General features: G+C 67.8%; 56 protein-coding genes, 1 tRNA gene and 2 pseudogenes (1 of these 59 running past the window's edge). 28 read left to right on the plus strand and 31 right to left on the minus strand.

All coding sequences use genetic code 11. The annotated features are described in order from the left end of the window. The first annotated feature begins 82 nt into the window (after window positions 1–82). The 11 genes and pseudogenes from ACM608_RS16140 to ACM608_RS16190 all read left to right on the plus strand — a co-directional run bounded on the left by ACM608_RS16140 (window position 83) and on the right by ACM608_RS16190 (window position 7,046). Window positions 83–922, plus strand: coding sequence for a pyruvate, water dikinase regulatory protein (locus ACM608_RS16140; protein ID WP_419684584.1), 840 nt, complete (start codon window positions 83–85; stop codon window positions 920–922). Continuing rightward, on the plus strand, window positions 919–1,515 hold the full coding sequence (locus ACM608_RS16145; RefSeq protein ID WP_419684585.1) for a Maf family protein: 597 nt from the start codon (window positions 919–921) through the stop codon (window positions 1,513–1,515). Before ACM608_RS16140 ends, ACM608_RS16145 begins: the two co-directional genes overlap by 4 nt. Window positions 1,516–1,535: 20 nt before the next feature. After that, the gene (aroE, locus tag ACM608_RS16150) at window positions 1,536–2,387 is read left to right on the plus strand and encodes a shikimate dehydrogenase (RefSeq protein ID WP_419684586.1); all 852 of its coding nucleotides are present in this window, start codon (window positions 1,536–1,538) and stop codon (window positions 2,385–2,387) included. 10 nt (window positions 2,388–2,397) lie between these two features. Continuing rightward, a pseudogene (coaE, locus tag ACM608_RS16155) lies at window positions 2,398–3,043 on the plus strand (dephospho-CoA kinase). Next, the gene (gene dnaQ, locus ACM608_RS16160; RefSeq protein ID WP_419684588.1) at window positions 3,004–3,699 is read left to right on the plus strand and encodes a DNA polymerase III subunit epsilon; all 696 of its coding nucleotides are present in this window, start codon (window positions 3,004–3,006) and stop codon (window positions 3,697–3,699) included. Before coaE ends, dnaQ begins: the two are co-directional and overlap by 40 nt. A gap of 54 nt (window positions 3,700–3,753) precedes the next feature. Then, on the plus strand, window positions 3,754–4,326 hold the full coding sequence (gene hpf / locus ACM608_RS16165; RefSeq protein WP_419684590.1) for a ribosome hibernation-promoting factor, HPF/YfiA family: 573 nt from the start codon (window positions 3,754–3,756) through the stop codon (window positions 4,324–4,326). Between the two features lie 22 nt (window positions 4,327–4,348). After that, complete coding sequence (locus ACM608_RS16170; RefSeq protein WP_419684591.1) at window positions 4,349–4,816, plus strand: PTS sugar transporter subunit IIA; 468 nt, start codon at window positions 4,349–4,351, stop codon at window positions 4,814–4,816. Then, window positions 4,776–5,282: a PaaI family thioesterase gene (locus ACM608_RS16175; protein ID WP_419684593.1), complete on the plus strand. Its 507-nt coding sequence runs from the start codon at window positions 4,776–4,778 to the stop codon at window positions 5,280–5,282. Before ACM608_RS16170 ends, ACM608_RS16175 begins: the two co-directional genes overlap by 41 nt. Further along, window positions 5,279–5,605 (plus strand): DUF1491 family protein, encoded by a 327-nt coding sequence (locus ACM608_RS16180; RefSeq protein WP_419684595.1) that lies wholly within the window; start codon window positions 5,279–5,281, stop codon window positions 5,603–5,605. Before ACM608_RS16175 ends, ACM608_RS16180 begins: the two co-directional genes overlap by 4 nt. Window positions 5,606–5,763: 158 nt before the next feature. After that, window positions 5,764–6,399, plus strand: coding sequence for a cell wall hydrolase (locus tag ACM608_RS16185; protein ID WP_419684597.1), 636 nt, complete (start codon window positions 5,764–5,766; stop codon window positions 6,397–6,399). A gap of 158 nt (window positions 6,400–6,557) precedes the next feature. Then, window positions 6,558–7,046: an MmcB family DNA repair protein gene (locus ACM608_RS16190; protein WP_419684599.1), complete on the plus strand. Its 489-nt coding sequence runs from the start codon at window positions 6,558–6,560 to the stop codon at window positions 7,044–7,046. A gap of 10 nt (window positions 7,047–7,056) precedes the next feature. Here ACM608_RS16190 and ACM608_RS16195 read toward each other — a convergent pair whose 3' ends face one another. Then, on the minus strand, window positions 7,057–7,677 hold the full coding sequence (locus ACM608_RS16195) for an ankyrin repeat domain-containing protein (RefSeq protein ID WP_419684601.1): 621 nt from the start codon (window positions 7,675–7,677) through the stop codon (window positions 7,057–7,059). A gap of 27 nt (window positions 7,678–7,704) precedes the next feature. Here ACM608_RS16195 and ACM608_RS16200 point away from each other — a divergent pair, with 27 nt between their 5' ends. From ACM608_RS16200 to ACM608_RS16210, 3 genes are read left to right on the plus strand one after another with little or no spacing between them, the layout of a single operon-like run. Next, window positions 7,705–8,319: an SCO family protein gene (locus ACM608_RS16200; RefSeq protein WP_419684603.1), complete on the plus strand. Its 615-nt coding sequence runs from the start codon at window positions 7,705–7,707 to the stop codon at window positions 8,317–8,319. Next, complete coding sequence (locus ACM608_RS16205; RefSeq protein WP_419684605.1) at window positions 8,307–8,750, plus strand: YcgN family cysteine cluster protein; 444 nt, start codon at window positions 8,307–8,309, stop codon at window positions 8,748–8,750. Before ACM608_RS16200 ends, ACM608_RS16205 begins: the two co-directional genes overlap by 13 nt. Beyond that, window positions 8,728–9,438, plus strand: coding sequence for a M48 family metallopeptidase (locus ACM608_RS16210; protein WP_419684606.1), 711 nt, complete (start codon window positions 8,728–8,730; stop codon window positions 9,436–9,438). The genes ACM608_RS16205 and ACM608_RS16210 overlap by 23 nt, the downstream gene beginning before the upstream one ends. A 111-nt stretch (window positions 9,439–9,549) precedes the next feature. On the opposite strand, the pseudogene ACM608_RS16215 reads toward ACM608_RS16210, so the two are convergent. From ACM608_RS16215 to ACM608_RS16240, 6 genes and pseudogenes are all read right to left on the minus strand, one after another. Further along, window positions 9,550–11,489: pseudogene (locus tag ACM608_RS16215) on the minus strand (transglycosylase domain-containing protein). Window positions 11,490–11,777: 288 nt separating this feature from the next. Next, the gene (msrB, locus tag ACM608_RS16220) at window positions 11,778–12,185 is read right to left on the minus strand and encodes a peptide-methionine (R)-S-oxide reductase MsrB (protein WP_419684607.1); all 408 of its coding nucleotides are present in this window, start codon (window positions 12,183–12,185) and stop codon (window positions 11,778–11,780) included. A 31-nt stretch (window positions 12,186–12,216) separates the two neighbouring features. Then, window positions 12,217–13,272, minus strand: coding sequence for an NAD(P)/FAD-dependent oxidoreductase (locus tag ACM608_RS16225; RefSeq protein ID WP_419684608.1), 1,056 nt, complete (start codon window positions 13,270–13,272; stop codon window positions 12,217–12,219). Continuing rightward, window positions 13,251–13,937 (minus strand): methyltransferase domain-containing protein, encoded by a 687-nt coding sequence (locus ACM608_RS16230; RefSeq protein ID WP_419685253.1) that lies wholly within the window; start codon window positions 13,935–13,937, stop codon window positions 13,251–13,253. Before ACM608_RS16230 ends, ACM608_RS16225 begins: the two co-directional genes overlap by 22 nt. Then, a complete protein-coding gene (locus ACM608_RS16235; RefSeq protein WP_419684611.1) occupies window positions 13,937–14,968 on the minus strand; it encodes a type III polyketide synthase in 1,032 nt (343 codons plus the stop codon). The genes ACM608_RS16230 and ACM608_RS16235 overlap by 1 nt, the downstream gene beginning before the upstream one ends. Then, a complete protein-coding gene (locus tag ACM608_RS16240) occupies window positions 14,965–15,429 on the minus strand; it encodes a DUF6766 family protein (RefSeq protein WP_419684612.1) in 465 nt (154 codons plus the stop codon). The genes ACM608_RS16235 and ACM608_RS16240 overlap by 4 nt, the downstream gene beginning before the upstream one ends. 144 nt (window positions 15,430–15,573) lie before the next feature. Here ACM608_RS16240 and ACM608_RS16245 point away from each other — a divergent pair, with 144 nt between their 5' ends. The 4 genes from ACM608_RS16245 to ACM608_RS16260 all read left to right on the plus strand — a co-directional run bounded on the left by ACM608_RS16245 (window position 15,574) and on the right by ACM608_RS16260 (window position 19,377). Then, complete coding sequence (locus ACM608_RS16245; RefSeq protein WP_419684613.1) at window positions 15,574–17,223, plus strand: electron transfer flavoprotein-ubiquinone oxidoreductase; 1,650 nt, start codon at window positions 15,574–15,576, stop codon at window positions 17,221–17,223. Window positions 17,224–17,369: 146 nt separating this feature from the next. Then, window positions 17,370–18,137 (plus strand): exodeoxyribonuclease III, encoded by a 768-nt coding sequence (locus ACM608_RS16250; RefSeq protein WP_419684614.1) that lies wholly within the window; start codon window positions 17,370–17,372, stop codon window positions 18,135–18,137. After that, window positions 18,134–18,319, plus strand: coding sequence for a DUF5818 domain-containing protein (locus tag ACM608_RS16255; RefSeq protein ID WP_419684615.1), 186 nt, complete (start codon window positions 18,134–18,136; stop codon window positions 18,317–18,319). Before ACM608_RS16250 ends, ACM608_RS16255 begins: the two co-directional genes overlap by 4 nt. Window positions 18,320–18,342: 23 nt before the next feature. Continuing rightward, window positions 18,343–19,377 (plus strand): glycerophosphodiester phosphodiesterase, encoded by a 1,035-nt coding sequence (locus ACM608_RS16260; RefSeq protein ID WP_419684616.1) that lies wholly within the window; start codon window positions 18,343–18,345, stop codon window positions 19,375–19,377. Window positions 19,378–19,751: 374 nt separating this feature from the next. On the opposite strand, the gene ACM608_RS16265 is transcribed toward ACM608_RS16260, so the two are convergent. After that, window positions 19,752–19,826, minus strand: a tRNA-Gly gene (locus ACM608_RS16265). Between the two features lie 115 nt (window positions 19,827–19,941). Between ACM608_RS16265 and ACM608_RS16270 the strand changes: the two genes are divergently transcribed. The 3 genes from ACM608_RS16270 (at window position 19,942) to ACM608_RS16280 (ending at window position 21,904) form a co-directional block, all read left to right on the plus strand. Next, the gene (locus ACM608_RS16270; RefSeq protein ID WP_419685255.1) at window positions 19,942–20,295 is read left to right on the plus strand and encodes a YbaN family protein; all 354 of its coding nucleotides are present in this window, start codon (window positions 19,942–19,944) and stop codon (window positions 20,293–20,295) included. Between the two features lie 65 nt (window positions 20,296–20,360). Next, on the plus strand, window positions 20,361–21,272 hold the full coding sequence (locus ACM608_RS16275) for a tetratricopeptide repeat protein (RefSeq protein WP_419684617.1): 912 nt from the start codon (window positions 20,361–20,363) through the stop codon (window positions 21,270–21,272). A gap of 8 nt (window positions 21,273–21,280) precedes the next feature. Next, window positions 21,281–21,904, plus strand: a complete 624-nt coding sequence (locus tag ACM608_RS16280) for an LON peptidase substrate-binding domain-containing protein (RefSeq protein WP_419684618.1) — start codon at window positions 21,281–21,283, stop codon at window positions 21,902–21,904. 126 nt (window positions 21,905–22,030) lie between these two features. On the opposite strand, the gene ACM608_RS16285 is transcribed toward ACM608_RS16280, so the two are convergent. The 3 genes from ACM608_RS16285 to ACM608_RS16295 all read right to left on the minus strand — a co-directional run bounded on the left by ACM608_RS16285 (window position 22,031) and on the right by ACM608_RS16295 (window position 28,264). Then, window positions 22,031–24,742 (minus strand): [protein-PII] uridylyltransferase, encoded by a 2,712-nt coding sequence (locus ACM608_RS16285; RefSeq protein WP_419684619.1) that lies wholly within the window; start codon window positions 24,740–24,742, stop codon window positions 22,031–22,033. A 210-nt stretch (window positions 24,743–24,952) separates the two neighbouring features. Then, window positions 24,953–27,526: a DNA mismatch repair protein MutS gene (gene mutS, locus ACM608_RS16290; protein WP_419685256.1), complete on the minus strand. Its 2,574-nt coding sequence runs from the start codon at window positions 27,524–27,526 to the stop codon at window positions 24,953–24,955. 252 nt (window positions 27,527–27,778) lie between these two features. Next, window positions 27,779–28,264 (minus strand): outer membrane protein assembly factor BamE, encoded by a 486-nt coding sequence (locus ACM608_RS16295; RefSeq protein WP_419684620.1) that lies wholly within the window; start codon window positions 28,262–28,264, stop codon window positions 27,779–27,781. 138 nt (window positions 28,265–28,402) lie between these two features. On the opposite strand from ACM608_RS16295, the gene ACM608_RS16300 reads away from it, so the two are divergent. Next, window positions 28,403–28,921, plus strand: a complete 519-nt coding sequence (locus ACM608_RS16300) for a ubiquinol-cytochrome C chaperone family protein (RefSeq protein WP_419684621.1) — start codon at window positions 28,403–28,405, stop codon at window positions 28,919–28,921. Next, the gene (locus ACM608_RS16305) at window positions 28,918–29,439 is read left to right on the plus strand and encodes a YceD family protein (RefSeq protein WP_419684622.1); all 522 of its coding nucleotides are present in this window, start codon (window positions 28,918–28,920) and stop codon (window positions 29,437–29,439) included. The genes ACM608_RS16300 and ACM608_RS16305 overlap by 4 nt, the downstream gene beginning before the upstream one ends. A gap of 89 nt (window positions 29,440–29,528) precedes the next feature. On the opposite strand, the gene ssb is transcribed toward ACM608_RS16305, so the two are convergent. From ssb to hisC, 5 genes are all read right to left on the minus strand, one after another. Continuing rightward, window positions 29,529–30,068, minus strand: a complete 540-nt coding sequence (gene ssb, locus ACM608_RS16310; RefSeq protein ID WP_419684623.1) for a single-stranded DNA-binding protein — start codon at window positions 30,066–30,068, stop codon at window positions 29,529–29,531. A 14-nt stretch (window positions 30,069–30,082) separates the two neighbouring features. After that, entirely contained in the window at window positions 30,083–31,936 is a 1,854-nt protein-coding gene (feoB, locus tag ACM608_RS16315) for a ferrous iron transporter B (protein ID WP_419684624.1), read from the minus strand. Next, window positions 31,936–32,178 carry a FeoA family protein gene (locus tag ACM608_RS16320; RefSeq protein ID WP_419684625.1) on the minus strand — a complete coding sequence of 81 codons (243 nt, stop codon included), beginning with the start codon at window positions 32,176–32,178 and terminating at the stop codon, window positions 31,936–31,938. The genes feoB and ACM608_RS16320 overlap by 1 nt, the downstream gene beginning before the upstream one ends. A 102-nt stretch (window positions 32,179–32,280) precedes the next feature. Beyond that, the gene (locus ACM608_RS16325; protein WP_419684626.1) at window positions 32,281–33,189 is read right to left on the minus strand and encodes a prephenate/arogenate dehydrogenase family protein; all 909 of its coding nucleotides are present in this window, start codon (window positions 33,187–33,189) and stop codon (window positions 32,281–32,283) included. Further along, on the minus strand, window positions 33,189–34,292 hold the full coding sequence (hisC, locus tag ACM608_RS16330) for a histidinol-phosphate transaminase (protein ID WP_419684627.1): 1,104 nt from the start codon (window positions 34,290–34,292) through the stop codon (window positions 33,189–33,191). The genes ACM608_RS16325 and hisC overlap by 1 nt, the downstream gene beginning before the upstream one ends. A 212-nt stretch (window positions 34,293–34,504) precedes the next feature. On the opposite strand from hisC, the gene metX reads away from it, so the two are divergent. The 3 genes from metX to metW are packed head-to-tail and all read left to right on the plus strand — an operon-like array spanning window position 34,505 to window position 36,641. Next, window positions 34,505–35,623 carry a homoserine O-acetyltransferase MetX gene (gene metX / locus ACM608_RS16335; RefSeq protein ID WP_419685257.1) on the plus strand — a complete coding sequence of 373 codons (1,119 nt, stop codon included), beginning with the start codon at window positions 34,505–34,507 and terminating at the stop codon, window positions 35,621–35,623. Next, on the plus strand, window positions 35,623–36,054 hold the full coding sequence (locus ACM608_RS16340) for a GNAT family N-acetyltransferase (protein WP_419684628.1): 432 nt from the start codon (window positions 35,623–35,625) through the stop codon (window positions 36,052–36,054). The genes metX and ACM608_RS16340 overlap by 1 nt, the downstream gene beginning before the upstream one ends. Next, complete coding sequence (metW, locus tag ACM608_RS16345; RefSeq protein ID WP_419684629.1) at window positions 36,051–36,641, plus strand: methionine biosynthesis protein MetW; 591 nt, start codon at window positions 36,051–36,053, stop codon at window positions 36,639–36,641. The genes ACM608_RS16340 and metW overlap by 4 nt, the downstream gene beginning before the upstream one ends. On the opposite strand, the gene pheT is transcribed toward metW, so the two are convergent. The 5 genes from pheT to rpmI all read right to left on the minus strand — a co-directional run bounded on the left by pheT (window position 36,638) and on the right by rpmI (window position 41,837). Further along, window positions 36,638–39,022, minus strand: a complete 2,385-nt coding sequence (gene pheT, locus ACM608_RS16350) for a phenylalanine--tRNA ligase subunit beta (protein WP_419684630.1) — start codon at window positions 39,020–39,022, stop codon at window positions 36,638–36,640. The genes metW and pheT overlap by 4 nt on opposite strands. After that, window positions 39,019–40,104, minus strand: coding sequence for a phenylalanine--tRNA ligase subunit alpha (gene pheS, locus ACM608_RS16355; protein ID WP_419684631.1), 1,086 nt, complete (start codon window positions 40,102–40,104; stop codon window positions 39,019–39,021). Before pheS ends, pheT begins: the two co-directional genes overlap by 4 nt. Window positions 40,105–40,144: 40 nt before the next feature. After that, the gene (locus tag ACM608_RS16360; protein ID WP_419684633.1) at window positions 40,145–41,140 is read right to left on the minus strand and encodes an aldo/keto reductase; all 996 of its coding nucleotides are present in this window, start codon (window positions 41,138–41,140) and stop codon (window positions 40,145–40,147) included. Window positions 41,141–41,242: 102 nt separating this feature from the next. Further along, window positions 41,243–41,620, minus strand: coding sequence for a 50S ribosomal protein L20 (gene rplT, locus ACM608_RS16365; protein ID WP_419684634.1), 378 nt, complete (start codon window positions 41,618–41,620; stop codon window positions 41,243–41,245). 13 nt (window positions 41,621–41,633) lie between these two features. Further along, window positions 41,634–41,837: a 50S ribosomal protein L35 gene (gene rpmI, locus ACM608_RS16370; protein ID WP_419684635.1), complete on the minus strand. Its 204-nt coding sequence runs from the start codon at window positions 41,835–41,837 to the stop codon at window positions 41,634–41,636. Between the two features lie 183 nt (window positions 41,838–42,020). Between rpmI and ACM608_RS16375 the strand changes: the two genes are divergently transcribed. Further along, window positions 42,021–44,093, plus strand: coding sequence for an AsmA family protein (locus tag ACM608_RS16375; protein ID WP_419684636.1), 2,073 nt, complete (start codon window positions 42,021–42,023; stop codon window positions 44,091–44,093). On the opposite strand, the gene ACM608_RS16380 is transcribed toward ACM608_RS16375, so the two are convergent. After that, complete coding sequence (locus tag ACM608_RS16380) at window positions 44,090–45,007, minus strand: DMT family transporter (protein WP_419684637.1); 918 nt, start codon at window positions 45,005–45,007, stop codon at window positions 44,090–44,092. The two genes, ACM608_RS16375 and ACM608_RS16380, sit on opposite strands and share 4 nt — an antisense overlap. A gap of 59 nt (window positions 45,008–45,066) precedes the next feature. Here ACM608_RS16380 and ACM608_RS16385 point away from each other — a divergent pair, with 59 nt between their 5' ends. Continuing rightward, window positions 45,067–46,158 carry an alkene reductase gene (locus ACM608_RS16385; protein WP_419684638.1) on the plus strand — a complete coding sequence of 364 codons (1,092 nt, stop codon included), beginning with the start codon at window positions 45,067–45,069 and terminating at the stop codon, window positions 46,156–46,158. Window positions 46,159–46,294: 136 nt separating this feature from the next. Here ACM608_RS16385 and ribH read toward each other — a convergent pair whose 3' ends face one another. The 9 genes in view from ribH to ileS are tightly spaced (at most 38 nt apart) and all read right to left on the minus strand, a layout consistent with a single transcriptional unit that may run on beyond the window. Beyond that, the gene (gene ribH / locus ACM608_RS16390; protein ID WP_419684639.1) at window positions 46,295–46,717 is read right to left on the minus strand and encodes a 6,7-dimethyl-8-ribityllumazine synthase; all 423 of its coding nucleotides are present in this window, start codon (window positions 46,715–46,717) and stop codon (window positions 46,295–46,297) included. After that, window positions 46,717–47,862: a 3,4-dihydroxy-2-butanone-4-phosphate synthase gene (gene ribB / locus ACM608_RS16395; protein WP_419684640.1), complete on the minus strand. Its 1,146-nt coding sequence runs from the start codon at window positions 47,860–47,862 to the stop codon at window positions 46,717–46,719. The genes ribH and ribB overlap by 1 nt, the downstream gene beginning before the upstream one ends. Next, on the minus strand, window positions 47,852–48,463 hold the full coding sequence (locus ACM608_RS16400) for a riboflavin synthase (RefSeq protein ID WP_419684641.1): 612 nt from the start codon (window positions 48,461–48,463) through the stop codon (window positions 47,852–47,854). The genes ribB and ACM608_RS16400 overlap by 11 nt, the downstream gene beginning before the upstream one ends. Before the next feature lie 9 nt (window positions 48,464–48,472). Continuing rightward, window positions 48,473–49,507, minus strand: coding sequence for a bifunctional diaminohydroxyphosphoribosylaminopyrimidine deaminase/5-amino-6-(5-phosphoribosylamino)uracil reductase RibD (gene ribD / locus ACM608_RS16405; RefSeq protein ID WP_419685259.1), 1,035 nt, complete (start codon window positions 49,505–49,507; stop codon window positions 48,473–48,475). A gap of 17 nt (window positions 49,508–49,524) precedes the next feature. Next, window positions 49,525–49,848 (minus strand): hypothetical protein, encoded by a 324-nt coding sequence (locus tag ACM608_RS16410; RefSeq protein ID WP_419684642.1) that lies wholly within the window; start codon window positions 49,846–49,848, stop codon window positions 49,525–49,527. Window positions 49,849–49,886: 38 nt separating this feature from the next. Further along, the gene (locus tag ACM608_RS16415) at window positions 49,887–51,218 is read right to left on the minus strand and encodes a glutamate--tRNA ligase (RefSeq protein WP_419684643.1); all 1,332 of its coding nucleotides are present in this window, start codon (window positions 51,216–51,218) and stop codon (window positions 49,887–49,889) included. Between the two features lie 21 nt (window positions 51,219–51,239). After that, window positions 51,240–51,665 carry a DUF3035 domain-containing protein gene (locus ACM608_RS16420; protein ID WP_419684646.1) on the minus strand — a complete coding sequence of 142 codons (426 nt, stop codon included), beginning with the start codon at window positions 51,663–51,665 and terminating at the stop codon, window positions 51,240–51,242. Further along, window positions 51,658–52,170 (minus strand): signal peptidase II, encoded by a 513-nt coding sequence (gene lspA / locus ACM608_RS16425; RefSeq protein WP_419684647.1) that lies wholly within the window; start codon window positions 52,168–52,170, stop codon window positions 51,658–51,660. Before lspA ends, ACM608_RS16420 begins: the two co-directional genes overlap by 8 nt. Continuing rightward, on the minus strand, window positions 52,163–54,820 hold the 3' portion of the coding sequence (gene ileS, locus ACM608_RS16430) for an isoleucine--tRNA ligase (RefSeq protein ID WP_419684648.1). Its footprint extends 294 nt past the window's final position; only the last 2,658 of its 2,952 coding nucleotides appear in the window; its start codon lies off the right edge, out of view; it ends in the stop codon at window positions 52,163–52,165. The genes lspA and ileS overlap by 8 nt, the downstream gene beginning before the upstream one ends.

Consider the following 54,820-nt stretch of genomic DNA (forward strand, 5'->3'; position numbering starts at 1 on the left):
GCGGGGATCGAAACGCCTGCTTGGCCGATCCACCTCGCTCGGCTAGCGATCGACCCATGCTTTTCCACAGGGTTGTCCGCCGGTGACCGAAACCACAGACCGCCTGCACCTCCACCTCCTCTCCGATTCCACCGGGGAAACGCTGGAGAACATCGCCAAGGCGGTGCTTTCGCAGTTCGAGGGCGTGGAGATCATCAAACATTTCTGGCCGCTGGTTCGTTCCGACGGCCATCTGAACCGCGTCGCCACCGAGATCGCGACCCGGCCTGGCCTCGTCCTCTACACCGTCGCCGATCCGGAAATGCGGGCGAAGCTGGAGGCGAAGAGCCACTCGCTCGGCTTGCGCGTCATTTCCGTGCTCGATCCGGTGGTGGACGCGGTCTCCGCCGTGCTCGGCCGTCAGGCAAAGGCGAGCGTCGGACGGCAGCATATGCTGGACGAGGCCTATTTCGACCGCGTCGAGGCCATCCACTTCACCATCGCCCATGACGACGGCGCCAATGTCGAAGGCTGGGAGGATGCCGACATCGTCCTCGCCGGCGTTTCGCGCACGTCGAAGACCCCGACGTCGATCTACCTCGCCAATCGCGGCTTCCGCACCGCCAACATCCCGCTGGTGCCCGAATTGCCGCCGCCGGAACTGCTCTACCAACTCAAGCGCCCGCTTGTCGTTGGCCTCACCACCAGCCCCGACCGGCTGATCCAGATCCGCCGCAACCGGTTGCTTTCTCTCAATCAGCGCCCCGACACCGCCTATGTCGATGACGATCGCGTCGCCGCCGAGCTCGCCTTCGCCCGGCGGATTTTCGCCGATCAGGGCTGGCCGGTAATCGATGTCACCCGCCGCTCGATCGAAGAGACCGCCGCCTCGATCATCAAGCTGTGCGATGAGCGACGCAATGCGGAGAACGGCGAGCGATGACCACGCTCGTCCTCGCCTCGCAATCGTCCGCCCGGCGGGCGATGCTCGCCGCCGCCGGCGTGCCGCATGAGGCGATGTCGCCCGGCGTCGATGAGGATACGGCGAAGGCGGCGTTGCGGGCGGATGGCGTGGACGCGCGCGGCACCGCAGATGCGCTCGCCGAACTCAAGGCCACCCGCCTCTCGCTCCGCCTACCCGGCGCGCTCGTCCTTGGCTGCGATCAGGTGCTGGCGGCGGACGATGGCGTCTTCGACAAGCCGGTTTCGCGTGAGGATGCGGCGGGGCAGCTCAGCCGGCTGCGTGGGCGGACGCATCGCCTGATCAGCGCCGCCGTGATTTGCGAGAGCGGCCGCCCGATCTGGCGCCAGGTCGAGACCGCCAGCCTCACCATGCGCGACTTCACCGACACCTTCCTCGAAAGTTATGTCGATATCGAATGGCCTGCGATCGGCGGCTGCGTCGGCGCGTACCGCTACGAAGGGCTCGGCGCGCAACTGTTCGCGCGCGTGACCGGCAGTCATTTCGCCATCCTCGGTCTGCCGCTCCTGCCGCTCCTCGACTATCTGCGGCAGCGCTCTGTGCTTCCCGCCTGAGCTTCTGATAGAAGCGCCACATGTCCGAGATGCATGCCGAGGTGATCGGCGATCCGATCGCCCATTCGCAATCGCCGCTGATCCACCGCTTCTGGCTCGAAAAGCTTGGGATCGCCGGTGATTACACGCGGACGCGGGTGCGGGAGGAGGGGCTGCACAGCTTCTTCGCGCGCCGTACGCCTGACAATGAATGGCGCGGCTGCAACGTCACCGTCCCGCATAAGCAGGCGGTGATTCCCTATGTCGACCGCCTCGATCCGCTCGCCCGCACCATCGGCGCGGTGAACACGGTCGTCCGCGACGGGGACAGCCTTGTCGGTCACAACACCGATTGCGACGGCTTCCTGGAGCCTTTGCGGGGTGAACTGGCCAAGACGCACCTCTTCCGCATCGCGCGGCTGTTCGGCACGGGCGGCGCGGCGCGGGCGATCGCACATGGGCTTGTAGCGCAAGGCTTCACCCTGGTGGTGATCGGCCGCGAAAAGGCACAGGCCGAGAAGTTCCTGCAGGGTTTCGCCGGGGAGCATCATGCGGCGGCGCTCGCCGACTTCGCCGCGCCGATCGACTTTGCGTTCGACGATCGGATCGGCATCCTCGATCTCGTGATCAACGCCACGACCTTGGGCATGAGCGGGCATGATCCACTCCGCGTCGACTTCTCCCATTTCGCTCCCGGATCGATCGTCTACGACATCGTCTATTCGCCGCTCGAAACGCCCCTGCTTGCCGAAGCACGCCGGCGCGGGCTCAAGACCGTGGACGGCCTCTCCATGCTGATCGGTCAGGCGGCCGCCGCCTTCCAGCTGTTCTTCGGTCACCGCGCCCCGCGCGAGCATGACGAGGAGCTGCGCGCCCTGCTGACCGCCGCATGACGCCCATTCTATGACCATCGTCCTTGGGCTGACCGGCTCGATCGGCATGGGCAAGTCGACGGTCTCCGCCATGTTCCGCCGGCTCGGCGTGCCCGTCTTCGATGCGGACGCCGCCGTCCACATGCTTCAGGGGCCGGGCGGACGGCTCGTTTCTGCCATCGAAGCGGCGTTCCCCGGCACCACAGGAGAAAGCGGCGTCGATCGCCAGAAGCTCGGACAGGCCGTCTTCGGCGACAAGGCCCGGCTGCACGTTCTCGAACGGCTGATCCACCCCGCCGTCGGCGAGATGCGGGAGAGCTTCCTCAGGCGGCACAATGCCCGCGCGATCGTCGTCCTCGACATACCCCTGCTGTTCGAGACGCGCCGGCGCACCGCCATCGAACGCCACGCTCGTGGTCTCCGCCCCCGCCTGGATGCAGCGTCGCCGCGTGCTCGCCCGGCCGGGTATGACCGCCGCCAAGCTCGCCCACATCCTCCGCCGCCAGGTTCCCGATCGGGAGAAGCGCCGCCGCGCCGACTTCGTCATCGAAACCGGCGTCTCGCGTCACCGCACCGCGCTGGCCGTCCGGCGGCTGGTCGCTTGCCTCTCGGCGCATGGCGTCCGATACTGCCGCCGATGCGCGAGATCGTCTTCGACACCGAAACCACCGGCCTGAACCCCGCGACGGGCGACCGCATGGTCGAGATCGGCTGTGTCGAGCTGGTCAACAAGGTCGAGACCGGGCGCACCTTCCACGCCTATTTCAATCCCGAACGCGCGATGCCGGCGGAGGCGGAGGCGATACACGGCCTCTCCGCCATCTTCCTCTCCGACAAAAACTGCTTCCGCGAGCACGCTCTGGAGCTTCTGGAGTTCATCGGCGACTGCCCGCTCGTCGCCCATAACGCCAGCTTCGACTTCGGCTTCCTCAATTTCGAGCTGGAGGTCTGCGGCCATCCCCCGGTGTCGATGTTCCGCATGGTGGATACCGTCGCCATCGCGCGCAGCCGCCATCCCGGTGCCAAGCACAGCCTCGATGCGCTCTGCAGCCGTTATGGCATCGACCGCTCGCACCGCGTGAAGCACGGCGCGCTGCTCGACGCGCAGCTGCTCGCCCAGGTCTATGTCGAACTCACCGGCGGGCGGCAGATCGGCCTCTCGCTTGCCGCGAGCGCCAGTGCGGACCCGCTCACCACCATCAGCTTGGCCCCGCGCGCCCGGCCCTACCGGGCGCCGCGCCCTCATCATGCGTCCGCGGCGGAACTCGCCGCGCATGCTGCGTTTGTATCCTTGTTGACCGATCCGCTCTGGCCCGTGCCGGCGGCCGGTTGACGCGTTACGGTCGAGCGGCTTAGGGCCGCCCGCCTTCTGGCAAGGAGAACAAAAATGGAAATCCGTGTCTCTGGTCATCAGGTCGACACCGGCGATGCGCTCCGCGCGCATGTTGAAGATCGCCTGAACGCCATCGCCGACAAGTACTTCTCGCGCGCGATCGCCGCGACGGTCACCTTCGGCAGCGGCCCTCACCAGAACGGATTCAACTGCGACATCGTGGCCCATGTCATGCAGGGCGTCATCCTGAAGGCGCATGGCCAGGATCAGGTCGCGCATCCCGCCTTCGACCGCGCGGCCGACCGCATCGAGACTCAGCTGCGCCGCTACATGCGCCGGCTGAAGGACAAGGCCGCGACCCCAGCGGGCGCGATCGATGAGAATGCGGGCTACACCGTCTTCGGCGCTCCTGCTGAGGAGGCGGAGGTCGAGACTGCCGACAATCCCCTGATCATCGCCGAAACGCGCGTCGATATCCCCGATGCGAGCGTGTCGGACGCGGTGATGATGCTCGACCTGCGCCATACCAATGCGCTGATGTTCCGGAATAGCGGGACAGGAGCGTTCAATATGGTATATCGCCGCAACGACGGGACGATCGGGTGGGTCGAACCGGCGCGCGCGTAGGTTTCTCCCCAGACCGGTCTTGATGGAAGATTTCAGCGACATTCTCGCGCCGGGCGCTGTGCTCGCCGAACTGGCCGTGCCGAACAAGAAGACCTTGTTCCAGCACCTCGCCAATTCGGCGGAACAGATCATCGGCGTCGACCAGAAACTCGTGATTGACCGGCTGGTCGATCGTGAGCGTCTGGGCTCGACCGGTTTCGGCGCGGGCGTCGCGATCCCGCACGGCAAGATCGAGGGGCTGCCCAAGGTCCGCGCGCTGTTCGCCCGGCTGGCGCAGCCGATCGATTTCCAGGCGATCGACTCGATGCCGGTGGATCTCGTCTTCCTCCTGCTCTCCCCGCCCGAAAACGGGGTGGAGCATCTGAAGGCGCTGGCCCGGGTCAGCCGCCGGCTGCGTGACCGCGCCTTCGTCGCAAAGCTTCGCGGGGCGGTCAGCCAGGATGCGCTCTATGCGCTGCTCGCCGGCGGCGAAGCCCGCAACGTGGCCTGACGCCTTGAGCGGCTCGCCGGAGACCGGCGCCGACGCGCATTTCCGCGCCCTCGAACGCCTCTACCGCGCGGCGCCGGTCAACAATCTGTTCGAATCGACGCTGGACATCCCTGAGGAAGGACACGCGCGTATCCGTTTCACCATCGACGAACGGCACTACCATGCGGCCGGCGCGGCGCATGGCACCAGCTACTTCAAGATGCTCGATGATGCGGCCTTCTACGCGGCAAACAGCCTCGTCACCGACCGCTTCCTCCTGACCACCGCGTTCAACCTCCTGCTCACCAGCCCGCTCACCGCCGGTCCCGTCGTCGCGGAGGGCAAGTGGATCAGCGGCCGCCGCCGCGTCTTTGTCGCGGAGGCGCGGCTGGTCGATGCGCATGGGGAAGAGGTGGCGCGCGGCACCGGCACCTTCATGCGCTCCAAGATCCCGCTCGCCGGTCTGAAGGGCTACGCCCAGGCGTGACGGCACGGCTAACCGCGCGCGTCCTCGTCTCCGCGATCATCCGCAAGGCGCAGGTCGAAGGCGGTGGCGCGACGGTGCTCGCCAAGGGCGACGAACAGGCCGGTGCCGTGCTGATTGCCTGGGTGGACCGTGGCGTTCACCGCGCCTTGCTCGAACGGCTGCTGGGGAACGACGGAACCTACGCCTGGCAACGAGTCGGCTCCGCCGACTCTCCCGACGCGTACCTCGTGCGCCGCCGCCGGGCGGACCCCGATCTCTGGGTGGTTGAACTGGATATCCCGGACGGCGAACGGTTCGCCGCTGAAATAACCGGCATCGGTTGACGCACCGCAGCACGGCGGCAGATGGCAAATCTGATACCAAGGCGCAGGGCCGATCGTGTTTCATGGCACGGGACGGTCACCGCAGTCGGGGGGAAGATCGGGGGCGGGGTATGGCGTCCCTTTGGTTTGATCGACCCACCGCATAGATAAGTATGTGAATGTCGCTAGACCTTCGCGCCGCGCTTTTCGCGGTCGCCAGCTTCTGCGTGCTCGGGCTGGGCACTGTTTCAGCACCTTCGGTTGCGGGCAATTTCGTCCCCGCGGTTCTGACCAGCCCTTCGGTTTCGACCGACTTCTCCGCCAATAACGACCAGGTTCCCTTGGAAGTTCCCGCAGTTGCCGGGGACCCCGCGATTGGCGAAATGCCGACGGTTAAGGCCGCGACCCTCGCCGGCCTGGTCGAGCAGCGCGCCGATCATGAGGCGGACGACCGAGACGAGGCGTGCCTCGCCTCTACCATCTACTACGAGGCGAAGAGCGAGTCGCTCGAAGGCCAGCTCGCCGTGGCCGAGGTGGTCATCAATCGCAGCAAGTCGGGCAAGTTCCCCGCCGGGATCTGCTCCGTCATCACCCAGCCTAGCCAGTTCGGCTTTGTTCGCGCCGGCCGCTACAATACGCCGCCGCAGTCCAGCGCCGCCTGGAAGAAGGCCGTCGCCATCGCCCGCATCGCCATGGATGGCGAATGGCAGTCGGAGGCGTCCGACTCGCTCTACTTCCACGCCGCCCGCGTCCGCCCCAGCTGGCCCGGCGCCAAGCGCGTGGCTCAGATCGGCGCGCATATCTTCTACCGCTGAGGTCCGAGCGACCACTTCCCACCCCCGTTCGCCCTGAGCTTGTCGAAGGGCCAGCGCCACCGTCGCGCTAGCGCTTCGACAAGCTCAGCGCGAACGGATGAGCGGTCTCTTTCTAAGCATACCCTTGGCCTTGTTCCCCGCTTGTTCTAAGCTGCCTCATGGCCTCCGCCTCCATCCAGCCCTGCTTTGACGACGCCCCCGCCGGCGCGCTGGCGGTCGCTCGCGGGGTCACCCGCCTGTTCTTCCGTCACGATTGGATGGCGATCTGTGAGGTGCCGCTTGGCAATAACCGCCGCGCGGACATCATGGCGATCGGCCCGGACGGCTGCATCACCATCGTCGAGATCAAGGTGGCGCGCGGCGATCTGCTCGGCGACCGCAAATGGCGGGACTATCTCGATTATTGCGACCGCTTCTACTGGGCGGTTCCGACCGGCTTCGACGCCAGCCCGCTCCATGGCACAGACTTCGCGCCCGACATCGCTGGCCTGATCGTCGCCGATCGCTATGACGCGGAAATCGTGCGAGAGGCCGCAAAGACCCCGCTTGCCGCGCCGCGCCGCAAGGCTGAAACGCTCCGCTTCGCCCGCCGCGCCGCCCGCCGGGTGCTCGGCGCGCTCGATCCCAGCCTTGAGGGGCTGGACTGATCGCAGCCGGTTACTTCAGCACCGGCCCTATACTGGTTGCCTTCTTCGGCTTGGCGGCATCCAGTTCCTTGATGATCGCCTGCGACCGGCCGTCACGCTCGGCATAGGCGCGCGCCGACATGCCCGCGCCGGTATCGGCCTGGTTGGGATCGGCACCGCCTGCCACCAGCACGCGCACGCTCGCCAGATCGCGGTTCTGCACCGCGCGGATCAGCGGCGTCTCGCCCGATCCGTTGCCGAGATTCGGCTGTCCGCCAACCGACAGCAGGGTCTGGATGCCCTCCGCCCAGCCGACCGTCGCGGCGAGCAGCATCGGCGTGTTGCCCGTCTTGTCCTTGGCATTCGGATTGGCACCCTTGCCGAGCAGGAAGCCGAGCCAGGTATTGTCCCGGCGCTTGGTGACCAGGTGCAGCGCGCTCTCGCCGGTGTTCAGGTCGCGGGTGTTGATGACCGATCCGCCGCTTCCCAGCAACTCCATGGCCTTCGCGCCGTCCGCGTCCTTCACCGCCTTCAGGAAGTTGTAGGAGGGGGAGAACTGTGCCGTCGCTGGGATCGCCAGACCGAGGCCCGCCACCACCGCCGCGACCGATGCCGCCTTCCCCCAACGCTTCGATGCCACATCGCCCTCCATTCCTTGCGCCGGCCGGATTAGCAGAGCATGGCTGGCTCCGCCATGAATGCAGCTCTCCTTTTCAAGACCTTGGCGTTCGCCGCGACGCTCGCGCTGGCATCCTGCGGTCAGCAGGCCAATACGGCCGCCGAGGCTCCGCTCGCTGGGGCCAGACTGGGCGGTCCCTTCACGCTTACCGATCAGGACGGGCGCACCGTCACGCAGAAGGCGTTCGCCGGCCGCTACGTCCTCATCTACTTCGGTTACACCTTCTGCCCGGACGTCTGCCCGCTCGGCCTCCAGACGCTGAGCCAGGGCCTCGCCGCCTTCGAGAAGAGCGCGCCCGATCGCGCCGCCGAGGTTCAGCCGGTGTTCGTCACCGTCGATCCGGAGCGCGATACGCCCGCCGTGATGAAGCAGTACGTTGCCGCATTCCACCCGCGCCTGATCGGCCTCACTGGCACGCCGCAGCAGATCGCCGCCGTCGCCAAGGAATACGCCGTCTTCTACAAGAAGGTGACTCAGGAGGGCGCCACCGGATACCTGATGGATCACAGCAGCGCCGCGATGCTCTTCGGCCCGGACGGAAAGCCGATCGCGCTGGTGCCGCAGGATCTGAAGCCCGCCGATGTCGCCAAGGTGCTGGACCAATGGGTGCGCTAACCGGCCGCTTCTGGGAGGAAAAGCGCCTCGACCAGCTCTCCCGCGAGGAATGGGAGTCGCTCTGCGACGGCTGCGGCAAATGCTGCCTGCACAAGCTGGAGGATGAGGAGACGGGCGAGGTCTTCCCCACCAACATCGCCTGCCGCCTGCTCGATCGCCGCACCGCCCAGTGCAGCAGCTATCGCAACCGCCACGCCTTCGTGCCCGAATGCGTGCGCCTCACGCCCTCGAAGCTGCGCAACATCGACTGGCTGCCGTCCAGCTGCGCCTATCGCCTGGTCGAAGCGGGCAAGCCGCTCCCCGACTGGCACCACCTCATCTCCGGCGATCGCGAGGCGATCCACCGCGCCAAGGCCTCGGTAAAGGGCTGGACGGTGTCGGAGGACGATGTTGGCGATTTTGAAGACCATGTCATCGAAGGCGAGCTCTGACCTCCTCTTCACCGGCGGCGCGCTCACCCGGCCGCTGACGGTGCGCCGTCATGCCCGCGCGCGGACGATGCGGCTGGTGGTCGATCCGCGCGACGGCACGGTGCGCCTTACCCTTCCACCCCGCGCCGCCCTCCGCCCCGCACTCGCCTGGGCGGAGGAGAAGCGCGGCTGGATAGAGGCGGCTTTGGCGAAGGTCCGGGTCGCCGCACCGCTGGGCGACGGCGCGACCCTCCCGTTCGAAGGCCGTGACCTCACCATCCGCTGGTCGCCCGACCACGGTCGCCGCGTGCGGGTGGAGGGCGACGTGCTCTTCGTCGGCGGTCCACCCGAGTCGCTCGCCCCCCGCATCATCCGCTGGCTCCGTGCCGAGTCGCTCGCCCGTTTCGATGCGCTCACCCGTAAGATGGCGGTGCAGGCTGGTGTGTCGATCGGCCGCGTCTCGATCGGCGATCCGAAGTCACGCTGGGGCAGCTGCGCCGGCTCTGGAGACATCCGCTACAGCTGGCGCCTTATCATGGCCCCACCAGCGGTGCTGGAGTCGGTCGTCGCACACGAGGTCGCCCACCGCCTCCACATGGACCACAGCCCGTCGTTTCATGCGGCGGCGCTTAGGCTGCTGGGGCGGGAGCCCAAGGCGGAGCGCGCCTGGCTACGCGCGAACGGCGCGGCGCTGCACCGGGTGGGGTGATAACTTCTCCAAGCTAAGACCGTCACCCCAGCGAAGGCTGGGGTCGCTCCGATCGGAAGCGCCAAGCTCCGAACCGATGCCAGCCTACGCTGGCATGACCCTCGCGGAAAATCAGTTCCCGCCCGGCTTCCCGTTCCCACCCAGCACCGAATCCAGCCATTGCTGGTCCAGCTGCGGCGGTGCCGCCTGCGGATCGCCCTCATCCGCCGGCGGCGCGTCGGGTGCGGCGACCGGATTGCCGTACTCGTCCACCGGCTGCTCGTAATACGCCTCGTTGTCCGGCTCTTCCTGCCAGTCGGGCATGGTGAGGCCGGTTTCGAACTGTTCCACCGGCCGCTTGTCCACCGCCACCTTCATGAAGTCGCGCCAGGCCTGCGCCGGTGCCCGCCCGCCTGCCAGACCGGGCAGCGCGCGCGCATCGTCGCGGCCCATCCACACGCCGGTGGTGAGGCCACTGGAAAAGCCCATGAACCAGCCGTCCTTGTTGCTGCTGGTCGTACCGGTCTTGCCTGCCACCGGCCGGCCGATCTGCGCGGCGCGGCCGGTGCCGACGGCAACGGCGGTCTGGAGGAGGTCGGTCATCTCCGCCGCCACCTGTGGTGCTATGACCACGCGGGTGAGATCGGGCTGATGTTCGTAGAGGGTCCGGCCGTTCGCGGTCGTCACCCTGGTGATCGCATAGGGAATCGCCGCCACGCCCTTGTTGGAGACGGTGGCAAAGGCCCGCGTCATGTCGATCAGCCGTACGTCGGACGTGCCGAGCACCATCGACGGATGCGTGTTCACCGGCGTGGTGATGCCCAGCCGCCGCGCCATGTCGGCGATCGTCTGCGTCCCCACCTGCTGCCCGATCTTCGCCGCGATGGTGTTGATCGAATAGGCGAAGGCGGTGCGCAGCGTGATCGATCCGGAGAAGCGGCCGGAGTCATTCCGCGGGCTCCAGCTGCCGATCGTCACCGGCTCGTCGACCACCACGCTGTCCGGCGTCGTGCCGTTCTCGATCGCGGAAAGATAGACGAACAGCTTGAAGGCCGATCCCGGCTGGCGCACCGCCTGCGTCGCCCGATTGTAGAGCGAGGAGACATAGTCCTTGCCGCCAACCATCGCGCGCACCGCGCCGTCATTATCCATCGCCACCAGCGCGCCCTGTGCATTGGGCGGCGTGTCGGCGCGGATCGCCGCGTCCGCCGCCTTCTGCATCGAACCGGTCGAGCGTGGTGAAGACGTCTATCGGCTCGGCCGTTTCATCGATCAGCGTGTCGAGCTGCGCCAGCGCCCAGTCGGTGAAGTAGCGGACGCTGTTCTGACGCGGCTCGGCGGCGAAATCGACATTGTCGGGGTCGGCACGCTTCGCTTGCTCGGGCGTCAGGCGCCCGGCATCCACCATCGTTTCCAGCACCACCTTGGCGCGGTCGCGCGCCGCGTCGGCATCGGCGGTGGGGGAGTAGTTGGACGGCGCCTTTACCAGCCCCGCGATCACCGCCGCCTCGGCCGTCGACATCGTGTCGCCGGCATGACCGAAGAACTTGCGGCTCGCCGCGTCGATGCCATAGGCCCCGCCGCCGAAATAGACGCGATTGAGGTAGAGTTCGAGCAACTCGTCCTTGGAGAACTTCCGCTCCAGGGCTAGCGCCAGGATGATCTCGCGGAACTTGCGCGCGAAGGTGCGGCTGTTGGTCAGGAAGATGTTGCGCGCCAGCTGCTGCGTGATCGTCGACGCGCCCTGCGCCCAGCGCCCGCGCTCGACCCGGACAACCAGCGACCGCGCGATGCCGATCGGATCGACACCCGGATGCATGTAGTATCGCCGATCCTCGACCGAGACGATCGCGTCCTTCATCGAACGCCGGGATCTTCGAATACGGGATCCACTGGCCGTAGCTCGGCCCCAGCGACACGATCACCGTCCCGTCGCTCGAATGAACGCGGATCATCTGCCCGTTGGGGGAGGATTTCAGCTCGTCATAGCCGGGCAGCGCCGCAAGCGCGATCAGGACGGCGACGACCAGCGCGGTGAACCCCGCGACGATGGCAAGAAGAACCCAGCGCATGACCTGCCAGATGCGCCCGCGTGCCTTCGGTTTGGATGTCGAGGAAGCGGGCATCGTCCGCCCGCGATTACGCGGAAAGCCGGGGTGTCACAAGCGGGCGAGACCGCGGATGAGCTTGGATATGCGGCTACCCGCCAGAGCCCACCCTTCCGGTCGACCGAGCTTCTGTTCACGCCGAGGCGCGGAGGAGAATTTTAAGCGCCAGAGGCGGAATCACCTTTCTATCCGCGCCTCCGCGTGAACTCAGCAAGCCTGCCGCGGAACACCCAACAGACGTAGGAGGAGCGCCTACTCCGCCTTGAAATCCAGCGACGCCGAATTGATGCAGTACCGCAGCCCCTCCGGCCCCGGCCCGTCCGGAAACACATGGCCCAGATGGCTGCCGCAATTGGCGCAGGTCACCTCTGTCCGCACCATGCCGTGGCTGACGTCGCGATGCTCCTCCACCGCGCCATCCTCAACCGGCTGGGTGAAGCTCGGCCAACCGCTGCCCGAATCGTACTTGGTGCCGCTCTCGAACAGCTTCTCGCCGCATGCTGCGCAGAGATATTCGCCGGTGTCGTGGTTGTTCCAGTACTTGCCGGTGAACGCCCGCTCGGTGCCCGCCTGACGCAGGATCTGGTACTGCTCGGGCGAAAGCTTCTCGCGCCATTCGGCGTCGGAAAGGGCGGCGGCGTTGTCGATCTTGCTGGTCATGGACCGGATATGGGCGGACGCGCGGCCGGCTTCAACCGATGCGCGTCGCTGCCATCATCGCCCGCGCCGCCCAGGGTGCGGCGGCGAGGATGCGGGTCATCAGTGCCGCTGCCCCCGGCCGCTCCGCGACATGCCAAAGGGCTGACGCGCCGCCGATCGGCCGCCGGAGGCGCCGCGCGAAGCCCGGCTGAAAGGCGGCACCGTCGCTCCCATCCAGCCAGGCGCGCGCCGCATGCATCCCGCTCGCCAGCGCGATCGAAATGCCCTCCCCTGCCAGCGAGGGGATGACGCCTGCCTGATCGCCCAGCCGGTACATGCCCCGTTCGCCTCGCCTCGCCCTCCAGCCATAGGGAACGTTGGCGACAGCCTGCACCATCCCGTCGATCTGCCCGATCCGCTCGCCCAGGCGTGGCGCTTCGGCGGCGACCTCGTGCAGCAGCTTCATCGGATCGCCCCCTGCCGCATCCAGTCGTGACTTGCGCACCGCCATGCAGATGTTCGCAGCCCCGTCTTCCTGCAGCACGACCCCGGCATAGCCTTGGCGGAACAGGTGAAGCTCGATCACACCCTCCAGAGCGGAGGTGGTTGCCCTGCGCAGCCTCAATCCGATCGCCGCATCACCATGGGCCAAGGGCCGCGCCGCGCCGCGTATGTCGTGCTTGCCGGTGGCGAGGAACAGAGCCTCTGGTGCCATCACGCGTCCGTCCGCCAGCCTGACGTGCCGTTCTTCGATGGCTCGGACGACTGCGCCCCGCTCGATACCCACCCCGATCGTCTCCGCTCTTCGGCGTAGGGCCGCGTCCAGTGCGCGGCGCGACAATCCCAGAGCGGGCGTACCAAGTTCGGCCTCGGTCACCCGGCCCCCCGCGATCACTCGCAACCGTGTCACCGGCGCACCGGCCACTTCCACGCCGAGTGCATCCAGCTGCGCCAGCGTCCGCCAGCTCAGGAACCCGCCGCAGAGCGCGTCCGCGTCGGCACGCGTCCGCTCCAGCACCAGCGGCTGCACACCGTCATGCGCGAGCGTGATCGCGGCGGCGCACCCCGCCGGGCCCGCGCCGACGATCAGCGGAGCCGTTCGACGCACAGCCGGAAGGGAAAGGCGCAGAACACGCGCGCCTGGGGAACATCGGCCGCTGCCAGTAGCGGAAGCCACTCCGCGGCGCGATAGCTCCGCGCGATCGACAGCTGCCCGTCCTCGCGCACGATGCGGTGGACGCCCATAATCCGCGCCAGCCAGGGATAGCCGAGGTAAGCAAAGCCATGCCGCAGGGCGTCGTTGACGAACCAGCCCGCCACCGCCTCCGCCTCCATGAAGCGCAGGAAAGCGACCATCTGCCCCTTCGTCATATGATGCGCGACGAGGCTGCTGATCACGCAGTCGAACCGCTCACCCGCAAGATCGGCATAGTCGCCGGTCAGGTAGCGGATCGGCGCGCCCGCGCCGGTCGCGGCCTGCGCCACGGCCGCGCTCTTCGCGTTGAGATCGATGCCGACCAGCTCGCACGCCATGCCGCGCCGCTCCGCCCAGCGTGCAATGCTGCGCAACATGCCGCCGTCGCCGAAGCCGACATCCAGCAACCGGAACGACGTCCGATTACCCAATGCACGCCCCAGAAATCCGAGTGTCGGCCGTGCCGCCAGCGTGATCCGATTGACGCGGCCGAGGTCGGTCAGCACCCGCGCATAGGTCACGGCGTCCAGATCGGCCGCATCCATCTGCTCCTCGGCGATCCGCCGCTCGGTGAGCATCACGCCGGCCGGAACCGGAAGCCCTCGGCCGTCATCCCCGGCCCGAAGGCGAGCGCGACGCCGGGCTTCGGCTGCACCATCATCTCCTTCAGCACGAACAGCACCGTCGCGGACGACATGTTGCCATGCGCGTCGAGCACGGCCCGCGATATCGCGAGCGCCTCCGGCTCCAGCCCGAACGCCTGCTCCACGGCGTCCAGGATCGATCGACCACCCGGATGCACCGCCCAGGTGATATCCTCGCCAGCCGCGATCGGCAGGTCTCTCGCCGCCGCCTCGATCCGCTTCGGCACTTCGCCCGACAAATGCATGACAAAGCCATGATCGCCGATCGTCCAGGTGATCAGCCCCGCGCTGTCCGGCAGCGTGCGGGTGAAGAACCCGTCCACCGCCAGCCCCGCCGCCTCGCCCGAGACGATCGCGGCCGCCGCGCCATCGGCGAACAGCATCTGCGCCAGCAGCGGCTCGACCTCACGATCGTCCTGCAGGTGCAGCGTCGATAGCTCCACCGCCACCACCAGCACGCGCGCCGCCGCATCGCCCGCCACGATCTGCGCCGCCGTACGCATCGCCGGCACCGCCGCATAGCAACCCATGAAGCCGATCAGAACGCGCCGCACCTTGCCGCCGAGGCCGAGCCGCTCCGCGATGATCTGGTCCACCCCCGGCGCGACGAAGCCGGTGCAGCTTGCCACCACCAGATGGGTGATCCCCTCCAGCGCGCCGAGTCCCTGGACCGCCTCGACCGCCAGTTCCGGCGCACGCTCGGCATAGATCCGCATCCGCGCCGCCGTGCCGGGCCAGCTTTCGCCTGCGTAGAAGCCGCCATCCTCAAAGCTCGTCTCCGGCAGCACCGACTGCCGCGCCGAGATCCCGGCCCGCCCCGCCATCCGCGTGAAGAGCTTCGCCGCACGCGGATCCTCGATCCGCGCCGCCGCCCAGTCGCAATAGGCCCGGTGTACCTGCCGAGGCGGAACCGCCGTCGCGATCCGGTTGATGTAGACCTCGCCGCCCGGCTCGCCCGGCGTCACGCGCCTCCGCCTTGGCCGGCCGCAACCCTGCCAGTGCCGGCGGCGCGCACGATCTCGGCGTCATGCTCGTGCGGCTGCGGGTGGCCGCCGGTGCGAAGATAATGTTCGTCCAGCTTGGCGATCAGCCGGTCCGCACCTTCGCCGCCGGTGATCCGGATCAGCGCATCGACCTTCGCCTCAAGCCGATCGTCATTCTCCTTCGAGGAGGGCGATCCGATGTAGAGGAAATAGGCGAGGCCCACGACCTGCCAGAGCAGCTGCAGAAACTCCGACTGCCAGTTCTCGAAGGTGTCGCGCCCCATGATGACGAGATATCCGGCGACGTCCGCCTGCGTTCCATGCTCGCGTGCCTCATCGACAAAGGCGTACCAGCCGAACAGCCAGTGCAGCCCTATCGAAACGAGGAAGAACGCCACGGTCAGCCAGGCGTAGGCGTACTTGCGGAAAATGCCGTGCTTCATCGGGTTGCCGTCCTTTCCTGCGGCAATGTGTGGAACGGCACCGGGTTCCGAAAGCCGGACAAATCGGCTAATCCCGCACCGTCGTTGCAATTTATGCTGAATTGCTGAACTGGTTTACGATCATAAAGGCTGGCAGGGTCGAAGATGTCCGAACGCGAATCGATGGAATATGACGTCGTCATCGTTGGCGGCGGCCCGGCGGGCCTGTCGGCGGCGATTCGGCTGAAACAGCTTGCGGCGGAGACGGGGCAGGAACTCGGCGTCTGCGTCCTCGAAAAGGGGTCGGAGATCGGCGCGCATATCCTGTCGGGCGCGGTCGTCGATCCGATCGCCCTCGACGAGCTGATCCCCAATTGGAAGGATCTCGACAGCCCGATGACCGTCCCGGTCACCGAGAACCTGCACTGGGTCCTGACCGAGAAGAAGCAGATCAACTTCCCGCATCTCTTCATGCCGTCCTTCATGGACAACAAGGGCACCTACACCGTCAGCCTGGGCAACCTGACCCGCTGGCTGGCCGGTCAGGCCGAGCAGCTCGGCGTCGAAATCTTCCCCGGCTTCGCCGCGGCCGAGGTGCTGTTCAACGACGACGGGTCGGTCAAGGGCGTCGCCACCGGCGACATGGGCGTCAGCCGGGAAGGCGAGCACAAGGTCGATTACCAGCCCGGCATGGAGCTCCACGCCAAGTACACCTTCTTTGCGGAGGGTGCGCGCGGCCATCTGACCAAGGAGCTGAAGCGCATCTTCGATCTGGAGGCGGATTGTCAGCCGCAGGTCTACGGCCTCGGCATCAAGGAACTCTGGGACATCGATCCCAAAAAGCACGTCCCCGGCCGCGTCATTCACACCCAGGGCTGGCCGCTGACGGAGGAGGTCGGCGGCGGCTTCCTCTATCATCAGGCGAACAATCAGGTTGCCTTGGGCTTCGTCGTCGGCCTCGGCTACAAGAACCCCTATCTCTCCCCCTTCGAGGAGTTCCAGCGCTGGAAGCAGCACCCCGCGATCCGCGCGATCCTGGAGGGTGGCCGCCGCGTGTCGTACGGCGCGCGCGCGATCAACGAGGGCGGGTGGCAGTCGGTGCCGAAGCTCGCCTTCCCCGGCGGCGCGCTGATCGGCTGCTCGGCCGGCTTCGTGAACGTGCCCCGCATCAAGGGCAGCCACACCGCGATGAAGTCCGGCATGCTCGCCGCCGAGGCCGCGTTCGCCGCGCTCCAGTCCGGCCGCGCCGCCGATGAGCTGACCTCTTATCAGGAGACGCTCAACGACAGCTGGATCGCCAAGGAGCTGAAGCTCGTCCGCAACGCCGAACCCGCCATCGCCAAGTTCGGGCCGATCGTCGGCACGCTCTGGGCCGGCACCGACATGTGGATGCGGATGCTGAAGATCGGCCTGCCCTACACCTTCAAGCACCACCGCGATTCGAAGAGCCTGTGGCGCAAGGACATGGTCAAGCCGATCGCCTATCCGAAGCCGGACGGCGTGATCAGCTTCGACCGCCTCTCCTCCGTCTTCCTGTCGAGCACGAACCATGAGGAGGATCAGCCGGTCCACCTGACCCTCAAGGACGCGGCCGTGCCCATCGACGTCAACCTCGCCCTCTACGACGCGCCGGAACAGCGTTACTGCCCGGCTGGCGTCTACGAGATCGTTGGGACGGAACAGGGCGACCCGCGCCTGCAGATCAACGCGCAGAACTGCGTCCACTGCAAGACCTGCGACATCAAGGACCCGACCCAGAACATCAACTGGGTGGTCCCGGAGGGCGGCGGAGGCCCCAACTACCCGAACATGTGAGTTCCGGTGCGGGATTCATCTCCGTTCGTCCTGAGCGAAGTCGAAGGACGGGGAACGAGTGGGACGCTTGGAACCCGTGCTTCGACTACGCTCAGCACGAACGGGTGCTTTGCGGAAAGTGCGTCACGGCGTAACTCTCGCAGCGAATGAAAATCGCCACCTACAACGTGAACGGCGTCAACGGCCGCCTCCCCCGCCTGCTCGACTGGCTGGCGCGGGAGGAGCCGGACGTCGTCGCCCTTCAGGAACTGAAGGCCCCGCAGGACAAGTTCCCCGCCGCCGCGATCGAGAAGGCGGGCTACGGTGCCGTCTGGCACGGCCAGCCGCGCTGGAACGGCGTCGCCATCCTCGCCCGCGACGCCGAGCCGGTGGAGACGCGGCGCGGCCTCCCCGACGATCCAGATCCGACCCAGAGCCGCTACCTCGAGGCGGCGGTTGGCGGCATCCTCGTCGGCTGCCTCTACACGCCAAACGGCAACCCCGCGCCCGGCCCCAAGTTCGACTACAAGCTGAAATGGCTGGAGCGGTTCGAGGCGCACGCCGCCGACCTCCTCGCCACCGGGTTGGAGGTGGCGCTCGTCGGCGACTACAACATCATCCCCACCGACGCCGACGTCTACGCCCCCGAACGCTGGCGCGACGATGGCCTGATGCGGGTGGAGGTGCAGGCCGCCTTCGCGCGCGTCATCGCTCGGGGCTGGACCGACGCCCTCCGCCACCTCCATGCGCAAGAAACGATCTACACCTTCTGGGATTACTGGCGGAACGCCTGGGGCCGCAACGCCGGCCTCCGCATCGACCATCTCCTCCTCAGCCCGTCGCTCCTGCCCCGCCTCAAGGCCGCCGGCGTCGATCGCTGGGTGCGGGGCGAGGAGCGGGCGAGCGACCATGCGCCGACCTGGGTGCAGCTGTGATCGAGCGTACCGGCACCCTCATCCGCAAGGACGGCGGCTTCGCGCTGCGCGGTGACGACGGCATCACCTATCGCCTCGAACTCCCTCGCGTGCCGGTGGACGAGGTCGAGAAACGGGTGCGCGTCACCGGCCTCGCCTCCACCGGCGACTTCATCGACGCCGACGGTGTCGCACTTCTGTAGCATCGCCGCGCGAGAGGCCTGACATGCTCATTGCCGCCCTCGCCTTCGCCGCCGCCTTCGGCCAGCCCCTCGTCATCGCCCATCGCGGCGCGAGCGGGGAGCGGCCCGAACACACCCTCGCCGCCTATGCGCTGGCGATCGAGGAGGGTGCCGACTTCATCGAATCCGACGCGGTGATGACCAGGGACCACGTCCTCGTCGCCCGTCACGAGAACGAGATCGGCGGCACCACGGATGTCGCCGCTCATCCCCAATTCGCCGGCCGCCGAACGACCAAGACCATCGACGGCCAGCCGCTCACCGGCTGGTTCACCGAGGACTTCACCCTCGCCGAACTCAAGACCCTCCACGCCCGCGAGCGCCTCCCCGAACTGCGCGGAACCGCCCATGACGGCCGCGACCGCGTGCCGACGCTGCAGGAGGTTATCGATCTGATCCGCGCCGAGGAGAAGAAGCGTGGCCGCGTCATCGGCTATTATGTCGAAACCAAGCATCCGAGCTATTTCCGCAATATCGGCTTTCCGCTGGAGGAGCCGCTTGTCGCACTGCTGGAAAAGAACGGGTACCGCACCGCCGCCGACCCGATCTTCATCGAAAGCTTCGAGGTCGCGAACCTGAAGGCGCTCCAGCAGCGCACCGCCATCCGCCTCATCCAGCTGATGGATGCGGAGGGCAGACCCGCCGACACCAGCACCACCTACGCCGACATGGCCACGCCCGAAGGCCTGAAGACCATCGCCACCTATGCCTATGGCGTCGGCCCGGCCAAGGCCCTGATCGTTCCCCGCGACGCCGAAGGCCGCAGCCTAGCCCCGACCCGCTTCATCGCCGATGCGCACGAGGCCGGCCTCAAGGTCCACCCCTGGACCTTCCGAAGCGAAAACGCCTTCCTCCCCGCCGAACTCCACAAGGGCGACCAGCCCGCCACCCACGGCGACGCCGCAGCCGAAGTCCGCCAGTTCATCGCCTTGGGTGTAGACGGCTTCTTCAGCGACTTCCCCGCCGACGCGATCGCGGCGCGTAAGTCCGAGACAAACTTACCCTCAACGCCCGACTAACCGGCGCTTCGCTCACGACGGATACGAGCCGCTACAGAGGAAGGAGCGCCTTCGCCATTCAAGAAGGCACTTCGCTCCGCCGGAGAAAGGAGCTTCCATCCTCCAACTATCGTTCTGATATCGTGCACAATAACATTCAGAAGATTTCAATCTTCCGCGCTCGTGGCACGAGAAACCACCGCATTCTTGAGCGCGTGAATCGAAGGCTCAAGCTGAGCTCCGCCAACCAACTATCGATGACAATACTGCGAACGAGTTCTCGGCGAGCTTTCACATTCTGCCGCCACTCAGAAATATCTAGAACCCAAGCTGCCACCGCATCTCTCGCTCTTCTGCGACCACCCACGCACGGCATGTGAGAAGATATTTAGACCTGGAGCGGGCGAAGGGATTCGAACCCTCGACCCCAACCTTGGCAAGGTTGTGCTCTACCCCTGAGCTACGCCCGCTCTGGCGTGACGCCCGCTGGAGGCGGGTGCGTCGAAGTCGCGGCTGTTAGCATCGGCCTTTCGGGGGGGCAAGCGGGATTCGGTGCCTTTCTGCGTCGACGGCCGTTACGGTCGCCTGATGCGCCTCGTCTACCTCGCTCTGGGCCTGCTCGCCGTCGCGCTCGGCGTCATCGGCGTCTTCTTGCCGCTGCTGCCCACCGTGCCGTTCCTGATCCTCGCCGCCTTCTGCTTCGCGCGCGCCAATCCGGCGTGGGAGCGGCGGCTGCTCGAACATCCACGCTTCGGCCCGCCGATCCGCGCCTGGCGCGAGCATGGCGCGATCGGTCGCGCGGGCAAGACCGGCGCGGTGATCGGCCTCACCGGCAGCGCGGTGATCGGCCTGTTCGTCCTTCCCGGCCTCTGGCGCTTCCTGCCGCTCACCGTCGCGGTCGCCTGCGGCGCCTGGATCCTCTCGCGCCCCTCGCGCTGACCGCGACGGGTTGAGTCCCGCTCCCGCCGGGCCCACATAGGACCGATCATTTCTTGGAGGATGGATTGGCGACCCTGGGACTGAGCGCGGCGGAGCGCGACGCCATCGAGGCATTCAAGCGCGACGTGGTCGAGCCGTCGATGACGAGCCTCGTCATCCTCGACTTCTGGGCGGAATGGTGCGGCCCCTGCAAGCAGCTCGGCCCCATCCTCGACAAGGTCGCAACAGACTATGCCGATAAGGGCGTCAAGCTCGTCAAGATCGACGTCGATAAGGACAAGCTGATCGCCGCACAGTTCCGCGTCCAGTCGATCCCCACCGTCTACGCCCTCTTCCAAGGCCAGCTCGTCGCCGATCTGACGCAGGCGCGGACCGAGGCGCAGCTGACCCGCACGCTCGATCAGCTCCTCGCCCAGCTGCCGATCGAGAGCGATGCCAGCCGCCTCGCGCAGGATCTCGCCCCGCATATCGCGATGGGCGAGGAGGTCCTCGCCGCCGGTGACGCTACCCGCGCGCAGTCGATCTTCGCGCAGCTTCTCGACATGGCGCCGGACGATCCCGCCGTTATCGGCGGTCTCGTCCGCGCGCTGAGCGCCGGCGGCGACCTCGACGGTGCGGAGGCGCTCCTCGCCGAACTGCCCGAAGACATTGCCAAGGATCAAGCGATCCAGCGCGCCCGATCGGCACTGGCCCTGGCGCGTGAGGCGCAGCCGGTGGACGACCTCGCCGGCCTCCGCGCGCGTGTCGCCGCAGCTCCCGACGACCTTGAGGCGTCCTACGAACTCGCCGGCGGGCTGATGGCAGCGGGGGAGCGCGATGCCGCCGCCGACCTCCTCCTCGACAGCATCGCGCGCGACCGCAGCTGGAACGAGGGCGCCGCCAAGGCCCGCCTGCTCAAGCTGTTCGAAGTGATCGGCCTCGAAGATCCCTGGGTCGGGCAGCAGCGCCGCCGCCTCTCCGCGATCCTGTTCACCTGACCGGCCTGATGACCAGCAAGGCGGAGACGCAGCGGCTTTCCCTGTTCCCGCTTGCGGGCGCGATCCTGTTCCCGCGCATGCACCTGCCGCTGCACATCTTCGAAGGGCGCTACCGTGCGCTGGTCAGCGATGCGATGGCCCGCGACCGCCGCATCGGCATGGTCCAGCCGCGCGACGCGAAGGAGCCGCCCGCGCTCTACGACATCGGCTGCGTCGGCCACATCATCCACGTCCAGGCGCTGGAGGACGGCCGCTTCAACCTCCTGCTCGAAGGCGTCGCACGCTTCCGCATCACCGGCGAGCGGACCGTCACCACGCCCTTCCGGCAGGTCGACGCCATCCTCGGCATCCTCCCCGATGACGATACGGAACCGCTCACACCGGTGATGCGCGCCGCGCTGGAAGAGGAGTCCCGCCGCTTCGCCCAACGGCGCGGCTACGCGATCGACTGGGATGCGGTCAGCCGCCTCGACGACGAGGCGCTGGTCAACGGCATGGCCCAGGCCGTGCCCTTCGACGTCGCGTCGAAGCAGGCTCTGGTCGAGGCACCGACCGTCACCGATCGGGCAAGCCTGATGATCGACTTCATGCAGTTCACCGGCGCTGGCGATGACGGTGGGACGCTGCAGTAGTCTCCTGCTGCGACCTCCGTTCGTGCTGGTGGCGGCTGAGCGAAGTCGAAGACGCGTATCAAAGCATCCTTCGATACGGCATTTCGACAAGCTCAATGCCTACTCAGGACAAACGGAGGGGGGCGACTAGGCGGCAGCCGCATCCAGCAACCGCCGCTCCAGCGTCTTCAGCCGCGCCGCGCCGTCGATCTTGTCCCCCGTCAAATCGGTCAGGTAGAACGTGTCCACCGCCCGTTCGCCATAGGTTGCGATATGCGCGGAATGGATCATCACCTTCGACTGGAAGAGCGCGTGGGCGAGGCTGTTGAGCAGCGCCGGCCGGTCGCGCGCGTTCACCTCGACCACGGTGTACCGGTTCGACGCCTTGTTATCGATCAGCGCATTGGGCTCGATATGGAATGCCTCCGCCCGCGTCCGCGCCAAGGGCCGCGCGGCGAGCCGGTCGGCAAGGCGGGTGCGGTTGGCCAAGGCATCCTCGATCGCTGTCTTCAGCCGTCCGAGCTGCCCCTCTTCCTCGAACGGCCCGCCGAGCGGCGTCTGCACCAGGAAGTTGTCGAGCGCCATGCCGTCGCGCGTGGTGTGGATATGCGCGTCGATGACACTGCCGCCAGCGAGATGGATCGCCCCCGCCAGCCGGTAGAACAGGCCGGGATGGTCGCCGGCATAGATCGTCACCAGCGTCGCCCCGCGCTCCGCATCGGGCTGTGCCGCGATCGAGAGCGGAGCGGTCCCGGCGCTGTCGATCAGCCGGGCATTGGCCTCCAGCACCTCGATCGGCTCGGCCACCCAATAGGCCTCGGGCAAGCGGCGGACGAGCGCGGCAAAACGCTCCTCATCCCAGCCGAGCCGCTCGCGCACCGCCGCCTGCTTGGCCTCGATCCGCTCGCGCCGCTTGACCGGCTGATGGCCGAGCCGCAACACCTCCTCCGCCGCATGGTAGAGGTTGGCGAGCAACTGGCGCTTCCAGTCGTTCCACACGCCCGGGCCGACGGCGCGAATATCGACCACGGTCAGCAGCAGCAGGAGGCGCAATCGCTCGGGCGACTGCACCGTCTCGGCGAAATCGATGATCGTCTTGGCGTCGGCCAGGTCGCGCTTGAAGGCGGTGGCGGACATCAGCAGGTGATGTCGCACCAGCCAGGCGACCGTCTCGGTCTCGGCAGCACTCATCCCCAGCCGCGGGCACAAAGCCTCGGCGATCGCCGCACCCAGCACGCTGTGGTCGCCGCCGCGCCCCTTGGCGATGTCGTGCAGCAGCACCGCGACATAGATCACCCGCCGCGACACGATCTGCGCCATCAGCTGTGTGCCGAGCGGGTGGTCGCTCTTCAGCTCGCCGCGCTCGATCCGCGCCAGCAGGCCGATCGCGTGGATCGTGTGCTCGTCCACCGTGTAATGGTGGTACATGTCGAACTGCATCTGCGCGACGACGCGGCCGAAATCGGGCACGAAGCGGCCGAACACCTCCGCCTCGTTCATCCAGCGCAGCACCTTGGCCGGATCGCGCGGCGAGGTCAGCACGTCCATGAACAGCGCGTTGGCGACCGGATCGCGCCGCACCTTCTCCCCGACCAGCTTGGCGTCGCGCTGAGCCTGCCGCATCGCTAGCGGGTGGATCTCCATCCCGTACTGATCGGCCAGCGCAAACAGGCGGAGCAGCCGCACCGGGTCCTCACGGAAGAAGCCCTCGTCCGGTATCGCGATCCGATCGCGATCCATGACGAAGCCCTCCAGCTTCTTGCGCCGCATCGGCAGCGGGATGCGCTTGCGGCTGCGCGCGAAGGTCTCGTCCAGATGCGCCAGGAACATGCCAGTGAGATTCCCGACCTGCTTGGCGGTCAGGAAGTACATCTGCATGAACCGCTCGACGGCGGAGCGCCCCGGCCGGTCGGCATAGCGCATCCGCTCCGCCACCTCGCGCTGCATGTCGAAGGTCAGCCGGTCCTCGGCGCGCTTCGAAATCAGGTGCATGTGGCAGCGGACGGCCAGCAGGAAGTTCTCCGCCCTCTGGAACTGCCTCAACTCGCCCGGCGTGAGCAGCCCCGCATCGACCAGCTGCGCGGTCGATCGCACCCGATTCACGAACTTGCCGATCCAGAACAGGGTATGGAGGTCGCGCAGGCCTCCTTTGCCCTCCTTGACGTTCGGCTCGACCACATAGCGGCTGTCGCCCATCCGCTGATGCCGCCCGTCACGCTCGGCGAGCTTCTCGGCGACGAAGGCGCGGGCGGCGCCGTTCACCACCTCCTTGTCGAACCGGTCCGCCGCCTCGTTGTAGAGGTGCTCGTCGCCCCAGACGTAACGCCCTTCGAGGAGCGCGGTGCGGATGGTGAGGTCGCCCTTCGCCATCCGGATCATTTCGTTGAGCGATCGGCTGGAATGACCGACCTTGAGGCCGAGGTCCCAGAGCATGTGGAGCATCGATTCGATGACCTGTTCGGTCCACGCCACCGGCTTGCCCGGCGAGATGAAGGCGATGTCCACGTCCGAAAACGGTGCCATCTCGCCGCGCCCATATCCGCCGACCGCGATCAGGACGAGGCGCTGCGCTGTCGTCGGATTGGGCGCTGGGTAGAGCCGCTCGACGGTGAAGTCGAAGATGACGCGCAGTAGCTGGTCGGTCAGGAAGCTGTAGGACGCCGCCAGCTCGCGCCCGCGCGTCGGGTTCTCCATCGCCCGCCGTGCGATCTCGTCCCGCCCGTCCTTCAGCGCACCCTTCAGGATCGTCGTCGCCGCGCGGCGCAGCGGTGCCGGATCGCTCCCCTCCAACGAGGCAAGCGCATCCGCCACCTGCCGCCGGTCGAAGATCCCACGTTGATTGTGAATGCCCTCGCTCACAAGAGGGAGATAGGCGCTCTAATCCGCTGAGTCACCCGTACCCAAGCGCGCCCACGCCCACGCCCACGCCGTTCGCGCTGAGCCTGTCGAAGCGCCAGCACGCCAGCCTTCCCGGGCACTTCGACAAGCTCAGTGCGAACGGGCCGGCAAGAGTGCATCTTCCCCGGCCCTCCGCCGTGAGCCTGTGGAAGGGCTAGCGCGACAGCAGGCCTACTCCCCCGCCATCGCCTTAAGCCGGTACACCGCCTCCAGCGCCTCGCGCGGGGACAGTGCATCCGCGTCGATCGCCGCCAGCGCCTCGCGCAACCGATCCGGCTTCACCTCCTCGGCCGCAGCGGCGGCGGCGAACAGGGGCAGGTCGTCCAGCCCCGCCGCCAGCCCGCCGGTCTTGGCGCGGCCCGCCTCCAGTTTCGCTAGCACCGCCTTCGCCCGCGCCACCACTGGCGGCGACAGTCCCGCCAGCCGCGCCACCGCCAGCCCGTAGCTGCGATCCGCTGGCCCCTCGCCGAGTTCGTGGAGGAGGACGAGGTCGCCCTTCCACTCCCGCGCGCGGACATGGTGGAGCGAAAGCGCGTCCAGCCGCTCCGCCAGCCGCGTCAGCTCGTGGTAGTGCGTCGCGAACAGGCAGCGGCACCGGTTGATGTCGTGCACCGCCTCGACCACTGCCCAGGCGATCGCGAGGCCGTCATAGGTAGATGTGCCGCGCCCCACCTCGTCGAGGATGACGAAGCTGCGGTCGGTCGCCTGCGCCAGGATCGCGGCGGTCTCGACCATCTCGACCATAAAGGTCGATCGCCCGCGAGCCAGATTGTCCGAAGCGCCGACCCGGCTGAACAGCCGGTCGACCAGCCCCAATGTCGCCCGCTCCGCCGGCACATAGCAGCCCGCCTGCGCCAGCACCGCGATCAGCGCGTTCTGCCGGAGGAAGGTGGATTTGCCGCCCATGTTCGGCCCGGTCACCAGCCACAGCCGGTTGTCGGCCGACAGCGCACAGTCGTTCGCCACGAACCGCTCGCCCAATTTCGCCAGCGCCGCCTCCACGACCGGGTGCCGCCCGCCGGTAATCTCCAGGCAGTTGCGATCGACCAATTGCGGGCGCGACCAGCCGCCCTCGATCGCCCGCTCGGCCAGCCCGCTCGCTACGTCCAGCCGTGCGAGCGCATCCGCCGTCGCCGCGATCGGCCCGGTTCGCGCCAGCACGGCGGCGGTCAGCTCCTCAAGATGCGCCGCCTCGGCCGCCAGAGCATGAGCACCCGCCTGCCCCACCCGGATCGCCGCCTCATGCAGGTCCGGCGCGTTGAACCGCACCGCGCCAGCCAAGGTCTGGCGATGGGTGAACCCCGAATCCGCCGCCATCAGCCCGTCGGCATGACGCGCCGGAACCTCGATATGGTAGCCGAGCACCGCATTATGCCGCACCTTCAGCGCGGAAATCCCGGTCCGCGCCCGGTAATCCGCCTCCAGCGCCGCGATCGCCCGCCGCCCGTCGCTCCCGGTCGCACGCAGGGCGTCGAGAGCCGCGTCATAGCCCTCCGCGATATATCCACCCTGCGCTGTCTCGATCGGCGGCATTGGCACCAGCGCGCGGGAAAGCAGGTCCACCGTCTCGCCATGCCCGCGCAGATCGGGGAGCAGCCGCGCCAGCAGCGCGCCACCCGCCTCCACCCGCGTCAGCCGGTCATGGATCGTCCGTGCCTGTGCAAGGCCGTCGCGCAACTGCCCAAGGTCGCGCGGGCTTCCCCGCCCCGCCACCAGCCGCCCGATCGCGCGCCCGATGTCCGGAATCGCCTTCAACGCCGCCCGCAGCGCATCCCGCGCGCCACCATCCGCCACGAACGTCGTGACGAGATCGAGCCGCTCCTCGATCGCCCCGACCTCACCCAGCGGTGCCGCGATATCGCCCGCCAGCATCCGCGCGCCGGCACCCGTCACCGTGCGGTCCACCGCGTCGAGCAGGCTGCCCTTGCGCCCGCCGCCCTGCGCCTGCGTCAGCTCAAGGCTCTCGCGCGTCGCCGCGTCGATCCGCATATGCCCTTCGGCCGCCCGCGCGACCGGCGGCTGCAGGAACGGCAGCGCCGCCTTGGCGGTATGCTCCAGATAGGCGAGCAGGCCGCCCGCCGCCGCCAGGCTCGCGCGGTCGAACTGGCCGAAGCCGTCCAGCGTCGCGACCCCGAACCGCTCCTTCAGCCGCGCCTCGCCACGCCCCGAGTCAAAGCTCGCCCTCCCCCGCACGATCGCATCCGCCGGCGGCTCGACGAACCCCTCCGACACGATCACCTCTGACGCCCCCAGCCGCGCCAGTTCCGCGTCCAAATTGGCGGCGGCGACGCTCGCCAGCTCGAACCGCCCCGTCGAAATATCCGCCGCCGCGACCCCCACCAATCCACCCGCCTCGGCGAGTGCCACCAGCCAGTTGGACGCCCGCGAATCGAGCAGCGTATCCTCGGTCAGCGTCCCCGGCGTCACGATCCGCACGATCGCGCGCGCGACCAGCGCCTTCGATCCCCGCGCCTTTGCCTCCGCCGGCGTCTCGATCTGCTCGGCGATGGCGACCCGGTGCCCCGCCCGGATCAGCCGCGCCAGATACCCCTCGGCGGCATGAACCGGCACCCCGCACATCGGAACGGCATTACCGCCATGCTCGCCCCGCGCAGTCAGCGCGATGTCCAGCGTCGCCGCCGCCGCCTTCGCATCCTCGAAGAACAATTCGAAGAAGTCGCCCATCCGGTAGAACAGCAGGCAGTCCTCGGCCTCGGCCTTGAGCGCCAGGTACTGCGCCATCATCGGGGTAGGGGCGGCGTCGGCCATCAGCGCGCTCTAGCGCGAACGGGAAGGAGAGTGCCAGATTCGGACGAAGGCAATTGTCGGCGGGGGGCGGTCGCTCCGGCGCACCTCATCCTCCCCCGCCAGGGGGAGGTGGCGCTGACAAGCGACGGAGGGGAGGGCAGCGGCGCACTCCGAATGGAGAGGAAGCCGCCGCCCTCCCCCTCCGTCAGGCAAGCCTGACACCTCCCCCTGGCGGGGGAGGATGGGTCCTTACTGCGGGTTGTCCGCGGTCCCCACGCCCTCGCCGGCGCTGCTGCCGACCGTGCCGATATTGCCGAACAGCTCGCCCAGGAAGCTGCGATGGCGGCCGAGCGTGGGGGTCTTGCCGCCCTTGGGGCTGATCGATACGACCTGCTCCATCCCCATCTTGTTCACCGTGGCGACATTGCCCGCCTTGTCGAACTTCACCGCCAGCACAGTCTGGCCGACCGCCTTGGGGTTGGAGAAGGCCAGCTGCCGCGTCTCGCGGGCGATATAGTACCAGGTCTCGTCGCCATATTCGCTGGCGAAGGTCGGGCGGCCCAGTGTGCCGGCCACCGACTGCCGGTTGTCGACACCCGGCTGGACCGAGGAGATCAGCGCCGAATCGACCACATAGCCCTTGTGATCGCGGATCCGCGCGCAGCCGGACAGGCCGGTCACCGCGATGGCGGCGATCAGCGTGCCGCCGATCCAGGGCTTCAGCGATGCCGGCATGCACGTCACTCCACGGGCGGGCGCGAACGCCAGGCCCTTCAAAAACCAAGGCAGCGGGGCTAACTCCGCTTGGCAACCTCATTATCCGCCGCTTGGGGCCAGGCGCAAGCGGCGCATGCGCGACAGGAATCCCGTCCTTTGTCCTTCCTCGCCCGACTGTTCGGCAGACGCGACGGCCGCGCGGCTTATCGTCCGCTCTATGCCGCCGTGGTCGCCCGCGCCCGCGATCCGTTCTGGTATCGCCACGGCCGCGTGCCGGACAGCATCGATGGTCGCTTCGACATGGTCGCCGCGATCCTCGCTCTCGTCCTCCTCCGCATCGAGGCCGAGGGGGAGGGCGCACGCGAAGCCGGCCCGCGCCTCACCGAGGTGTTCGTCGAGGATATGGATGGGCAGATCCGCCAGTTCGGCTTCGGCGACATCGTCGTCGGCAAGCATATCGGCGGCATCATGGGCGCGCTCGGCGGCCGCCTTACCGCCTACCGCGCCGCGCTGAAGGGCGATCGCCCGATGACCGAGGCGGTGTCGCGCAACATCTACCGCGATTCGCCGCCGGAGGAGGAGACGGTGCGTCTGGTGGCCGATCGCCTCATTGCCTTCGCCACAGCCTTGGGCGCGACGCCCTTCTCCGCCGTAATGGCGGGCGACCTGCCATGACCCCCGAATTCTCCCGCCCGGTGCGGATCGACACCATCGGCGACGCACCCCGCCACCTCGCGATCGAAGCTGACGAGAGCGAGCGCCGCCGCCTCGCCGGCCGCTTCCGCCTGGTCTCGCTAGACGTCCTCAGCGCCGAGGCGGACGTCTCCCGCGACGCGATCGGCATCCTCGCCATCGGCCGCATCCGCGCCTCGGTCGTGCAAAGCTGCGTCGCCAGCGGCGAGCCGGTGCCGGCCAGGATCGACGCCCCCTTCCGCCTCCGCTTCGTGGCGGACGCGGTCGAGGGCGACGAGGTCGAGCTGAGCGAGGACGATTGCGACACCGTCTTCTACGAAGGCGGCGAGGTGGATCTCGGCGAGGCCGCTGCCGAGACCCTCTCGCTTGAACTTGATCCCTTCCCCCGCGCGCCGAATGCCGAGGCGGTCCTCCGCGAAGCCGGCGTGGTCAGCGAGGATGAGGCCACCGGCGGCGCCTTCGACGCGCTCAAGGCGCTGAAGGACAAGCTCGGCAAGTAGCCGTCATGCCAGCGAAGGCTGGCATGACTTGCTATAGGGCACCCCCGCTAGACGCGATCCCAGCCTGCGCTGGGATGACCCCTCCGGGGTCAGAACGGAACGTCGTCGTCCAGGTCGCTGTCGAACACCGGCCGCTGCTGCTGCCCGCCGCCACCGCCACGCGATCCGCCACCACCGCCGCCATAGCCGCCGCCCCCGCCAGAGGGCGCACCGCCACCGAAGCCGTAATCGTCACCGCCACCGGAATAGCCGCCGCCACCCCCGCCGCCGCCTTCACCGCGCCCGCCGAGCAGGGTCAGCGTGCCGTTGAAGTTCTGGATCACGATTTCCGTGGTGTAGCGGTCCTGGCCCTGCTGGTCCTGCCACTTCCGCGTCTGCAGCTGGCCCTCGATATAGACTTGGCTGCCCTTGCGCAGATACTGCTCGGCCACGCGGCCGATATTCTCGTTGAAGATCGCGACCGAATGCCATTCGGTCTTCTCCTTGCGCTCGCCGGTGCCGCGATCCTTCCAGGTCTCGGTCGTGGCGATGCGCAGGTTCACCACCTTGCCGCCGTTCGAGAAGCTGCGCGACTCGGGATCGCGCCCGAGATTTCCGACGAGGATGACTTTGTTGACGCTGCCGGCCACGGGCGCGTTCTCCCTTAAAGACCGAGCGCCACCGCGCTCCAGTATGTTGCTCCGGCCGCCAGATAAGCGAGGCCGAACAGATAGAGCAACATGAACGACGGCCATTTCCACCCGTTCGTTTCACGCTTGGTCACCGCGATAGTCGACAGGCACTGCGGCGCGAAGACGAACCAGGCGAGAAAGGCGAGCGCGGTCGGCAGCGGCCAGCGGTTGCGAAGGCGGTCTACCAGCGAGCTCGCCTGCTCCTCCTCATCCGCCGTGTCGATCGCGTAGACGGTGGCGAGCGAGGACACCGCCACCTCTCGCGCCGCCATCGCCGGGATGATCGACAGCGCGATCTCGTGGTTGAACCCGATCGGCCGCACCACCGGCTCCAGCACCGACGCGATCCGCCCGGCGACCGAATACTGCACCTGGCTCTGCCCCTCCGGCGCCTGCGGGAAGGAGAGAAGCGCCCAGAGCGCGATCGTCACCATCATGATCGTGGTGCCCGCCCGTTTTAGGAAGACGAGCGCGCGCTGCCACAGGCCCAGCGCCACGTCGCGCCAGATCGGGGCCTGGTATTTCGGCATCTCCATCATGAAGCCGTGACTGGCCCCGCGCGCGATCGTCCGGCGCAGCACCAGCGCGGCGAGCATCGCACCGACGATCCCCGCGATGTAGAGGCTGAAGAGGACCAGTCCCTGCAAGCCCACCCCCGGCCCGACCCGCGTGTTCGGGATGAACGCCGCGATGATCACCGCATAGACGGGCAGCCGCGCCGAACAGGTCATCAGCGGCGCGATCAGGATCGTGGTCAGCCGGTCCTTCGGGTCATCGATCGTCCGCGTCGCCATGATGCCGGGGATCGCGCAGGCGAAGGAGGAGAGAAGCGGGATGAACGCGCGGCCCGAAAGGCCCACCCGCGCCATCATCCGATCCATCAGGAACGCCGCGCGGACCATGTACCCGCTCGCCTCCAGGATCAGGATGAACAGGAACAGGATCAGGATCTGCGGCAGGAACACCACCACCGATCCCACGCCCGCGATGATGCCGTTGCTGATCGCCGACCGGATCAGCCCCTCAGGCAGCGCCGCCTCCACCGCCTTCTGCATCCAGGCGAACAGATCCTCGATCATCGCGACCGGCGCTTCCGACCAGCTGAACACCGCCTGGAACATCAGGAAGAGCAAGGCGGCCAGGATCATCGGCCCCATCACCGGGTGCAGCGCCACCGCGTCGATGCGGTGGGTGATCCGGCGCGTGGCGCTCTCCTCGACCGTCACCTTGGCGGCGATGGCGCGGGCGCGACGTTGCAGGGCGATGATGTCGTCGCTGACCTCATGGCCGCCCTTGCGCAGCCGGATCGCACCCGCGACCAGCCCGTTCAGCGTCCCGCACAGATCGTCCAGCCCACGCTTCCTGACCGCCACCGTGCGCACCACCGGCACGCCCAGCTCGGCCGACAGCGCGTCGAGGTCGATCACCAGCCCCTCGCGCTCGGCGAGATCGACCATGTTGAGGGCCACCACCGTCGGCAGGCCCAGCGCGACCAGCTGCAGCGCGAAGCGGAGGTGGTTGTCGAGATTGGTCGCGTCGATCACCACGACGAGCGCCGAGGGCAGCCGCTCGCCCTCCTGTTTCCCGAACAGCACGTCGCGCGTCACCGACTCGTCGGGGCTGGCGGGCTCAAGGCTGTAGGTGCCAGGCAAGTCGACCACCTCGACCGGCCTGCCATCGGGCAGAAACATCCGCCCCGATTTCCGCTCGACGGTGACGCCGGGGTAATTGCCGGTCTTCTGCCGCGCGCCGGTCAGCGCGTTGAACAAAGCCGACTTGCCGGCATTAGGGTTGCCGACCAGCGCGACCAGCGGAAGCGTCGTCATCAGTGGGTCTGCTCGATCACCGTCACCGTGGCGGCATGGGCGCGGCGGATCGCGACGATCATGCGGCCGACCCGGCAGGCCAGCGGATCGCGTCCGAACGGTCCGCTGTGCAGCGCCTCGATCCTGACGCCCTCGTCGAAGCCCAGCTCGCGCATCCGCCGCCCCTCACCGTCGCTAAGGGCTGCCCAGTCTATCGAATCGATGGTGGCCGCACGGCCGCGGGGAAGCTGATCGAGGCGCAATGAAGGATGTCCGCAGGTTTCTGCGAACGATTAGCAAGACCGGTCCTCTCCGTCCACCGCTTAACCCTCGACCAACGTTCCGGCACGGCGAGAAGCAGCAACCTAATCGTGGCTCCGTCCGAAATCCGGCGCGGCATCGTCCTGCCCCTGTTCGATGATCGACCGCCGCACCGCCCGCGTCCGCGTGAACAGCTCGTAAAGCGTGTCGCCGTCGCCCCAGCGGATCGCGCGCTGCAGGGCAGTCAGGTCCTCGCTGAACCGCTGCAGCATTTCCAGTACCGCGTCCTTGTTCGCCAGGAAAACGTCGCGCCACATCGTCGGGTCGGACGCGGCGATGCGGGTGAAGTCGCGGAAGCCGCCGGCCGAGAACTTGATCACCTCGCTTCGCGTCACCTCCTCCATGTCGGATGCGGTGCCGACGATGGTGTAGGCGATCAGGTGCGGCAGATGGCTGGTCACGGCGAGCACGAGGTCGTGGTGCCGCGCGTCCATGATCTCGACATTGGCCCCCAGCCGCTCCCAGAAACTGCGCAGCCGCTCGACCGCCGCCTCCGGCGCATCGGCGGGCGGCGTCAGGATGCACCAGCGGCCCTTGAACAGGCTAGCGAACCCCGCCTCCGGCCCGCTGTTCTCCGTGCCCGCGACCGGGTGGCCCGGAATCACGACATGGCCGGGCAGCACCTCGGCCAGCGCATTCGCCACCGCCTCCTTGGATGATCCCACGTCGGACACGATCGCATCTGCCGGCAAATCCGCCGCAATCGCCTCGCCGACACTGCGCATTCCGCCGAGCGGCACCGCCAGGATGACGAGGTCGGCGTCGATCACCGCCGCACCCGCTGTGTCGGTCACGTCGTCGGCGAAGCCCAGCTCGATCGCCTTGGCGCGGACATCGGGGTTGGCATCATGTCCGGTGATCGCGACGGTCGGCATCTCCGCCCGGATCGCCCGTGCGATCGAGGAGCCGATCAGCCCCAGGCCGATGATCGAGACGCGGGAGAATGGCAGCATCAGGCGGATACGGTCTGCGCCTGCGCGACCAGCTCCTTGAGCCCCGCGACCACGCCCTTCACCTCGTCCTCGGTGCCGATGGTAATGCGCAAGGCATGGGGCAGCCCCTGATTGGGCAGCCAGCGGACGATGTATCCCCGGTCCATCAGCCCATGATAGGCGGTCTCGGCCGACAGCGCGCCCTCGAACAGCACCAGCACGAAGTTCGCCTTGCTCGGCACCGCACGCAGGCCGATCGCCTCGACTTGCTCCGCGAACCATGCCCGCCAGCGGTCGTTATGCGCCCGGCTAGCTTCGACGAAGTCATCGGCGGAAAGAGCCGCGATCGCCGCCTCCTGCCCCGCCGTCGTCACGTTGAACGGCGCGCGGATGCGGTGCATCGCATCGATCGCCTTCGCCGATCCGTAACCCCAGCCGATCCGCTCGGCGGCAAGGCCGTGGATCTTGGAAAAGGTCCGCGTCACCAGCACGTTCGGCTCGCTCTCGGCCAGCGCCAGCCCGCCATCGTCCTCGGCCTCGGTCAGGTATTCGGCATAGGCTTGGTCGATCACCAGCATGCAGTCCTTCGGCAGCCCGGCATGCAGCCGCGCGATCTCCGCCTTGGGGATGAACGTGCCGGTCGGGTTGTTCGGATTGGCGACGAACACCACCCGCGTCCGCGCGTTTACATGGGCGAGCAGCGTGTCGACATTGGTGCCGTAATCCTCGTCCGGTGCCTCGACCGGCGTCGCCCCGACGCGCCGCGCCGCGAGCGGGTAGACCGAGAATCCGTAGCGGACGTACAGCACCTCGTCGCCATGCCCGGCATAGGCCCCGGCGACGAGATGCAGGATCTCGTCCGATCCCGTCCCGTAGATGATCCGCGCCGGATCCAGCCCGTACTTCGCCGCCAGCGCCTCACGCAGCTTCGCCGCCGCCGCATCGGGATAGCGATCCAGCGTCACCTCCGCCGCCGCGAACGCCGCCTTGGCGGCCGCGCTGGTGCCCAGCGGGTTCTCGTTGGACGACAGCTTGTGGACGCGCCGGCCATCGTCGGTCGTAGCGCGGCCGGGAACATAGGGCGCGATCGCCGTGATCCACGGCTTGGGTATGGGTTCGCTCATGGCCGCGCGCTTTAGCCGAGCCGGTGGAGGAGGTGAAGGCGTACCCTCACGCCGCCCATCCCGAGCGAAGTCGAGGGACCCACATCGAGCGAAGCCGAGATGTCCTATCTGCCAAGACCTCGGCTACGCTCGGCCATCGCCCTCGACTTCGCTCGGGACAGACGGTGATGGCCCACGTTGACACCCGCCCCGCCCCCGCGCATCGCGCCCCCATGCTGGACACGCGCTTCGGCCTCGATCGTCGCGTCACTCTGCCCGGGCCGCTGGCGCTCGATGGCGGCGGCAGCCTCGCGCCGGTCGAGATCGCCTACGAGACCTATGGCTCGCTCCACGCCGATCGCGGGAACGCCATCCTCGTCTGTCACGCGCTGACCGGCGATCACCACGTCGCCTCCGCCCATCCGATTACTGGCAAGCCAGGCTGGTGGGCGCGAATGGTGGGGCCGGGCAAGCCGATCGACACCGATCGCTGGTTCGTGATCTGCGCCAACGTGATCGGTTCCTGCCTCGGCTCCAGCGGCCCCGCCTCGACCGATCCGGCCACCGGCAAGCCCTACGCCATGACCTTCCCGGTCATCACGCTCCGCGACATGGCGCGCGCGCAGGCGATGCTGATCGATCATCTCGGCATCGACCGCCTCTTCGCGGTGGTCGGCGGGTCAATGGGCGGGATGCAGGTGCTGGAATGGGCGGCGACCTTTCCGGATCGCGTCCGCTCCGCCGTCATCATCGCGTCCGCTGCCCGCCATTCCGCGCAGAACATCGCCTTTCACGAGGTCGGGCGGCAGGCGATCATGGCCGATCCTAAATGGCGCGGCGGCGACTATTACGACAGCGGCGATCCGCCCGCCGCCGGCCTCGCCGTCGCCCGCATGGCGGCCCACATCACCTATCTGTCGGAGGCGGGCCTGACGAGCAAGTTCGGCCGCCGCCTCCAGGCGCGGGAGGCGAAGACCTTCGGCTTCGACGCCGACTTCCAGATCGAAAGCTACCTGCGGCATCAGGGCCTCAGCTTCACCGACCGCTTCGACGCCAACTCGTACCTCTACATCACCCGGGCGATGGACTATTTCGATCTGGCGGAGGAGCATGGCGGCACCCTCGCCAACGCCTTTGCCCGGTCGCAGACCCGCTTCTGCCTGGTCAGCTTCGACACCGACTGGCTCTATCCGACCGCCGAATCCCGCGCCATCGTCCAGGCGCTGAACGCCACCGGCGCGGAGGCGAGCTTCGTCGAACTCTCCTCCCCCTTCGGCCACGACGCCTTCCTCCTCGACGTGCCCGAACTCGACCGGGTGGTCGGCGGCTTCCTGCGCGGCGGGCGCGCGTGATGGACCCGGCCTACACCCTCTCCGACGATCCCGCCGCGCTCCAGCTGGACGTGATCCACGGATATCTGTCCCGCAGCTACTGGTCGCCGGGCATCGGACGCGATCTCGTCGCCCGCGCCCTCGCCGGGTCGCATTGCGTGGGCGTCTACAAGGACGGAGTGCAGGTCGCCTTCGCTCGGGTCGTCACCGATCACGCGACCTTCGCCCATCTTGCCGACGTCTTCGTGCTGGAGGATCATCAGGGCAAAGGCCTCGCCTCCGCGATGCTCGGCTACTTCCACGGCCATCCGCGCCTGCAGAACCTCCGCCGCTGGACGCTGAACACCCGCGACGCGCACAGCCTCTACGAACGGCACGGCTGGACCCGCATCACCGAAGGCGACCCCGCGCCCTTCATGCAGCGCTACGATCCGCAGGCGTCAAGCCGGTGACCGGTCTCCGCCCCGATCTCGCGATCATCGCCGCCAATGTGGAGCCGGGCAGCCGGGTGCTCGATGTCGGCTGCGGGGACGGCGCGCTGATGGTGGCCCTCCGTGACCAGCGGCAGGTGAGCGCGCGTGGCATCGAGATCGACGGCCGTGATGTCGCCACCGCCGTCTCGCGCGGCCTGTCGGTGGTGCAGGGGGACGCCGACGTGGACCTCGCCGGCTACCCCGATGGTGCGTTCGATTACGCGATCCTCAGCCAGACGCTGCAGACGACGCGCGCGCCCGACAAGGTGCTCGAACAGCTGCTCCGCATCGGCCGCCGCGCCTTCGTCTCATTCCCAAACTTCGCGCATTGGCGAGTGCGGGCATCGCTGCTCTGGGGTGGGCGGATGCCGGTCACCCGCACACTGCCGATCGCCTGGTACGCCACGCCGAACATCCACCACGTCACGGTGGACGACTTCCGCGCGCTGGTGAAGGAACGCGGCATTACTCTGGAACGCGCCTGGTTCCTGAACGGCGACCGCCAGACCAGCGCCGCCGCCGCCAACTTCCGGGCGGAACACGCGGTGTTCCTGATCCGCCGCTAGCCCCGCAGCGTCGCCCCGGCCTTCGCCGCCGCCGCGACGATCCGCTCGGAAATCGCCTTCAGCTCCGCATCGGTAAAGCTCTTCTCAGCCGGCTGCAGCGTCACCTCGATCGCCACCGACTTCTGCCCCTCCGGCACGCCCGCGCCGGTGAACACGTCGAACAGGGCCGCATCCACGATCGCCACCTTGTCCGCGGCCCTGACCGCGCGGAGCAGCGCGTCGGCCGGTGCTTCTGCACCCAGTAGGAACGCGAAATCGCGCTTCACCGCCTGCAATGCCGGCGGCGCGTAGGCCACCCGCATGAACCCGCTCTCGCGCTTGGCCGGCACCGCATCCAGGAAGATCTCCGCCGCGACCGCCGTGCCGTCGAGGTCGAAGGCCTTGGCGAGCGAAGGATGCAACTCGCCGAACTCGGCCAGCACCTGCTTCGGCCCAAGGCACAGGCGCGCCGACCGGCCGGGGTGATAGGCGGCACCTGCGCCGTCCAGCACCTGCAACCGCTCCACCGGCGCGCCAGCCGCCGCGAGGATCGCGACAGCCTCCGCCTTCGCGTCATAGGCATCGAACGCCTGCGCCTTGCCGCCCTGCCAGCTCCGGCCGACGCGGTCGCCCGTTAGTAGCAGGCCAAGCGTCGTCCGCTCGCCATCCGCCAGATAGCGCCGCCCGATCTCAAAGAGACGGATGCTCGTCGCCCCGCGATCGGCATTGCGCCGGGCCGCGCCGATCAGGCCGGGCAGCAGCGAGGGCCGCATGACCTTCAGATCCTCGCTGATCGGATTGGCCAGCGTCCAAGCGCCCCCGCCAAACGGTGCCGCTTCCTTCTCGGCGATGAACGACCAGGTCACCGCCTCGTTCAGCCCGCGCGCCGCCGCCGTCCGCCGCACCCGGCGCTCGACAAGCTGCTCGGGGCGGGCGGTCGGCTTCGCGACACCCTCGGCACGCGGCAGCGGGGTGACCGGCACCTTGTCGATGCCCTCGATGCGGATCACCTCCTCGACCAGATCGGCCGGCCCGTCCACGTCGCGCCGCCATGTCGGCACGGTGACGGTCCAGTCGCTCGCTACGGCGAATCCGAGCCGTTCGAGGATCGCCTTCTGCCGATCCGCCGCGACTGCAAGTCCGCCCAGCGTCTCGCAAAGCGTAGGATCGTAACGCACGGTCCGGTTGGCCGCAGGCGAAGTCCCCGCTCGCGTCACAGCACTCGGCCGTCCGCCGCAATGCTCGATCACCAGCCGCGTCGCCAGCGCCAGCCCCTCCTCGACAAAAGCCGGATCGACGCCTCGTTCGAACCGCTGGCGAGCGTCGCTGGTCAGCCCCAGCTTCTGCCCGGTCAGCGCGATGTGATCGGGATCGAAGAACGCGCATTCGATCAGCACGTCTGTGGTCGTCTCCGACGCACCCGAAGCCTCCCCACCCATCACGCCCGCGATACCCAGCACCCCCGCTTCGTCGGCGATCACCGTCATCGACGGGTCGAGCGCATAGGTCTTGCCGTTCAAGGCCAGCAGTTCCTCGCCCTGTACCGCTTTCCGTGCGGTCAGCCCGCCTGTCAGCTTGGCGCGGTCATAGACGTGCAGCGGACGGCCAAGGTCGATCGACACGAAGTTGGTGATATCGACCAGAGCGGAGATCGGCTTCTGCCCGACCGCCTTCAGCCTGTCCGCCATCCACTTCGGCGCCGGGCCATTCGTGACGCCGGACACGTTCTGCGCGTAGAAGGCCGGGCACCCCGCCGGATCGTCTGTCTGTACCTCTGGCGCGGCTTCGTCACCCACCACCGGCTCCAGCGACGTCTGCCGATAAACCTCCGCCAGCGGCCTCAGCGTCCCCAGCCCCGCCGCCGCCAGATCGCGCGCGATGCCCCGGACGCCCATGCAATCCTGCCGGTTCGGCGTGATCGCCACGTCGAACAGCGGATCGTCCAGCCCCGCCCATTGGGCATAGACGGCACCAACCGGCGCATCCTCGGGCAGCTCGATGATCCCGTCATGGTCCTCCCCAAGCTGCAGCTCGCGGGTCGAACACATCATGCCGTTCGACTCGACACCGCGGATCGCCGCGACCTTCAGGGTGATGTCCGCACCCGGCACATACGCACCGGGCGGGCCGAACACTCCGACCAGCCCCGCCCGCGCATTCGGCGCGCCGCAGACCACCTGCAGCGGACCGTCACCGGCATCCACGGACAGCACCTGCAGCTTGTCCGCCTGCGGATGCCGCTCGGCCGTCAGCACCCGGGCGATGCGGAACGGCGCCAGCGCCTCCGCCGCGTTCTCCACGCTTTCGACCTCCAGGCCGATGCGGGTCAGCGTCTCGGCCACCTCAGTCGCTGTGGCGTCGGTGAGGAGATGCCCCTTGAGCCAGGACAGGGTGAACTTCATGCCCCCACTCCCCCGCTCAGCGTGGGCACATCCAGCGCCGCGAACCCGTAGTGCCGCAGCCAGCGCAGATCGCCGTCGAAGAAGGCGCGCAGGTCGTCCATGCCGTATTTTAGCATCGCCAGCCGATCGATCCCGCAGCCAAAGGCGAAACCCTGCCATTCGGCCGGATCGAGCCCGCAGGACGCGATTACCTTCGGGTGAACCATGCCGGAACCCAGGATCTCCATCCACCCGTCCGGCTCCGCCCCGCCGATCACGCGGCGACCCGTCTTGTCGCGGGTGAAGCCGACATCGACCTCCGCCGACGGCTCGGTGAAGGGGAAGTAGCTGGGGCGTAGGCGCAGGACGATGTCGTCGCGCTGGAAGAACGCCTTCACGAAGGTCTCCAGCGTCCATTTGAGATGGCCGAGCGTAATGCCGCGATCGATCACCAGCCCCTCGACCTGATGGAACATCGGCGTGTGCGTCGCATCGCTGTCGGAACGGTAGGTGCGGCCCGGCGCGATGATGCGGATCGGCGGCGGTGTCGTCATCATCGTGCGGATCTGCACGGGCGAGGTGTGAGTGCGAAGAAGCATCTTCTGCCCACCGTCGGCGCCCTCCGGGAAATAGAACGTGTCGTGCATCGCCCGGGCGGGATGCGTCTCCGGGATATTGAGCGCGGTGAAGTTGTGCCAGTCGTCCTCGATCTCCGGCCCGGTCGCGACGGCGAAACCCAAATCAGCGAAGATCTCCGCAAGCTCGTCCATCACCTGGCTGACCGGATGCACCGACCCCTGCGGCGCGGCCTGCGCCGGCAGCGTCAGGTCCAGCTTCTCCGAAGCCAGCCGCGCATCGAGCGCCGCCTGCTCCAGCGCCACCTTCCGCGTGGCGATCGCCTCCGTCACCGCCTCGCGCAGCCCCTGAATACGCGGACCCTCGACCAGCCGCTCCTCCGGCGACATGCCGCCCAGCGTCTTGAGCAGCGCCGTCACCTCCCCCTGCTTGCCGAGAGCACGAACGCGCACCGCCTCCAGCGCGGCAAGGTCGGCAACGGCGATCTCCGACAGGAGACCGGATTGGAGTGCGGGCAGATCGGTCATGGGCTGAGGGCGATGCGGTGAAGCCGCGCCGCCGTCAACCTCAGAGGCGGGTCATCGCCAGCACGGCGGGGTTGCCGTAGCGTTCGCCGGCGGTCTGTCCGCACGGCGCGGCCGCTTCCAGCTCGGCGAGGTCTTCCGCCGTCAGGTCCAGGTCGGCGGCGGCAGCGCTGTCCTCCATCGTGACGCGGCGCTTGGCGCCCGGTATCGGCACGATGTCGTCACCCTGTGCGAGCAGCCAGGCGAGCGCCACCTGTGCCGCCGATGCGCCATGCCGCGCGCCGATCGCCTCCGCCACGCGGACGACCTCGAAGTTCGTGTCGAAGTTCTCTTCCGAATAGCGCGGATCGTTGAGGCGGTAGTCACCCTCGCCGAGGTCCGCGCGCGACTTGATGCTGCCGGTCAGGAAGCCGCGGCCGAGCGGGGAATAGGGCACGAAGCCGATGCCGAGTTCACGCAGCACCGGCAGGATGTCCTCCTCCACGCCGCGCTCCCAAAGGGAGTATTCCGATTGCACGGCAGCGATCGGGTGAACGGCATGGGCGCGGCGGATGGTGTTCGCCCCCGCCTCGGAAAGCCCGAGCTGGCGGACCTTGCCCGCCTGCACCAGCTCCGCCATCGCGCCCACCGTCTCCTCGATCGGCACGTTCGGATCAACGCGGTGCTGATAATAGAGGTCGATCGTCTCGATCCCGAGCCGCTGCAGCGACTCGTCACACGCGCGGCGCACGTTCTCGGGTCGCGAGTCGACGCCGGACATCTTCCCGTCCTCGATCCGGAAACCGAATTTGGTGGCGATCACCAGCTTCTCGCGACGGCCTTTGATCGCCCGGCCAACCAGTTCCTCGTTCTTGTACGGCCCGTAAACCTCTGCCGTGTCGAGGAAGGTGACGCCGAGGTCGAAGGCGCGGTGCAGGGTCGCGATCGACTCGTCCTCGCTCGCCTGCCCGTACATGCCGGAGCCAATCCCGGCCATCGGCATGCAGCCGAGCCCGATGGCGGAGACGGTTAGGCCGGGGGCGAGATCGCGATAGCGCATGGGGAACCTCCAGATTGGCGGGGCGGGAGGTGGGTGCGCCACGGACAAAAGAAAAGGGCGCCGGTGTCGCCACCCGCGCCCTCAACTCGATCCGGTCAGAGGTTACGCCGCGACGCGGGCGTCCTCCGGCAGGGCCGCCTTGGCCTGCGCGATGACGGCGGAGAACGCCGCGCCTTCGTGCATCGCCATATCGGCCAAAACCTTCCGGTCAAGCTCGATGCCGGCCAGCTTCAGACCGTGCATGAACACGCCGTAGGTCAGGCCTTCGACGCGGACGGCCGCGTTGATGCGCTGGATCCACAGCGCGCGGAACGAACGCTTCTTAACCTTGCGGTCGCGGTAAGCGTATTGTCCGGCCTTCTCCACCGCCTGGCGGGCGATGCGGATGGTGTTCTTGCGGCGGCCGTAATAGCCCTTTGCATCTTCCAGGATGCGGTTGTGCTTGGCGCGGGTGGTTACACCGCGTTTGACGCGTGCCATGTCTCAGCGCTCCTTACTTGAGGCCGTAAGGCGCCCAGAGCTTCACCGTCGCCGTATCGGCGTCGGAAAGCACGGAGGTGCCGCGGTTCTGGCGGATATACTTGCCGTTATGGCTGATCAGGCGGTGGCGCTTGCCGGCGACGCCGTGCTTCAGCTTACCGGTGGCGGTAAGCTTGAAGCGCTTCTTGACGCCGCTCTTCGTCTTGAGCTTGGGCATTTTCATCTCCTCGTAAGTGCGACGTTAGCAGACGGCCACGGCAGCCCATTTAGCCGGGCAGTCTTTCCAAATCGCGAGAGCGCGGGCCTATAGCGACGAGTCCGCGCTGAGGCAACCGATTCAGGACCGCCCTCGGCCCCGTCGTTTCGGAACCGGCCTTCGCTTTGGCGGTTTGCAACCGTCATGGCTACCTCCGCACCCGCTCCACGCCGCTGGCCCCGTACAGAGCGGGGGCAGGGTGCCCTCGGCATCGGCCTCTCGATCTTCGCGACGATCATCGGCCTGATCGTGCTCGCCTGGGCGATCCTCTTCATCACCAAGGGCCGCTTCCTCAAGCACACGTTCGAGCGGATCGTCTCCGGGTCGACCGAGCGCAAGGTGACGGTTGCGGGCGATTTCCAGCTCTATTTCGCACCCTTCAAGCTGAAGTTCCTGGCGGACGGCCTGACCGTCACCAACCCGGCCTGGGCACCGCGTCCCAACTTCTGGGAATCCAAGCACCTGGAGATCTGGGTCAGCCCCTGGAGCCTCGTCTTCGGCGATCGCTACAAGATCTACACGGCCGAGTTGATCGATGGCCGCGCCGACCTCGAATGGGACGACGCGAACAAGCGCAACACCTGGACCTTCGGCGATCCGAACCAAAAGGGCGAACCCTTCACCCTGCCGCTGATCAAGCGCGCGATGATCACCGGCACCGAACTCCACTATCGCGATCCGCTGCTGCAGCTTGTCACCGACATCAAGGTGAACACCGTCCGCGCGCAGAACACTGCCGTCACGCAGGACATCAGCTTCACCGGCGACGGCACGATGCGCGGCAAGGCCTTCGTGATGAACGGCGCGATCGTTGCCCCGAATGCGACGCTTGAGGGCGACGCGCTCAACTTCCGCATGCACGCAACCTCGATCGGCAACATCCTCGACGTCACCGGCAAGCTGCCCGGCGTGACCGAGATCGAGGGCGGGCTGTTCAACCTCTACGTACGCGGGCCGAACCTCGCCCGTCTGTTCGACTTCATCGGCGTCGCCGTGCCCGACACCCGCCGCTACCGCCTCCGCTCCGACCTCACCAAGGTGGGGGAGGAGTGGCGCTTCACCCGGATGCGCGGCGGGTTCGGAGATTCGGACCTCGCCGGCAAGATGACCATCTCGATGCCGGCACCTGAGGACCGGCTGAAGATCGTCGCCGACCTGTCGTCGAACAAGGTCGACATCATCGATATCGGACCCTTCATGGGCTACGAGCCGAACGCGCTTGCCACAAAGGGCGCGGTCGCGGCGGTCGAGCAGACGGGCGGCGCGCCCCGCATCTTGCCGGATGCGCCGCTCCGCATCGAATCGCTCAAGATCTTCGATGCCCATGTGAACTACCGGGTGAAGACAATCCGCGCACCCAGTCTGCCGGTGTCGAACATCAAGCTCACCTTCGATCTCGATCACACCTTGCTCAAGCTGTCGCCGCTCACGATGGACGTGGCCGGCGGCCATCTCGCCTCGGACATCGAGATCAACGCGCGGACCAAGCCGGTCGAGACCACCTACGACATCCGCCTGTCGCCAACGCCGATGGGGCGTTTGCTCTCCGGCTTCGGCGTGTCGAACAACGGCACCACCGGCACGGTGAAGGCGCGCGTGAAGATGAGCGGGGAGGGTGACACCGTCCGCGAATCGCTCGCCTCCTCCGACGGGCGCATCGCCATCATCCTGCCCAAGGGCGATTTTTGGACGCAGTACATCCAGCTCGCCGAGTTCGACGTCGGCACCTTCGTTCAGAAGATGTTCCAGGATAAATTGAAGAAGCCGGTCGAGATCAACTGCGGCCTGATCGCCTTCACCGTGCGCGACGGCAATGCCAGCGCCGATCCGATCCTGATCGACACCAAGAAGAACGTCATGCTCGGCACCGGCGGCTTCAGCTTCAAGGACGAGTCGCTGGACATCCGCTTCCGCGCCGACGCCAAGAAGATCAGCCTGTTCTCCGGCCAGTCGCCGGTCGGCATCAGCGGCCATTTCGCGGCGCCCGGCATCCAGATCATCACGCCGGAGCTGCTGGCGCGTGGCGGCGTTGGTGCGGCGGCGGCGCTGGCGGTTGGGCCGCTCGCCGGCATCCTCGCCTTCGTCGATCCGGGTGATGCCAAGGGCGCCGCCTGCGGCCCCGTCCTCTCGGGTGCCAGCGCCGCGGCCCAGAAGACCAAAGACGGCGAGTCGCGCGACGACGTCGGCGACGGCAAGTCGAAGAAGAAGAAAGACTAAGCGGCGGCGTCTGCCGGCGGCTGCGGCCGGCGGACCAGCAGCAGGGCGCCCGCGATCAGCGCCGCGCCCAGATAGTCCGGCAGGGTCAGCCGCTCCCCGTAGAAGACCCAGCCGAGCGTCGCCGCGATGATCGGCTGGATCAGCAGGGTCAGCCCGACGACGATCGGCTCGACCCGACTGATCGACAGGATGATCAGCCCCTGCCCGAACACCTGGCTGCCGAGCGCGAGGAGGAGGAGCGGACCCCAATGGTCCGGCCACACCTGCTCCCCGAAGGCCAGGGAGGTCAGCAGCAGCGGGAGCGTGCCCGTCAGCGTCATCACGGTCAGCCGTCCGAACGGCGACACGCTTCCCGCGCGATCGGCGAGGATCAAATATCCGGTGTAGAAGATGCCGGCCAGCAGGCAGAGCCCGTCGCCCATCAGGTTCTTCGGCGAAAGCTCGTACGACCGCCCCATCAGCAGGACGACCCCCGTCGCCGCCAGCGCGAGAGCAATCGCCTGCCCACGCCCCGGCAGCTGCCGCGCCACGATAAATCCGTAGATCGGGAACAGGAAGCTCGTCACATTGCCGAACAAGGTCGCGTTCGCCAGCCGCGTGTGGAGGATGCCCGCATGCCAGGCGGCCAGGTCGGCGGCGAAGAACAGCCCGCCGCAGACCAGCGCCACCCAAGCCCCGCCCGCATTCCGCGCCGGCAGCCTCTGCCCGAGCCGCATGGTAATGAGGACGATCAGCGGTGCCGCGATCGTCAGCCGCCAGAACCCGGCCGCCACCGGCCCGACACCCGCCAGCCGCACCATCCACGGCCCGAAGGCGAGCAGCACGTTGGCGAGCAGCAATGAGGGAAGGCCGAGCAGCCCCGCGAGCCGCGCTTTGCCGCCGGACAGAGGTTCTTGTGCGCTGCGGCGATGCATGGCCGACGCTAACCACTATCTCTTCGCCGACGGCAAGGCTGATGATCAAAGGAACCGATATGCCGGGCTTGTTCGATCCGATCGAAGTGGGTGCGATCACCGCGCCGAACCGCGTCTTCATGGCGCCGCTGACCCGCGCTCGCGGCACCCGCGATCACGTGCCCACGCCGATCATGGCGGAGTATTATGCCCAGCGGGCAAGCGCCGGCCTGATCATCTCGGAGGCGATCGGCATTTCGCGCCAGGGCCTCGGCTGGCCGTACGCGACCGGCATCTGGACCGACGAGCAGGTCGCGGGCTGGCGGCGGGTGACCGACGCCGTTCATGCGGCGGGCGGGCGGATCGTCGCGCAGCTCTGGCATATGGGCCGGCTGATCCACACCGACCTTCTGGACGGCGAGCTTCCGGTCTCCTCCTCTGCAATTGCCGCTCCAGGCCATGCCCATACCTATGACGGCAACAAGCCCTATCCGGTGCCCCGCCCGCTGGAGGCAAAGGAGGTGCCGCAGCTCCTCGAGGACTACCGCCACGCCGCGCGCAATGCGCTCGCCGCCGGCTTCGACGGCGTGCAGCTCCACGCCGCCAACGGCTACCTGATCGACAGCTTCCTGCGCGACAACACCAACAACCGCACCGACAGCTATGGCGGGTCGATCGAGAACCGCATCCGCCTGCTGGGCGAGGTCACCCGCGCCATTGTCGAGGTGGTCGGCGCAGAGCGCACCGGCGTGCGCCTCTCCCCGAACGGCGAGGTGCAGGGGGTCAACGACAGCGATCCCCACGCGCTCTTCCCGGCGGCGGCGAAGCTGCTGGAGGAGATCGGCATAGCCTTCCTCGAACTGCGCGAACCCGACTTCAACGGCTCGCGCGGCGCGGCGGATGTGGAGCCGGTCGCGCCGGAAATCCGCAAGGTCTTCAGCCGAACCCTGATCCTGAACTCGGACTACGACCGTGCGAAGGCGGATGCCGCGCTTTCCTCGGGCGCCGCCGACGCGATCGCGTTCGGCCGGCCCTTCATCGCCAACCCCGATCTTCCCCGACGGCTCGCGGAAGGCCTGCCCTACAACCCGCTGCGCGAGGCGTTCCTCTACTCGCAGGGTGAGGAAGGGTACACCGACTACCCGGCCGCACAGGAGGCAAAGGCCGCCTGACCCCTCATCCTCCCCCGCAAGGGGGAGGTGTCAGGCGCAGCCTGACGGAGGGGGAGGACAGGAAGGCCTCAGGACACCGCGTCCTCCCCCTCCGGCGCCTGAAGGCGCCACCTCCCCCTGGCGGGGGAGGATCAAATTAAGCCCCGAACCGGTCCTTCAGCGCCATCATCGCCAGCGCCGCGCGCGCAGCGTCACCGCCCTTGTCCTTCTCGTTGGCCCTGGCGCGGGTCAGCGCCTGCGCTTCGTTCTCGACCGTGAGGATGCCGTTGCCGATCGCGATGCCGTCCAGCGTCAGCGCCATGATCCCGCGCGCGCTCTCGTTCGAAACCACCTCGAAGTGATAGGTCTCGCCCCGGATGATCACGCCCAGCGCGACGAACCCCTCGTAGCGCCCGGTCTCCGCCGCCATCGCGATCGCCGCCGGCACCTCCAGCGCACCGGGCACGGTGACCACGTCGACATGGTGCCCCGCCGCCTCGATCGCGGCGCGCGCACCCTCGATCAGCAGGTCGTTCAGATGGTCGTAGAACCGCGCTTCCACGATCAGCAGGCGTGCCATCAGTCGAGACCTCCCAGATCGATGTCCTGCTCGCCGACGATCGACAGGCCATAGCCGCCGAGCGCCACCAGTGTGTGCCGGGAATTGGTCAGCAGCACCATGTCATGGACGTTGAGCGCCGCCAGCACCTGCGCGCCGACGCCGTAGTCGCGCAGTTCGTCCATCTCCGGGCTGCCCTCTTCGGCGCCTTGCGCGCGGGCATGGATCATCCGCGCGGTCGATCCGGCCATCTGGCGGTTGATGACGACCACGACCCCGCTACCCTTCTCGCCGATCACCTCCATCGACCGCTGCAACAGCCCCCGTCGCGGGAACTCCTCGCCGAACAGATCGTCGAAGGGGGAAAAGGTGTGCATCCGCACCAAAGTGGTGCCCGCCGGGTCGATCGCGCCCTTTACCAGCGCGACGATCTCCGTACCGGTCGCCTTGTTGTAGAAGGTGACGCCCGTCCATTCCCCGCCCCAGCGGCTGGTGAAGCGCGCCTCGACCCGCCGCTCCAGCAGGTGATCCTTGCGCAGGCGATAGGCGATCAGGTCGCGGATCGTCCCGATCTTGAGCGCATGGCGCTGCGCGAAGGCGATCAGGTCGTCCAGCCGCGCCATGGTGCCGTCGTCCTTCATGATCTCGCAGATCACGCCGGACGGATTGAGGCCTGCCAGCCGCGCCACATCGACCGCCGCCTCGGTATGGCCGGTGCGCACCAGCACCCCGCCCTCGCGCGCGATCAGCGGAAAGACATGGCCCGGTGTCACGATATGCTCCGGCCCCTTGGAGGCGTCGATCGCCACCGCGACGGTGCGCGCGCGGTCGGCGGCGGAAATGCCGGTGGTCACCCCGTCGCGCGCCTCGATGGAGGTGGTGAAGGCGGTCTCGTGCCGCGTGCCGTTTTTGGCGCTCATCAGCGACAGGCCGAGCTGGTCGACGCGGCCCTTGGTCAACGCCAGGCAGATCAGGCCTCGGCCGTGCGTCGCCATGAAGTTGATCGCGTCCGGCGTCGCCATCTGCGCGGGGATGACAAGGTCACCCTCGTTCTCGCGATCCTCGTCATCGACCAGGATGAACATCCGGCCGTTGCGCGCCTCGTCGATGATCTCCTCGGGCGAGGAGAGGAAGGCGTGGCGGATCTTGTTGGGTTCAGCGTTCATGGCGGCGGACCTCCTCCATGCGGGCGAGGTAACGCGCGAGCACGTCGATCTCGATGTTGACGATATCCCCTTCGGCCAACGCACCAAGCGTCGTTACCTGGGCGGTATGGGGGATGATGTTGACGGCGAAGTGGGTGGTGCCGTCTGGCTGGTCGCTCACCTCGTTCACGGTCAGCGACACGCCGTCGATCGTCACCGATCCCTTGGCGGCAAGATACGGGGCAAGCGCCGGCCCGACCGAAAAGCCGATCCGCCGCGAGTCGCCATCGGGCTGGATGGCGCGCACCGTACCCGTGCCGTCGACATGACCGGTGACGATATGCCCGCCGATCTCGTCGCCGATCTTCATCGCGCGTTCGAGGTTGAGGCGGCTCCCCGCGCTCCATTGAGAGGCGGTGCGGGAGATCGTCTCCCCCGACACGTCCACCGCGAACCAGCCCGGCCCCTTGTCGACCACTGTCAGGCACACGCCCGAACAGGAGATCGACGCGCCCATGTCGATGGTCGCATGGTCGTACCCCGCCTCGACAGTGACGCGCATGTCGCCCCGGTTCTCGACGGAAGCGATACGGCCGATATCGGTGATAATTCCGGTGAACATGATCAGCCTCTAATCCCGCGCGCGCTCGTAGACTTCGAGAGCATCATTGCCAAGCATCCGGGCATCCACGCGCCGCCACCGGCCATGCGCCTCGGCGAGGCTGGCGAGCCCGATCTCGCCGAGCGCACTCCGCCCCGCCCCGATCAGGATCGGCGCACGATAGAGCAGCAGCCGATCGACAAGGTCGGCCGAGAGGAAGGCGGCGGCAGTCCGCGCCCCGCCCTCGACAAACAGGTGGTCGGCGGGGAGCGAGGCGATGTCCCGGGGCGAGGCGATCCCATCGACCCTTCTCTCTCCCCGGACCGCGTCATCCCCGCGAAAGCGGGGATCGCTCGAATCCAACGCTGACGTTTCCGTCAAGCGATCCCCGCCTTCGCGGGGATGACGAGCGGAACTCAACACAAACCGCCTTGGACTCCGCCCCTCCAGTCCCGCCAGCCGCACATCCAGCCTCGGGCGATCCGACTCCCAGGTCCCCCGCCCCACCAGGATCGCCTCATGCCGGCTCCGCTCCAGATGGACATGCGCGCGCGCGGCATCGCCGGTGATCCAGCGGCTCTCCCCATCCGCCCGCGCGATCATCCCGTCCAACGAGGTCGCGAGCTTCAGCGTGACATGCGGACGGCCGAAGCGCCGGCGCGTGAGGAACCCTGCCATCGACCGGCGCGCCTCGGTGGCCAGCACGCCCGTCGCAACCACGATCCCCACGGTCCGTAGCCGCGCGACCCCCTGACCGTTCGTCCGCTCATCCGGATCGGTCAGCGCGATGACGACCCGTTCCGGCTTCGCCGCGACCAGCAGGTCGGCACAGGCCGGTCCCCGTTCGGACAGATGCGCACAAGGCTCCAGGGTCACGTAGACGGTCGCGCCACGCGCCGCCTCGCCCGCCTGCTCCAGCGCCAGCGCCTCGGCATGGGGACGTCCGCCCGCCTGCGTCCAGCCACGCCCGACGACTCGCGCATCCTTTACGATCACGCAGCCGACATTGGGGTTGGGCGCTGTCCGGCCGCGCCCGCGCTCCGCCAAAGCGAGCGCGGCGGCCATCCAGCGTTCGTCGTCGGTCACTCGATGCCGAGCTTGTCGGCAAGGCGCTTGTACGCCGCCTGCTTCTCAGCCGCGGCCTTGTCCTTAATCGCCTTGTCGATCTTCTGCTGCGCGATGATCTCTTCGTCGCTGCGGTTCGCGGGCCAGCTCTGGACGTAGATGATCGTCCGCGTCGGCGGCTGGTCCATCGCCGCGTCGTGATAGAACCCCCAGATGATCAGCGCCGGCACCAGCACGGCCAGCCCCGCGAAGATCAGCTGATGCTTCTCCCGCGTCGCAAAGAAGGCGCGGATATCGGCGACGAGGACGCTCGGGCGGGCAGGGCGGGGCAGCATGGCCATGCGCGCAAGATAGGCGCTCCGGACCGGACCCGCCAGTCTCAGCCCCTCAAGCGCCTGATCGCCTCTTCGCGCCCGATCAGCGGCAGCAGCGCCGCCATGTCCGGCCCATGCTCCCGCCCGGTCAGCGCCAGGCGGAGCGGCAGGAACAGCGCCCGGCCCTTGCGCCCGGTCTCCGCCTTCAGCGCACCCGTCAGCGCCGGCCAGGGCTCGGCCCAGTCGAGCCCCTCGGCGATCTCCGCCGCGCGGGACACAAAGGCGCGATCCGCCTCGTCCAATTCCGGCGCGACCACCGGCCCGGTCACCACCGCCCACCAGTCCGCAGCCTCGGCAAGCGTCGCGATGTTGGCCCGGATCGCGTCCCATCCCGCCGCAGTCATCCCCGTCGGCAGGCGATCGGCCACCTGCTCGAAGCTTATCAGGTGCAGCGTCTTGGCATTCAGCGCCACCAGCTCCGCTTCATCGAAGCGGGCGGGCGCCCGGCCGAAGCGGGCGAAGTCGAACCCCTCGACCAGCGGCTCGGGCGAGGCGACCGCGACCACCGGATCGCTCGTCCCGATCCGCGCGAGCAGCGCCAGGATCGTCACCGACTCGACCCCTGCGACACGGAACGCGTCCACCCCCAGCGACCCCAGCCGCTTGGAAAGCTTGCCCTCCGCGCCGGTCAGCAGCGCCTCATGCGCGAAGGCGGGTGGTGTCGCACCCAGAGCCGAGAACATCTGCAGCTGCAGCCCGGTATTGGTGACATGGTCCTCGCCGCGCACCACAGTCGTCACGCCCATGTCGATGTCGTCGATCACGCTCGGCAGCATGTAGAGCCACGTCCCGTCCGCCCGGCGCACGACGGGATCGGACATCAGCGACGGGTCGAGCTTCTGCGGCCCCCGGATCAAATCGTCCCAGACGATCGGCTCATCGTGATCCAGCTTGAACCGCCAATGCGGCGCGACCCCGCTCGCCTCCAGTTCCGCGCGCTGGACGTCGGTCAGGTTCAGCGCCGCGCGATCATAGACCGGCGGCAGCCCCCGCCCGGCCAGCACCTTGCGGCGGAGGTCCAGTTCCTGCGCGGTTTCGTATGCCGGATAGACCCGGCCGGCCGCCTTCAGCCGTGCAAATGCCGCCTCGTAGAGGTCGAACCGCTCCGATTGCCGCACGCTCCCGTCCGGATGCAGTCCCAGCCAGGCGAGATCCCCTCGGATCGACTCGGCAAAGGCCTCGGTCGATCGCTCCGCATCGGTATCGTCCAGCCGCAGCAGGAATCGCCCGCCCGTCTTCCGCGCCCACAGCCAGTTGTGCAGCGCCGTGCGGATATTGCCGACATGCAGCCGTCCGGTCGGCGACGGCGCGAAGCGGGTGACGGCGGGGCTCGCCATGTGCGGCGATCCTCCGGCTGCTTATTGCGGGGTCGAGACCTGCGCGTCCTGGCCGCTGCCGGCGGGGGCCGCGATGATCTGCTGCGTCGTCGCACCCTTGTCGACAACGGTCGGCGTGCCGCCGGTGCCGACATCGGTACGGATGCCCGGTGCCGCCGCACGCGCCGACCCCGCCTCGTTCAGCACGCCGTTCTCACCCGCGCTGCGCGGCGCCGGGCCGCCGAACATCGCCTGCAGCGCCTGGGTACTCGAATCCGCCTCCTGCGGGCGCGGCGCGCCGGGCTTGGGCGGGGCGAGCGCGAAGTCGGGCGGCACGACCAGCGGCGCGCGGCGCGCCACCGCGAACTCGTCCAGCCCGCTGCGCGCATAGCCGCGCTTGTTGTTGCCGCAGCCGGCGAGAGCCAGCGTCACGCAGACGGCCGTCGCCGCCAGAACCACCTTACGCATCGCGAACCTCCGAACCGGGCTTGTCCCCTTTCGCGAAAACCGCGCGATAAAGGAGAAGGACGACGCCGATGCTAATCGCCGCATCGCCGACATTGAAGACATAAAAGGGCTGCCACCCGCCGAAGTGCAGATCGGCATAGTCGACCACATAGCCGAGCCGCGCGCGATCGAGGATGTTGCCGAGCGCGCCGCCCAGCACCGCGCCCAGGATCATCGCCTCCGCCCGGCTCCGCTCGCGCATGATCCACACGAAGACACCGAAGGCGATCAGCCCGGTCATGATGACGAGCAGCCAGCGGTGGAAGTCGGTTTCTGCGGTGAGGAAGCCCATCGATACGCCGGGATTCTCCACCCAGCGCAGGTTGAAGATCGGCAGGATCTCGATCAACCCCGCCGCGCGCAGACGGACGACCTCGGTCACCCAGTATTTCACCAGCTGGTCGGCCAGGAACACCAGAAGTGCGATCAGGAACGCCGCCTTCTGCGGCCGCGCCATATCAGCCATGCACCACGTCGCCGCATCGGTCGCAGAGCGCGCCGTCGTCCACCACCTCGGGCAGTTTCCGCCAGCACCGCCCGCACTTATGCCGCGCCGTCGGCTCGACATGCACGCCGACGCCCTCGACACCCTCCACCGTGTGCATCGATCCCTCGCGGGTGGAGACCACCTCCAGCTCAGAGACGATGGCGATGTCGGCGAACGGCACCGACGCGACCAGCGCGCGGTCCTCGGTCGATCCCAGCGCCAGCGTCACCTTGGCGTCGAGGCTCGATCCGATCACCTTTTCGCGCCTCAGCGGCTCGATCGCGTTGGTCACGACGAAGCGGATGTCGCGCAGCCGGTTCCACCGCGCGGCGAGTTCGTCGTTGCGCCAGCCCTCCGGGATCACCGGCCAGCTTTCCAGATGGATCGACCCGCCAACGCCGTCGAACCGGCTCTTCCATACCTCTTCGGTCGTGAAGACGAGGATCGGCGCGAACCAGCGGACCAGAGCGTGGAACACCTGGTCGAGCACGGTGCGATAGGCCTGCCGCACGGGGCTCGCCTGCCCGTCGCAATAGAGCACGTCCTTGCGGATATCGAAGAAGAACGCCGACAGGTCGTTGTTCGCAAAGGTGCTGAGCGCCGTCACATAGCGGTTGAACTCATAGGCCTCGACCGCCGCCTTCAGCTCGGCGTCCAGCTCGGCCAGCCGGTGCTGCACCCAGCGCTCAAGCTCCGGCAACTCTTCGTCCCCGGTCCACTCCTCCGCATCGAAGTCGCTGAGCGCGCCGAGCAGGTAGCGGAACGTGTTCCTGAGCTTCCGGTATCCGTCCGATGCGCCCGCCAGCACCTCGTTGCTGATCCGCACATCGTCGAAATAGTCGGTGGACGCGACCCACAGGCGCAGGATGTCCGCCCCGCTCTGGTCCATGATCTTCAGCGGGTCGACCACGTTGCCGACCGATTTCGACATCTTGCGCCCCTGTCCGTCCAGCGCGAAGCCGTGGGTCAAGACCGCCTGATACGGCGCGCGCCCCCGCGTTCCGCTGCTTTCGAGGAGCGAGGACTGGAACCAGCCGCGATGCTGGTCCGACCCCTCGACATAGAGGTCGGCGATCAGCCCCGGATAATTCGGCTCGACCACGAAGGCATGGGTGGAGCCGCTGTCGAACCACACGTCGAGGATGTCGCGGACGACCTCGTAATCGTCGAGGCTGTAGCTGTTGCCCAGCAGCTCCTGATGATCGGCGGTATACCAGGCATCCGCGCCGCCCGCCTTGAACGCCTCCAGGATGCGCGCATTGACGGCCTCGTCGCGGAGGTACTCGCCGGTCTTGCGGTTGACGTAGAGCGCGATCGGCACGCCCCAGGCCCGCTGCCGGCTGATCACCCAGTCCGGCCGCCCCGCGACCATCGTCCCGATCCGGTTCCGCGACCGCTCCGGCACCCACCGCGTCTGCTTGATCGCGCGCTCGGCGATCTGGCGCAGGGTCTTGCCCCCGGTTTCCGAGTGACCCAAGCTGTCCGGCCGTTCGCCCTGAGCTTGTCGAAGGGCCAGTGCCGACGGTTCCGCTGGCGCTTCGACAGGCTCAGCGCGAACGAGCTTTTCCCCAATCGCCCGATCCATCGCGATGAACCACTGCGGCGTACACCGGAAGATGATCTTCGCCTTGGACCGCCAGCTATGCGGATAGCTGTGCTTGTAGTCGTAGGACGCCGCCAGCAGCGCCCCCGCCTCCCGCAGGTCCGAACAGATCGGCCCCTCCGGCGCGTTCAGCTTCGGGTTGATGACCGACAGGCTCTGCCCGCCCTGCCAGGCCCAATCCTCGCGATACCGCCCGTCGTCGCGCACCGCGAAGACCGGATCGATCCCGTTCGCCTTGCATAGCTCGAAATCGTCCTCGCCATGATCCGGCGCCATATGGACGAGGCCTGTGCCGGTATCGGTGGTGACGAACTCGCCCGGCAGGAACGGACGGGGCTTGGCGAAGAAGCCGCCGCGCTCGTGCATCGGATGGCGTGCGATTGTGCCGGCGAGTTCAGAACCCTTGCCCGCCCACGTTACTGTCCAGCCACTGCCTTCAGATAGCCAAGGACTGCTTTCGGCCCGCTGCAAGGTCGAATTAAGAAGCTCTTGCGCTGCAAGGAAAACGCGACCACCCGCACGCACGGCAACATACTCAACCTCCGGCCCATAGGCGATCGCCTGGTTGACCGGGATCGTCCACGGCGTCGTCGTCCAGATCACCGCATGCGCACCGATCAGCTCCTTGATCGGCGAATCCACGATCTCGAACCCGACATCGATCTGCGTCGAGGTGATGTCCTCGTACTCGACCTCCGCTTCCGCCAGCGCGGTCTTCTCGACCGGGCTCCACATCACCGGCTTCGCACCGCGATAAAGCTGCCCCGTCTCGGCGAACTTCAGCAGCTCGCCCGCGATCACCGCCTCGGCCTCGTACTTCATCGTCAAATATGGGTCGTCCCACCGCCCCAGCACGCCCAGCCGCTTGAACTGGCCGCGCTGCACGTCGACCCATTTCTCGGCATAGGCGCGGCATTCGGCGCGGAAGGCGATCGGGTCGACCGCGTCCTTGTCCAGCTTCTTGGCGCGATACTGCTCCTCGACCTTCCACTCGATCGGCAGGCCGTGGCAGTCCCATCCGGGGAT

This window comes from Sphingomonas sp. ID0503 (assembly GCF_048565625.1).
Lineage (GTDB): Bacteria > Pseudomonadota > Alphaproteobacteria > Sphingomonadales > Sphingomonadaceae > JBLZUR01.

Coding starts and splice junctions, on each gene's coding strand:
- ACM608_RS16145 (WP_419684585.1), top strand. CDS start 919: ATGACCACGCTCGTCCTCGCCTCGCAATCGTCCGCCCGGCGGGCGATG.
- aroE (WP_419684586.1), top strand. CDS start 1,536: ATGTCCGAGATGCATGCCGAGGTGATCGGCGATCCGATCGCCCATTCG.
- dnaQ (WP_419684588.1), top strand. CDS start 3,004: ATGCGCGAGATCGTCTTCGACACCGAAACCACCGGCCTGAACCCCGCG.
- hpf (WP_419684590.1), top strand. CDS start 3,754: ATGGAAATCCGTGTCTCTGGTCATCAGGTCGACACCGGCGATGCGCTC.
- ACM608_RS16170 (WP_419684591.1), top strand. CDS start 4,349: ATGGAAGATTTCAGCGACATTCTCGCGCCGGGCGCTGTGCTCGCCGAA.
- ACM608_RS16175 (WP_419684593.1), top strand. CDS start 4,776: ATGCGCTGCTCGCCGGCGGCGAAGCCCGCAACGTGGCCTGACGCCTTG.
- ACM608_RS16185 (WP_419684597.1), top strand. CDS start 5,764: ATGTCGCTAGACCTTCGCGCCGCGCTTTTCGCGGTCGCCAGCTTCTGC.
- ACM608_RS16190 (WP_419684599.1), top strand. CDS start 6,558: ATGGCCTCCGCCTCCATCCAGCCCTGCTTTGACGACGCCCCCGCCGGC.
- ACM608_RS16195 (WP_419684601.1), bottom strand. CDS start 7,677: ATGGAGGGCGATGTGGCATCGAAGCGTTGGGGGAAGGCGGCATCGGTC.
- ACM608_RS16200 (WP_419684603.1), top strand. CDS start 7,705: ATGGCTGGCTCCGCCATGAATGCAGCTCTCCTTTTCAAGACCTTGGCG.
- ACM608_RS16205 (WP_419684605.1), top strand. CDS start 8,307: ATGGGTGCGCTAACCGGCCGCTTCTGGGAGGAAAAGCGCCTCGACCAG.
- ACM608_RS16210 (WP_419684606.1), top strand. CDS start 8,728: ATGTCATCGAAGGCGAGCTCTGACCTCCTCTTCACCGGCGGCGCGCTC.
- msrB (WP_419684607.1), bottom strand. CDS start 12,185: ATGACCAGCAAGATCGACAACGCCGCCGCCCTTTCCGACGCCGAATGG.
- ACM608_RS16230 (WP_419685253.1), bottom strand. CDS start 13,937: ATGCTCACCGAGCGGCGGATCGCCGAGGAGCAGATGGATGCGGCCGAT.
- ACM608_RS16240 (WP_419684612.1), bottom strand. CDS start 15,429: ATGAAGCACGGCATTTTCCGCAAGTACGCCTACGCCTGGCTGACCGTG.
- ACM608_RS16245 (WP_419684613.1), top strand. CDS start 15,574: ATGTCCGAACGCGAATCGATGGAATATGACGTCGTCATCGTTGGCGGC.
- ACM608_RS16250 (WP_419684614.1), top strand. CDS start 17,370: ATGAAAATCGCCACCTACAACGTGAACGGCGTCAACGGCCGCCTCCCC.
- ACM608_RS16260 (WP_419684616.1), top strand. CDS start 18,343: ATGCTCATTGCCGCCCTCGCCTTCGCCGCCGCCTTCGGCCAGCCCCTC.
- ACM608_RS16280 (WP_419684618.1), top strand. CDS start 21,281: ATGACCAGCAAGGCGGAGACGCAGCGGCTTTCCCTGTTCCCGCTTGCG.
- mutS (WP_419685256.1), bottom strand. CDS start 27,526: ATGATGGCGCAGTACCTGGCGCTCAAGGCCGAGGCCGAGGACTGCCTG.
- ACM608_RS16295 (WP_419684620.1), bottom strand. CDS start 28,264: ATGCCGGCATCGCTGAAGCCCTGGATCGGCGGCACGCTGATCGCCGCC.
- ACM608_RS16305 (WP_419684622.1), top strand. CDS start 28,918: ATGACCCCCGAATTCTCCCGCCCGGTGCGGATCGACACCATCGGCGAC.
- feoB (WP_419684624.1), bottom strand. CDS start 31,936: ATGACGACGCTTCCGCTGGTCGCGCTGGTCGGCAACCCTAATGCCGGC.
- ACM608_RS16325 (WP_419684626.1), bottom strand. CDS start 33,189: ATGCTGCCATTCTCCCGCGTCTCGATCATCGGCCTGGGGCTGATCGGC.
- hisC (WP_419684627.1), bottom strand. CDS start 34,292: ATGAGCGAACCCATACCCAAGCCGTGGATCACGGCGATCGCGCCCTAT.
- metX (WP_419685257.1), top strand. CDS start 34,505: ATGCTGGACACGCGCTTCGGCCTCGATCGTCGCGTCACTCTGCCCGGG.
- ACM608_RS16340 (WP_419684628.1), top strand. CDS start 35,623: ATGGACCCGGCCTACACCCTCTCCGACGATCCCGCCGCGCTCCAGCTG.
- pheT (WP_419684630.1), bottom strand. CDS start 39,022: ATGAAGTTCACCCTGTCCTGGCTCAAGGGGCATCTCCTCACCGACGCC.
- pheS (WP_419684631.1), bottom strand. CDS start 40,104: ATGACCGATCTGCCCGCACTCCAATCCGGTCTCCTGTCGGAGATCGCC.
- ACM608_RS16360 (WP_419684633.1), bottom strand. CDS start 41,140: ATGCGCTATCGCGATCTCGCCCCCGGCCTAACCGTCTCCGCCATCGGG.
- rplT (WP_419684634.1), bottom strand. CDS start 41,620: ATGGCACGCGTCAAACGCGGTGTAACCACCCGCGCCAAGCACAACCGC.
- rpmI (WP_419684635.1), bottom strand. CDS start 41,837: ATGCCCAAGCTCAAGACGAAGAGCGGCGTCAAGAAGCGCTTCAAGCTT.
- ACM608_RS16375 (WP_419684636.1), top strand. CDS start 42,021: ATGGCTACCTCCGCACCCGCTCCACGCCGCTGGCCCCGTACAGAGCGG.
- ACM608_RS16380 (WP_419684637.1), bottom strand. CDS start 45,007: ATGCATCGCCGCAGCGCACAAGAACCTCTGTCCGGCGGCAAAGCGCGG.
- ACM608_RS16385 (WP_419684638.1), top strand. CDS start 45,067: ATGCCGGGCTTGTTCGATCCGATCGAAGTGGGTGCGATCACCGCGCCG.
- ribH (WP_419684639.1), bottom strand. CDS start 46,717: ATGGCACGCCTGCTGATCGTGGAAGCGCGGTTCTACGACCATCTGAAC.
- ribB (WP_419684640.1), bottom strand. CDS start 47,862: ATGAACGCTGAACCCAACAAGATCCGCCACGCCTTCCTCTCCTCGCCC.
- ACM608_RS16400 (WP_419684641.1), bottom strand. CDS start 48,463: ATGTTCACCGGAATTATCACCGATATCGGCCGTATCGCTTCCGTCGAG.
- ribD (WP_419685259.1), bottom strand. CDS start 49,507: ATGGCCGCCGCGCTCGCTTTGGCGGAGCGCGGGCGCGGCCGGACAGCG.
- ACM608_RS16410 (WP_419684642.1), bottom strand. CDS start 49,848: ATGGCCATGCTGCCCCGCCCTGCCCGCCCGAGCGTCCTCGTCGCCGAT.
- ACM608_RS16415 (WP_419684643.1), bottom strand. CDS start 51,218: ATGGCGAGCCCCGCCGTCACCCGCTTCGCGCCGTCGCCGACCGGACGG.
- ACM608_RS16420 (WP_419684646.1), bottom strand. CDS start 51,665: ATGCGTAAGGTGGTTCTGGCGGCGACGGCCGTCTGCGTGACGCTGGCT.
- lspA (WP_419684647.1), bottom strand. CDS start 52,170: ATGGCTGATATGGCGCGGCCGCAGAAGGCGGCGTTCCTGATCGCACTT.